Origin of the sequence: Catellatospora coxensis, from assembly GCF_016862635.1 — a bacterium.
In the GTDB taxonomy this organism is placed as follows: domain Bacteria; phylum Actinomycetota; class Actinomycetes; order Mycobacteriales; family Micromonosporaceae; genus Catellatospora; species Catellatospora coxensis.
On sequence record NZ_BONI01000007.1, the window covers coordinates 56,909 to 114,579 of the forward strand.

A 57,671-nucleotide genomic window follows, 5' to 3' on the forward strand; every position below is an offset into this window, starting at 1 on the left:
CCGGAGAACGGCCCGAACGTGGTGCAGAAGTACGTCGCGGGCCTGCGCCGCGCGCTGGACCCCGAGCACTCGCCGCGCAACCCGGGCCGCCTGATCACGCTGACCCCGGCCGGATACGTGCTGGCGGCGGCCGAGGGCAGCCTCGACACGGACGTCTTCGCCCGGCAGGTGGCCCACGCGCACGGGCTGCGCGCCGAGCGGCGGCTGCTCGAGGCGGTGGCGGTGCTCCGCGAGGCCACCGCGCTGTGGCGGGCCGAGCCGCTGGGCGGCCTGCCCGGACCGGCGTTCGACGCGGCCCGCGAGCGGATGCTGGAGAGCCGCGCCGCCGCGCTGGAGACCATGGTCGAGCTGGAACTCGAACTGGGCCGGCACGTGGACGCCGCGACCCGGCTGGTGGAGCTGGTCGCCGAGTTCCCGCTCCGGGAAGGGCTGCGCCACCTGCTGATCCTCGCGCTCTACCGGTGCGGCCGGCAGGCGGAGGCGCTGGCCGCGTACCGCGACGCCCGCGCGCTGCTCGCCGAGGAGTTCGGGGTGGAGCCCGGCGAGCGGCTGCAGCAGCTGCACCGGGCCATCCTGCAGGGCGACCCGGCGCTGCTGCTCCCCGCGGTCACGCCCGCGGGCCACCCGCCCGCCGGAGCGCCGGTGCCCGGCCCGCGCCCCGGGCCGCCCGCCGGCTTCCCGCCGCCGCCCTATCCGCAGCCGCTCCCGCCCGGCCACGTCGGCCCGCCGGCGAGCGGCTGGACGCCGTACGGCATGCCGCTGTGGGCGCCGTACCCGGTTCCCGTGCGCGCACCGGACGCGGACTCGGCCGGGGTCAAGCGCATCGTGCTCACCGTGGTGGGTGCGGCGGGGCCGTTGCTCACCTGCGGCTTCGCCGCCTTCGCGGTGATGGGCTTCTTCGCCGCGTACCGGCGCAGCTGGCGGATCGGGCTGTCCGCCGCCGGCTACCTGATCCTGGCCGTGGTCGCGTGGATGGCCGGGGACCCCAACACCGAGCAGGTCACCATCGGTGACGACGTCTCGATCATGGCGGTGCTGGTGATGTGGGTCGGCGGCGTCGCGCAGGGCCTCTTCCTCGGCCTGGACAAGCCGCTCCACCGGCCCGCGGCCGCCACCGTGCAGGCCATCGAGCTGCGGGTGCGCCGCGAGCAGGCGCGCCGGCTGCTCGCCCAGCACCCCGACATCGCCCGGCGGCTGCACATCGGCCGGCCCGACCTGGCGCCCGCCTTCGACGACGGCGGCCTCGTCGACGTGAACGGCGTGCCCGCCGAGGTGCTGGCCCGCGTGCCCGGGATCAGCCTGGAGCAGGCCCGGCGCATCGTCGACCACCGCACCGCGGCCGGCCCGCTGCTGACCGTCGACCAGCTCGTCGACCACCGGCTGCTGCCCCGCCAGCTCGTCGACGAGCAGCGGGACGTGCTGGTCGCGCTGACCTGAGCGGGGAATCTCCGATGCCGGGACGCGGACCGGTGTGCCAGGGTGGGGCCATGACCGACCTGTACGACAACCCCCAACCGGTCCTGCGCACCGTCACCGACAAGGGCGCCCCGCTGACGCTGCGGCCCGCCCGGCTCGGCGACACGCCGGGCATCCTGGCCGCCTGCCTCGACGAGGAGACGCTGCGCTGGACCACCGTTCCGCTCGGCTACGACCACGAGAAGGCGGTCGGTTTCGTGACCGGCTACGCCCCCGGCTGGTGGGACCGCCGGCAGGGCGCCGTGTTCGTGCTCGCGGACGCCGACGACGCCTACGTGGGCCAGATCGACCTGCGCGTGTCCGGCGATCCACAGGTCGCCGACGTCGGCTTCCTCACCGCGCCGGACGCCCGCGGCCACGGCTACATGAGCGCCGCGCTGCGCGCCGTCGCCGAGTGGGGCATCCGCGAGCTCGGCCTGGCCCGGGTGGAATGGAAGGCGTACGTGGGCAACGACGGCTCGCGCCGCGTGGCAGAGAAGGCCGGCTTCCGCTACGAGGGTGTCCAGCGCAGCGGCTGCTCCCACCGCGGCGAGCGCCGCGACGCGTGGACCGCGGCCATGGTCCGCGAGGACCTGGCAGACCGTGAGGACGGAGCATGACCGGCCCGCGCGAGCCGTTCATGCTGGACGGCGGGACGGTGCGGCTGCGGCCGTGGCGGCTGCGGGACGCCGAGCAGCTGCGCGCGGCCTGCGACGATCCGGTGACGGCGCACTTCATGGCGCAGATGCCCGCGCCGTACACGGCGGAGGACGCCCGCTGGTGGATCACGGAGGGGTCGCCGGAGACCTGGCGGCAGGGCGGGGCGACCTGGGCGGTGGTGGACCCGGTCACCGACGAGGTGCTGGCCGGGGCCGGGCTGAGCCACCTGCACGAGGACCGCCGCCAGGCCGAGGTCGGCTACTGGGTCGCGCCGTGGGCCCGCCGCCGGGGCGTGGCGACCGCGGCCACCCGTGCCATCACCGGCTGGGCGTTCGGCACGCTGGGCCTGCTCCGTATGGAGCTGCTCACGGCGCCGGCGAACGCCGCCAGCCAGCGGGTCGCGCTGGCGGCGGGCTTCACCCGCGAGGGCGTACGCCGTGGCGCGGCGATCCTCCGCGACGGCTCCCAGGGCGACTACGTGGCGTTCGTCCGGCTGGCGGGCGACCCGCCCGGCCCGGTGCCGCCGGGCCTGCCCGGGTTCCCGGACGGCGAGCTGACCGACGGGCGGGTGCGGCTGCGCCGGATCGCCCCGGCCGACGCCGAGGACTACTTCGCGCTGGCCGAGCTGCCGGAGGTGGCCCGCAGCAACGTCGGCGGCCCGACCACCCTGGACGGGGTACGCGAGCGCTGCGCGACCGCCGAGGCGGACTGGCTGGCCGGCACGCGGGCCACCTGCGTGATCCTGGACGCCGAGAGCGGCGCGTTCGCGGGCGAGATCGGCCTGTACTACCACGAGCGTTTCCTGCAGCAGGCGATCCTCGGCTACGCGCTGCGCCCGGAGTACCGCGGCCGGGGGTTCGCCACCGCCGCGGCCCGGCTGCTCAGCGACTGGGCGATGGAGCAGGCGGACGTGGTCCGCGTGGTCGCCGGGACGTTCCCCTACAACGAGGCCTCGCGGCGGGTGCTGGAGCGGGCCGGCTTCGAGCTGGAGGGCACGCTCAAGGCGCGGCTTCCCGGCCGCGACGGCACCCGGATCGACGACATCCAGTACGTGCGGATCGCCGGCAAGCACCGCTGACACGAAGATCGGCCTGTCCCATCCTGAGGACGGGACAGGCCGAGACCTGCCTATCGGCTGCTCACCAGGCCAGCGTCAGCAGTCCGTAGTCGTACGCCTTGCGGCGGTAGACGACGCACGGCCGTCCGCTGTCCTTGTCGTGGAACAGGTAGAAGTCGTGCCCGACCAGCTCCATCTGGTACAGGGCGTCGTCGACTGTCATCGGCTCACCGGAGAACTCCTTCTCCCGCACGATGTGCCACGGCTGGTCCTGGTCCTCCAGGGCGTCCATCGGTCCGCCCGCGCCGTTGGCGGAGCGCGCGAGCGTGGCGGTGGCGGTGCCGCCCATGGGGGGTTCGAACAGGGCCAGGTTCGCGGTGGCCTCGGCGACGGAGACCGGGGCGCGACGGCCGCGGTGCACCCGGCGGCGGTCGGCGGCCTTGCGCAGGCGGCGGTCGAGCCGCTCAACGGCCTCGTCGAGTGCGGAGTAGAAGTCGCTGGCGGCACCGGTGGCGCGGATCACGGGGCCGCGGGTGACACAGGTGATCTCGATGTGCTGGCAGGAATCAGCTTGGCGCGGGTTGCGCTCGTGGATTAGCTCGACGTCGAATTCAATGATCTTCTGGTCGTAACGCTCAACTTTTTGCAGCTTGTCGGCCACATGAACCCGGAAATGATCCGGAACTTCGACATTACGACCCTTGACCTCGATGTCCACGCCTGACCTCCCACGGTCTGTCCGAGTGCGGAACACCCCGGCAACTGGTGTCCGGGGCGCACTTCTGTAAGCCCCTTCCGACGCTCTCGTTCACCGCTGAGCGGTGACCTCCATCAGGTGGTTGGCTTCTGACGCTAGCCGCTTGTCAGCCACTCGTCATCCCTTGTACCAAGACTGTTTTGACGAGATTCGCCCTTTCGGTACCTGGCGTCACGGAGCCGTCACCCAGCATCGATCAAGCCATTATCCGAAGATTACGGCCATATTGCGCGGTGCGGCAGGTACCGGCGTGTCGCGGCCAGCGTCACACACCCGTCGACCCGGACGCCCGCGTCCGCGAGCAGCGAAGATGCGGCGGCCAGGGTCGCCCCGGTGGTCACGATGTCGTCCAACAGCACCGTCACGGACCCGGGCGCGGCCTGCCTCGCCCGCTCCAGCGCCCCGCGCCGCAACACGAACGCCCCCGACGCGCCGGCCGCCCGCTCGGCCGACGACAGGTGCGCCGAATCGGCCTTCGGCAGGGCGCGCAGCGGCGCGGCCAGCCCCGCCCGCCGACCCGCCTCCCGCAGCCGCTCGGCCGCGCACCGGGCCAGCGCCCGCATGTGGTCCCCGTGCCGGGCGCGGGCCGCCTCGGCCGTGTCGGGCACGTAGAGCAGCAGCAGCGGGCGATCCGGGGCGGCGGACGCGGCGACCGCCTCGGCCAGCAGCGCCCCCAGGGGCCGGGCCAGCCGGTGCCGGCCGCGCTCCTTGAACGCGAGGATCAGCTCCCGCAGCCGCCCGTCGTACGCACCCAGCGCCACGCAGGCGGGCAGCCCCGCCGGGGCCGGATCGGGGCGGGTCGGTGCCGCACGCAGCGACTCGACCGCGCGGGCGCAGTCGGCACAGACCTCATGGCGCAAGGTCTGCCCGGACCCGCCGCAACCGGCGCAGGACGCGGGCAGCACGAGATCGGCCAGTGCCTGCCAGAGCGCCCCGACCGGCACGGCTCAGCCCTCGTAGCAGGCGGCCGACGCGACGACTTCCGGCTTGGGTTCCGGCGAACCCGACACGGCCGGCGAGGGCGTGCCGGTCGGCTCCGGCACTGGGGGCAGCACGAGACCCCCGTTGAGCGACAGCAGCGTGTCGTCCTCGAACGCCTGGTGGGCCTCGCCGTTGACGTCGAGGAGCACTTTGCCTGTCCGCGCCGGCTGCCGGGCGTCCACCACGTACCCGACGAGGTTGGAGACCTCGGCCTTGACGTTGGTGGTGATGACGTCTTCCATCACGCCGTCCACGGAGACGTGGGCGAGCTGGACCTTGACGTCCGGTCCGGCGCTGGCCACGACGAGGGTGTCCTCCCGCAGGAAGCCGACGCCGCGCAGTGCGGGCAGGCTCGTGTACAGCTCGCGCGGTTCGCCGATCACGAACGAGCCCAGCGCGTTCTCCTGCCGCAGCAGCGGGGCGATGGACAGCTTGTTGCCACTCACCAGGGCGATCCGCCGGCCGTCCGGCGCGACGGCGACAGCGGTGATGGCCCCCTTGACCGAGGAACTGTCGACCTGGACCGCCTTGCGATCCCCGACCTTGACCGCCCACAGGCGACCGTTGCCGAGCACCATCACGACCTCCGCAGACCGGTCCAGCCAGAAAGGCATGCCGAGGGACGGGTTCTTCAGGTCGCCGAAATCGACCTCGTGCAGCTCGCTGTCGCGACGGCCGACCCACAGCCCTTCCCGGCCCTTGGCGTCGACGCGCACGAGCGCGAACGCCGCTTCGCGCGCGGCCACACCAGCCGACTTCACCCTGTTGTTGGACTCGGCGGCCAGCGGCAGCTGGCCCTTGTCATCCGGGCTGCTGACACGCCGGAGCACACCGGTGGCACGTTCCACCGCGTACCGGCCCGGCTCCCGGATCTCGCCGGTGCCCGCAGCCCGGTTGGCCGCCAGGAAGTTGCCCGACGTCGGATAGACCCGGGACTCGACCCGCAGCTCCAACTGGCCCTTGGGCAGCAGCGTCCAGTAGAGCTGGGCCGCGAGCGAGTCCCGCACGTCACCCTCGCCCATGTCGGCGATACCGGCGAGGCTGACAACCGTCTTCTGGTCGTCCGTGACGATGTTGTTCAAGCGCCTGGTGCCGCTCGGCAGACCGTTGACCTTTATCGCGGGGGCGAGCCAGGGCGACGGGCCTTTCAGCAGCCAGTCGAGCAGCCGGTTGTCCCGCTGCTCCAGTGCCTTCGGCACGTAGCGCAGGTCCGGCACCAGCGAGGTGCCGTCCTTGTTCCAGAAGTAGATCGGCACCTGGTCGTAGTACCGCTTCAGACCATCCCTCGACAGGAGGAGTTCGCTCGGCAGCCTGGACGGCTGGCCGGTGATGAACAGACCCAGCGAGCCGACCTGCTCCACCTTGAACGTGAGCTTCGTCTGGCCGCTGCGCGGTTCGATACGGCCGTCGACGGTGAGCACGCCGAGGTAACGGACCTTCACCTCGACGGTGTGCTCAATGGAGTTCTCCGTCGGCTCCTCGGCCCAGTCGACGAGGGTCAGTTCGCCGTCACCGCTCGGCTTCCAGTCATCGCGCAGGTTCGGAGCCAGGTAGCTGCGCACGACGTTGCTCATGATGTCCTCGTGGGAGGCGGGCAGGCCGTGATCACCGGCTGCCGACTCGAGGAAGTTCTTGACGAGCTGGCTCGGGTTCGTCACGTTGACGTCGCGCGGCCGCGGACCCGACTTCCCCGAAGGCGCCTGCCCGGGAGCCGCCGTCGGGCCGGCGCCGTCGCGTACCACGCCGCTGTCGATCCCGATGCCGCAGCCGGCGACGGCGAGCCCGGCGAACGCCGCCACCAGTACACGCGTCAGCCAGCTCCTACCCGCCGCGCGGGCTCGTCCGGTCCGCTTGCTCATGCCCGCTCCTCGTCACGCCGATCGGCGGCCCCGACCCGCACGACCGGCCTGGCCCGCGTCACGCCGACACCCCCGGTTGCTCCACGCGCTGACGCACCACCACCGGCTCGACCGGGATCAGCGGCAGCGGCGAGCCCGCCAGCCGGCCCCCGGCCCGGACCGGCAGCGTGAGCCGGAACTGAGCGCCGTTGCCCGGCGCGCCCCACGCCTCCAGCCAGCCGCCGTGCAGCCGGGCGTCCTCCAGGCTGATCGACAGCCCGAGTCCCGTGCCGCCGGTCTGCCGGGCGCGGGACGGGTCGGCCCGCCAGAACCGGTTGAACACCAGCTTCTCCTCGCCCGGCTTCAGGCCCACCCCGTGGTCCCGCACGGTGACGGCGACCGCACGCGCGTCCATGCCCAGAGTGATCGTCACCGGCTGCCCCTCGCCGTGGTCGACCGCGTTGCCCACCAGGTTGCGCAGAATCCGCTCCACCCGGCGCGGGTCGATCTCGGCGATGATCGGGGGATCCGGCGAGACCAGCTCCAGGCTCACCCCGACCCGCTCGGCCACGGATTCCAGCCGCTCGGTCACCCGGCGCACGACGGTGACCAGGTCGGTCGGCTCGGAGTCCAGCATCGCGAATCCGGCGTCGAACCGGCTGATCTCCAGCAGGTCGGTGAGCAGCTCCTCGAACCGGTCCAGCTCCGCCTGCAGCAGCTCGGCGCTGCGCGCCGAGGCCGGGTCGAAGTCCTCGCGCTGGGAGTAGAGCAGGTCGGCGGCCATCCGCACGGTGGTCAGCGGGGTACGCAGCTCGTGGGAGACATCCGAGGTGAACCGCCGCTGCAGGCGCGACATCTCCTCCAGCCGTACGATCTGGCGCTGCAGGTTGGCCGCCATCTGGTTGAACGCGTCGGCGAGCAGCGCCATCTCGTCCTCGCCCTTGACGACCATCCGCTGGTCGAGCAGGCCGGCGGACAGGCGCTGGGCGGTGCGGGCCGCCACCCGTACCGGGCTGACCGTCGCCCGGGTCACCAGTGCGGTGACCATGCCGAGCAGCAGCACCAGCGCGACGCCGACGAAACTCACCGTCGACTGGATGTCTCCGGCGACCTCTACCTCGGTGTCCACGGGGAAGAGGTAGTAGAGCTCGACCGAGCCGCCCGACAGCTTCGGCGCGGGCACCGGGGAGCCGTAGACGAGGTAGGTACGGGTCCTGCCGTGTCCGGTGGCCGCGTCGCCCAGATTCGCCGAGACGTACTGGTGGTAGTAGTCAGGGGTGTTCCGGACCGACTCCTTCAGCTCCTGGGTGATCACCTGGCTGAGGTCCGGGCCCTGCGGCCAGGACAACCCCTCGCTGCCACCGGGCACGTTCGAGGTGAGCTCCTTGCTGAACTGCATCGATACCACGACGCTGCCCTGGCCGGGGCCCGCCAGGGTGCCCAGCAGCCCGGTCACCTGGCGCGGCATGTCCGGGCTCTCCGCGCTCGGAATGGTTCCGAGCTGTTCGGTGGCGTCCTGGACACCCTTGAGGAACTGGCTCTCGGCGTCCTCTTCCGCCCCGCTCAGCAGGCTCTTGGTGCTGCTGTCGGCGATCAGGTAGCCGAAGCCGCCGACCAGCACGCTGGAGCAGAGCAGGGTGATGGTGACCATGCGCAGCTGCAGCGAGCGCCGCCAGATCCGCCGGGCCTGGCGGACTCCCGGGGCCAGCCGCCGCGCCGCGGGGCGCAGTGCGGGAACCCGGGCCGTCCGCTTCACCAGCCGCTTGAGCGCCGCATTCGCCTGAGCGGCGCGTCCGGGCACGCCCAAGGGCTGCCCGCCGGCTCCCGCCTCGCGGGGTTCGGGCAGCTCAACAGGGGTGGGGGTGGGGGTGGTCACGGTCGGACAAGGTTAGCTGGTGCCGGCTTTGTAGCCCACGCCGCGCACGGTCAAGATGATCTCCGGGCGCTCGGGATCGGGTTCGATCTTGGCGCGGAGCCGCTGCACGTGCACGTTCACCAGGCGGGTGTCCGCCGAGTGGCGGTAGCCCCACACCTGCTCCAGCAGCACCTCGCGGGTGAACACCTGGCGCGGCTTGCGGGCCAGCGCCACCAGCAGGTCGAACTCCAGCGGGGTCAGCTTCACCTCGGCCCCGTTGCGGGTCACCGTGTGCGCCGGCACGTCGATGATGATCTGGTTGTCCGGCGGCCCGATGGTCAGCAGCTCGGGCGTGACGTCCTCGCCCCGGCGCAGCCGGGCCCGCACCCGGGCCACCAGCTCCTTGGGCTTGAACGGCTTGACCACGTAGTCGTCGGCCCCGGACTCCAGGCCCAGCACCACGTCGACGGTGTCGCTCTTGGCGGTCAGCATCACGATCGGCACGCCGGACTCGGCCCGGATGGCACGGCAGACGTCCAGCCCGCTCATGCCGGGCAGCATCAGGTCCAGCAGCACCACGTCGGGGCGCGCCTCACGGAACGCGGCCAGGGCCCGCTCGCCGTCGGCGACGAACGCGGGCACGAACCCCTCGCTGCGCAGGACGATGCCGAGCATCTCGGCGAGCGCGGGATCGTCGTCCACCACCAGGACACGGGCCCTCATGCGGTAAACCTCGGCGTCATCGGCTCGCTCATGCCGTCCAATATCCCATCCCACCCGCCGAGACACGAACCCGCTTCACCGATCTCGTCCGATCGGCCAGGGTAGGGGCCACGTATGTGGCCACGCCGTGCCAGGATGGCGGCGGCCTCCGCCACCCCCGGAACATGGTCCCGTCCCCGCCGCGCTCCCGCGCCGTGCGAGGGACTCCCCCACGGTCCGCCGACACCCCCCGGAGCGACGATTGGAACGCGCCGCGCCCTCGGCCGCGCGCCGGCTGCCGCGTGACGAAGCGCTGCCGCTGCGCCCGCTCACCCTGGGCGAGCTGCTGGACACCGCTTCCGAGCTGGTCCGCCGCCGCGCCGCCGCGCTGCTGGTCACCGCCGCGGTGCTCGCCCTGCTGGAGCAGGCGGTGCTGGTGCCCGGCCGGCTGAGCCTGGACCTCCGCCTCAGCGAGGGCGTACCCGACCTCAGCGGCGGCTACTGGCTGCTGCTGGCGGCCGGTGCGGGCCTGGAGGCTCTGATCATCGCCTGGCTCGGCGCGCCGGCGGGCCGGGCCGCGGTCGCCGCCGTCACCGGCAGGCCCGTGCCCCGGGCCCCGTGGCGCGACCGGCGGCGGCAGGGCGCGGCGATCGCGCTGGTGGGCCTGGTCGCGGCGGTGCCCGCGGCGCTCGGGGCGTTCCTCGGCCCGGTGTGGCTGCTCGGGTACCCGCTGTTCGGGCTGGCGGCGGTCGCGGTGACGATCGAGCGGCGCGGGCCGTTCGGCGCGCTCAAGCGCGGGGCCGGGCTGGCCTTCCGCGGCGGCATGCGCGGGGCCGCGGTCCGGATCATCGGGTACGCCTCCTGGCTGCTCATCCGCTTCGCCTTCTACCTCGGCCTGCTGGCCGGGCTGAAATACCTGCCGCTGTCCGCCGAGGCGGCGGAGTGGCTGGTGGTGCCGCTGATCGTCGCGGCCAACACGCTGGCGTACGCCAGCCTGGCGGCGCTGGACGCCGCGCTGCTGATCGAGTCGCGGGTCCGGCAGGAGGGCCTCGACCTGTGGCTGACCGGAGCGGCCCGGCACCGCGAGCCCGGTCCCGAGATGCTGGCGGCCCGCTGATGCGCTGGTGGAACGAAACTGTCGCGGTCTTCGACGACGTCGTCCCGTTCGGGCTGGCGGCGCCGCTGCTCCTGCTGCTCGCGGCCATCGTCGCGGTGCTGTGGTTCAGCTACCCGGGCTGGCTGCCCAGCCGCTGGCGCATGCGCCGGGCGAAGCGGTCCGACGAGCCGGTGTCGTACACCGAGCAGGCCGACGACCGGCCCGACCCGGATGAGGACGAGCCCGGGGTGGAGGAGCTGCCCGCGCTCGCGCCGGAGGTCTACCTGTCCCAGGCCGACCGCTACGCGGCCGAGGGCCGCTGGGCCGAGGCCGTACGCGAGCGCCTGCGGGCCATCGTGCGGGAGCTGGTCGACCGGGGCGTCGTCGAGCACGTGCCCGGCTGGACGGTGACGGAGCTGGCGCGCGCCGCCGGCCAGGCCCGCCCCGAGCTGGGGCCCGCCCTGCAGAGCGCGTCCGGCGTCTTCTCCGGCATCTGGTACGCCCAGCGCCCGGCGACCGCCGGGGACGACGAGCAGATGCGGGGCCACCTGGCCACCGTGAACGCACTGGTGCGAGGTGGACGATGACCGCTCGGGTGCGACGCCGCCGCTGGCGGCTGGTGCTGCCGTTCCTGCCGGTGCTGGCGCTGCTCGGGTTCTCGGTGATCGCGCACGGGATCGAGGAGCCGTCGCCGTCCGATCCGGCGTACCTGTCGCCGGCCGGCAGCGGCCCCGACGGCGCGGCCGGGCTGGCCGAGCAGCTGCGCGCCCGGGGCGTGACGATCCACCGGGTCGCCGGCAGCGACGCGGCCCTGGACGCGGTGGAGGCCGCCGGTGGCGACGCGACGCTGTTCGTGCCCACCCCGGGCTACCCGTACCGGGGCCAGCTGAGCCGGCTGTCCCTGCTGCCCGACCGGACCCGCGTGGTGCTGGTGGAGCCGGACGACAGCGAGACCAGGCAGGCCGTCGACGCGCTCGGCGCGACCCGGCGGCGCTGGGCGACCGGCGTGACCGGCCGCGGCGCGGGCTGCCGGCTGACCGACGCCGGGCCGGCCGCCGTGGTGCGGACCCGCTACGGGCAGTGGGAGGGATCGGACGCCACGGTCGAGAGCTGCTACGGCGGCGCCGTGGTCCGGGTCGTCGAGTACGGCAAGGAGTTCGTGCTCGTCGGCAGCGCCGACCCGTTCCGGTCGGTCCGGGCCGGTGAGCACGACAACGCCGGGCTCGCGGTGGACCTGCTCAGCGCGAAGAGCACCCTGGTCTGGCTCGACCTGCACGAGCGGGAGGCGGTCCCGCCGCGGCCGCCGCGGCCGCGAGCCGAGGTGAGCCCCCGGCCGGAAGCCGAGCAGCCGGAGCGGAGCGAGGGACCCAGCCCGTTCCCGGACTGGCTGTTCTGGGTGGTGGTGACGCTGCTGGCGGCGACGCTGGCGATCGTGCTGGCGCGCGGCCGCCGGCTGGGCCCGCCCGTGCCGGAGGCGCTGCCGGTCGAGGTGCCGGCCGCCGAGACCGCGGCCGGGCGGGGCCGGCTCTACCGGAAGGTCCGGGCCCGCGGCCCGGCGCTGGAGACGCTCCGGGCGGCCGCCCGGCGCAGGCTGGCCGTGGCGCTGGGCCTGCCCGCCACGGCGGAACGCGACACCCTGCTGCCGGCGCTGCAGGCGCGCACCGGCGAGCAGCCGCACCGCCTCGGCGAGATCCTCTACGGGCCGCCGCCGGAGACGGACGAGCAGCTGCACACCCGCGCCGTGGAGCTGCGGGACCTGGTCGAATACGTGACCGCACGACCTGTCGAAGAAGGAGAGCACCGGTGACCGAGCCGTTGACGACCGAGTACGCCGAACCCGCCCGCGAGGCGCTCGGCCGGCTGCGCGCGGAGGTGGCCAAGGCGGTGGTCGGCCAGGACGGCGTCGTCGCCGGGCTGGTCATCGCCCTGCTGTGCCGCGGGCACGTGCTGCTGGAGGGCCCGCCCGGGGTCGCCAAGACGCTGCTGGTCCGCAGCCTCGGCGCGGCCCTGGACCTGGAGATGAAGCGCATCCAGTTCACCCCGGACCTGATGCCCGGTGACGTGACCGGCTCGGTGATCTACGACCCGCGCAGCGCGGAGTTCCAGTTCCGGCCCGGCCCGGTCTTCACCAACCTGCTGCTCGCCGACGAGATCAACCGGACGCCGCCGAAGACCCAGTCCTCGCTGCTGGAGGTCATGGAGGAGCGCCAGGTCTCCGCGGACGGGGTGACCCGGGCGCTGCCCGAGCCGTTCCTGGTCGCCGCGACGCAGAACCCGATCGAGCACGAGGGCACGTACCCGCTGCCCGAGGCGCAGGTGGACCGCTTCCTGCTGAAGCTGACCGTGCCGCTGCCCGCCCGCGACGAGGAGCTGGGGGTGCTGCGCGCGCATCACGCCGGCTTCGACCCGCGCGACCTCGGCGCGGTCGGCATCAAGGCGGTCGCGGGCCGGGCGGAGCTGGCCGCGGCCCGGGAGGCGGTCGGCCGGGTCACCGTGACCGAGCCGGTGCTGGGATACATCGTGGACGTCTGCCGGGCCACCCGGGCCACCCCGTCGGTCGAGCTGGGCGCCTCGCCCCGTGGCGCGACGTCGCTGCTGGCCACCGCCAAGGCCTGGGCCTGGCTGGGCGGGCGCGACCACGTGACCCCGGACGACGTGAAGGTGATGGCCCGGCCCACGCTGCGGCACCGGCTGCGGCTGACGCCCGAGGCGGAGCTGGAGGGGGTCACCGCCGAGTCGGTCCTCGACGCCGTGCTCGCCTCCGTGCCCACCCCGCGGTAGGGCGACGTGCCCACCGCCCGTGCCGCCCTGCTGGCCGCGCTGTGCGCGCCGATCGTCGGCGTGCTGTCGGCGCTGTACGGCGTCCCGCCGTGGGCGCTGTCCGGCGTGCTGCTGGCGCTCGTCGCGGCCGCCGTGCTCGCCGACTGGGCGCTGGCCGCCGACCCGCGCCGGATCACCGTGCGGCGGGAGACCCCGGGCGCGGTGGTGCGGCTCGGCGAGGAGGTCGCCGCCGCGCTGACCGTGGCCAACCGCAGCGGCGTCGACGCGCGGCTGCTCGTGCGCGACGCCTGGGTGCCCTCGGCCGGGGCCGCGCCGTACGCCCACCCGCTGGCGCTGGCCGCAGGCGAGGCGGCGACGCTGACCACGACGCTGACCCCCACCCGGCGCGGCGACCGCTCCGCCGAGCAGGTCATCGTGCGCAGCCACGGCCCGCTCGGGCTGGCCGTGCGCCAGAGCGGCCACCGGCCGCCGTGGACGCTGCGCGTGCTGCCCCGCTTCACCTCCCGCAAGCACCTGCCGGAGAAGCTGGCCCGGCTGCGCACCGTCGAGGGCGCGACCGCGATCCGGGGCCGCGGCCAGGGCACCGAGTTCGACGTGCTCCGCGAGTACGTGCCCGGCGACGACGTGCGCTCGATCGACTGGCGGGCCACCGCCCGGCGGCGCGACGTCATGGTGCGCACCTGGCGGCCCGAGCGCTCCCGGCGCATCGTGTGCGTGCTGGACACCGGCCGCACCAGCGCGGTCCGGGTCGGCGACGAACCCCGGCTCGACGCCGCGATGGACGCCGCGCTGCTGCTGGCCGCCGTGGCGCAGGAGGCCGGCGACCAGGTCGACCTCATCGCGGCCGACCACCGGGTACGCGCGGTGGTGGCCGGCTCGCACGGCCGCGCCACCCTGCCCCGCCTGATCAACGCGGTGGCCCCGCTGCACCCCGCGATGGTGGAGACCGACTTCGAGCTGATCACCAGCGAGGTGCTGCGCCGGGAGCGCAAGCGCTCGCTGGTGGTGGTGTTCACCGCGCTGGAGCCCGGAGCACTCGGCGAGGGGCTGCTGCCGGTGCTCCCGCGGCTGGCCGCGCGGCACAAGGTGCTCATCGCCGCGGTGCACGACCCGGCCCTGAACGCGCTGGCCGCCACCCCGCTGCACGGCGCGAACGAGGTCTACGCCGCCGCGGCCGGCACCCGGGCGCTGGCCGAGCGGGAGAAGCTCAGCGGTGCCCTGGCCAGGTACGGCGTGGAGGTGCTGGACTTCCCGGCGGACACGTTCGCCGGCCAGGTCACCGACGTCTACCTCGCTTTGAAGGCCACCGGCAGGCTCTGACCGGCGGGGCCCCGGGCCGGGCCGTCGACGGCGAGCAGGAGCTCGCCCGCGCGCTCGGCGCGGCGGCCCAGCACGAAGACGTACGCCAGGAACAGGGTCCACACCACCAGGCCGATCGCGTCCCGCACGATCAGCGGCAGGAACGACGGCGTCACGAACGCCTCCAGCAGGCCCGCCACGGCGAGCACGCCGACCAGCCCGACCGCGCCGGTGATGCCCTGCCGGGCGGCCGCGGCCAGCGACTGCCCCCGGGTCAGCAGCGGTCCGGGCACGACCCACGCCCAGCCGACCCGCAGGCCGACCCCGGCCGCCACGAAGATCGCGGTCAGCTCCAGCAGGCCGTGCGGGGCGATCAGGCCGAAGAAGAGGTCACCGCGGCCGTTGTCGATCATCAGGCCGGCGACCATGCCGATGCTCAGCGCGTTCTGCCACAGGATGAACGCCACCGGCAGCAGCAGCACCCCGGCGGCCAGGCACTGCGCGGCGATCCAGGCGTTGTTGGTCCACACCAGCAGGCCGAAGTTCGGCGCGAAGTTCTCGCTGTAGTAGCTCTCGAAGTCGTGGTTCACCAGGCTGTCGATGTCCGCCTCGGACATGCCGAACGCCCTCGGCAGGGTGGGGTCCTGAATGACCCAGGCCGCCACCGCCGCGGCCACCAGCAGGAAGCACATGGCTGACGCGATCCACCAGCGGCGGGCCTGGTAGAAGGCGAGCGGCAGGTCGTGGGCCAGGAAACGGGGCACCCGCCGCCAGTCCACCGGCTGCGCCCCGGTGATCGCCGCGCGGGCCGACAGCACCAGCCGGGACAGCTCGGCCACCAGCGCCGGGTCCGGCGTGCGGCTGCGCACCACGGACAGGTGGGTGGCCACCCGCTGGTAGAGCAGCACCATCTCGTCGGCCTCGGCCGCGGTGGGCTTGCGCCGCCGGCTCAGCACCTCCAGGCGCCGCCACTCACCGCGGTGCTCGGCCACGTACGCGTCCAGGTCCACCCGTTCGTCCTCTCCCCGGTCGTCCGCCGTGCAGCCTAGCTGGGACAGTCGCGGGGCGCGGGGCTGTGATTCACTGTGCCGATGCGGCAGGGGCGGGACACGATCGAGAGCACGGCGGGGCTGGTCAGCGGCGAGGCCGTACACCTGGAGGTCCGGCTGGCCCGGGCGGGTTCGCGGGTGCCCGCCCTGATGATCGACATCGTCGCCCAGGTCGTGCTGTTCTTCGGGCTGGCCCTGGCGCTGCTGGCGTTCTTCGGCCTCACCGGGCTCGCCGACGCGGCCAGCGGCGGCGCCTCGCAGATCATCGCCCTGGTGCTGACGGCCGTGGGTTATCCGACCCTGATGCTGGTGCTGACCAGGGGCCGGTCGCTGGGCAAGCTGGCGATGGGCCTGCGCGTGGTACGCGACGACGGCGGCCCGATCACGCTGCGCCAGTCGTTCACCCGCGCGCTGGTCGGGGCGACGCTGGAGTGGCCGGGCATGCTGCTGATCGTCAACTGGGCGGTGAGCCTGGTGGTGCTGACCGGCTCGCCGCGCGGCAAGCGCCTGGCCGACGTGGTCGCGGGCACCATCGTCATCCACGACCGCACCCCGGAGGGCTGGGGCTGGATCCCGACGACCCCGCCGCCGCTGGCCCGCTGGGCGGCCACCCTCGACCTGACCGGTCTCGACGACGAGCTGGCGCTGGCGGCCCGCCACTTCCTGGCCCGCAGCCGCGGGCTGAGCGAGCCGTACCGCACCCGGCTGGGGCACGCCCTGGCCACCGAGATCGCCGCCTGCGTCACGCCCGGTCCCCCCGCGGACACCCCCGGCTGGGCCTACCTCGCCGCCGTGATCGGCGAGCGGCACAGCCGCGCGGCCCGCCGCCTGGCCCGCGACCGCGCCAGCCACGCCATGCTGTGGCCGGAGCTGTTCGCACCCACCCCGGCGCCCTCCACCGTCCCCGGTGGAACCACGCCCGGCGGCTCCGCACCGCTCATCCCCGGCCAGCCGACCGGCCCGGCCGTCGACCCGCGTTCGCTGCGGCCGGCCGCCCCGGCCTGACGGGGCAGCCTTTCCCACAGCACCCGACAGCGGTCGGCCGGCGACGGTGCCGGGTCAATCGGCTACATCTTTTTTGGTGTGGCCACATCAAAAAAGATGTAGCCGCCCACCGCGATACCTTGCTGAGCCCAGGTCAGGCGAACAGCGCCCGGCCCCAGTGGTCGCCGTCGCCGGTGACACCGGGCGGGCAGGCCCACAGGCCGCTGGAGACGTGCCGGATGTACTCGTTGAGGATGTCGGCGCGGGCCAGGCTGCGCTGCACGGGCACGAACTGCTTGCGCGGGTCGCGCTGGTACGCGATGAAGAACAGCCCCGCGTCGAGCCGGCCCAGGTTGTCGGACCCGTCGACGAAGTTGTAACCCCGGCGCAGCAGGTGCGCGCCGTTGTTGAAGTCCGGGTGCGCCAGCCGGATGTGCGCCTCCTTGGCGATGGCCGGCTGGCCGTCGGGGCCCTTGGCGTCGAAGTCCGGCTCGTCGAACTCCTTGGCCCGGCCCAGCGGCGCGCCCTCGCCCTTGTCCCGGCCGAAGATCGCCTCCTGCTCGGCGAGCGGGGTGCGGTCCCAGGTCTCGACGGTCATCCGGATGCGCCGGGTGACCAGGTAGCTGCCCCCCGCCATCCACGCCGCGCCGTCCTCGGCCCGCGCCCACAGCTGCTCGCGCAGCAGGTCGGTGTCCTCCAGCTTCATGTTGCGGGTGCCGTCCTTGAAGCCCATCAGGTTGCGGGCCGTGGTCTGCTCCCGGGAGGTGCTGGAGGTGCGCCCGAAGCCGAGCTGCGAGTAGCGGATGGAGACCACGCCGAAGCCGATCCGGGCCAGGTTGCGGATCGCGTGCACCGCCACCTGCGGATCGTTGGCGCAGGCCTGCACGCACAGGTCGCCGTCGCTGATCTCGGGGCGCAGCGCGTCGCCCGGGAAGTGCGGCAGCGCCTCCAGCGCGGCCGGCAGCCGGTCGGCGATGCCGAACCGGTCGGCGCCCGCCGCGTCGCGGAACAGGGTCCGGCCGAAGCCGATGGTGAGGGTCAGCCCGGAAGCGGGCAGCCCGAGCGCCTCGCCGGTGTCGTCCGGCGGGGCCTCGGCCTGGCCGCCGACCGCGCCGAGCAGTCCGGCGTCGCGGCCCTGGGTCATCCGGGCCGCGGCGGCGGTCCACTCGCGCAGCATCTCGACGAGCTTCGCGCGGTCCTTGGTGATCACGTCGAAAGCGGCGAAGTGCAGCCGGTCCTGCGCGGGCGTGACGATGCCCGCCTGGTGCTCGCCGTAGAACGCCACGGCGTCGCCGGGCGAGGCCGATGCGGGCGACCGCTCGTCGTCCATCATCGCCGCGCCGACGGCGGCCGCGCCGGCCACGCCCGCGATGCCGACACCGGCCGCGGTCAGGGCAACCCGTCGCGAAACCATCTGCTCCACCTCTTCTGCTGTCCGACGCCGGTCCGGCGGGCATGCCCGGTGATCGGGGGCCTGCCGGACCGGCGGACGGGTGACTACTTGGCGACGACCGCGGCGACCTTGCTGATCGGCTCGGCGAGCGCGTTGATCACGTCGCTGAGCTCCTTCAGCTCAGCCTGGGTGAGCTGGTTGTGCAGCTTCCAGCCGTCACCGGCGCGGTGCTTGCCCAGCGCGGTGTCCACGTCGGCGAACGCCTTGTCGAGCGCGGTGACGAGGTCCGGGGCGCGCTCCTCCAGGGTCGGGCGCAGCGCCTGCACGGCGGCCTTGGAGCCCTCGACGTTGGCGGCGAAGTCCCACAGGTCGGTGTGCGAGTAGCGGTCCTCCTCGCCGGTGATCTTGCCGGAGGCGACCTCGTCCAGCAGCTCCTTCGCGCCGTTGGCCAGCTGCAGCGGGGACAGCTTCTCCGCGTTGGCCTTGGCGACGATCTCCTTCACGTCGACCAGCAGCTGGTCGGCGATCGGGCCGGACTTGGAGATGTCCTTCTTCTCCCACAGGTCCTGCTCCAGGCGGTGGAAACCGGTGAAGGCCATGCCCTCCTCGATCACCTCGGCCCGGCCGTCGATCTTCGGGTCCAGGTCGCCGAAGATCTCGGCCACCGGCTCGATGCGCTCCCAGTAGGTGCGGGCGATCGGGAACAGCGCCTTGGCCTTCTCGGCGTCGCCGGCCTTGACCGCGGCGACGAACTCCTCGGTCTTGGGCAGCAGCGCCGCGGTCTGGCTCTGGATGTAGCGCTGGTAGTTCGCGGTGGCCTCGGCGAGCTTCGCGTCGGCGGTCAGCGGCGCGGCCGACCCGGTGACCTTGAAGGCGCCCCGGATGCCCTTGCCGATCATGCCCGGCTTGCAGGCGGTCTCGTACGTGCCGGCGGCCAGCTCGACCTTCAGCTCGCGGGTCAGGCCGGGCGCGATGTTCTCGACCTCGCCCATCACCCGGTCGCCGGCCGCGTACACGTAGAACTCGGTGACCTTGGCGCCGCCGTTGGCGATGGTGAAGGTGACCGTGCCGGCGGCGGTCTCGGCCCGGCCGACCTCGCAGGCCGTGTCGGTCGCCTTGACCGCGATCGGGCCGGTGGTGTCGCCGGGGGCGGCCGGCTCGGGGTCGGTGGTGCAGGCCGACATGCCCAGGCCGAGCACGGCGGTCGCCGTCAGCACGGAGAGCTTGCGCATGGGTGACTCCTGTGTTTCGAGGGTTTCAGCGGTCGCCGCCGGTGGCGACCGGCGCGGGAGCGGGAGCGGGGGCGGTCGGCGGCGTCGCCGGCCGGGGCGGCAGCAGGAAGAGCACGAGCACCGGCACCGCGTACGCGACCCAGGCGACGGTCTCCAGCACGGTCGGCGCGGGGGTGAAGTTGAACGTGCCGCGCAGCAGCTCGGCGTACCAGGTCGTCGGCGGCAGGGCGGTCGAGATGTCGAAGGCCAGCGTGTTCAGGCCGGGCAGCACACCCGCTTCGAGCAGGTCGTGCACGCCGTACTTGAGGATGCCCGCGGCGACCAGCACCAGCAGCACCCCGGTCCAGGTGAAGAACTTCGTCAGGTTGATCTTCAGGGCGCTGCGGTACATCAGGAAGCCGAGCGCGACCGAGGTGGCGATGCCGGCCAGGATCGCGACCACCGACCAGGTCGAGGTGGCGCCCTGCACGGTCGCGAAGAAGATCAGCGACGTCTCCAGCCCCTCCCGCGCGACGGCGAGGAAGGCGGTGACGACCACGGCGAGCGGCCCGAGCGCGATGGCGGCGTCGAGTTTGGCGCGCAGGTCACCGGAGATGGAGCGGGCGGCCCGGCGCATCCAGAAAATCATCCAGGTGACGAACACCACGGCCAGGATCGAGGTGATCGCCTCGAACAGCTCCTGGCGCTCGAACTCCAGGTGCGCGCTGGTGTACTGCAGCACCGCCGCGAAGCCCACGGACAGCGCCGCGGCCACGGCCACGCCCAGCCAGACGAAGCGCAGCCGGTCCCGGCGATCGGTCTTGACCAGGAACGCCACCAGGATGGTGACGACGAGCGTCGCCTCCAGGCCTTCCCGCAGCCCGATCAGGAACGTGGGGAGGAAGACGTTGGCGTCCATGGCACCACCTCAGTTGATAGACCAGCCTTGCCTAAGTAAGGCGAGGCGTACCTTAGCGTAGGTGTCCATCAGCTGAGAAGTCGATCCCCGTCGTTTCATTGGAGCGGGTCCAGAACATGGAAAAGGGCGCCCGAGCGGGGCGCCCTTTCCGGTGAGCAGGTGTCAGTAGCGGTAGTGGTCCGCCTTGTACGGCCCCTCGACCGCCACGCCGAGGTAGTCGGCCTGCTGCTTGGTGAGCTCGGTCAGCCGGACGCCGAGGGCGTCCAGGTGCAGCCGGGCCACCTTCTCGTCGAGCTGCTTGGACAGCGTGTAGACGCCCACCGGGTACTGGTCGAGCTTGGTGAACAGCTCGATCTGCGCGATGACCTGGTTGGTGAAGCTGTTGCTCATCACGAACGACGGGTGCCCGGTGGCGTTGCCCAGGTTGAGCAGCCGGCCCTCGGACAGCACGATGATCGAGTGGCCGTCGGCGAAGCGCCACTCGTCGACCTGCGGCTTGATGTTGATCCGCTCGACGCCGGGGATCCTGCCCAGCCCGGCCATGTCGATCTCGTTGTCGAAGTGGCCGATGTTGCCCACGATGGCCTGGTGCTTCATCCGGCTCATCTGCTCGCCGGTGATGACGTCCTTGCAGCCGGTCGCGGTGATGAAGATGTCGGCCGTGGCGACCACGTCCTCCATGGTGGCGACCTGGTAGCCGTCCATCGCCGCCTGCAGTGCGCAGATCGGGTCGATCTCGGTGACGATGACCCGGGCGCCCTGGCCGCGCAGCGACTCGGCGCAGCCCTTGCCCACGTCGCCGTAGCCGGCCACGACCGCGACCTTGCCGCCGATCAGCACGTCGGTGGCCCGGTTGATGCCGTCGATGAGCGAGTGGCGGCAGCCGTACTTGTTGTCGAACTTGCTCTTGGTGACCGAGTCGTTGACGTTGATCGCCGGGAAGAGCAGCGAGCCGGTCTGCTGCATCTCGTAGAGGCGGTGCACGCCGGTGGTGGTCTCCTCGGTCACGCCCTTGATGCCGGCCGCGATGGTGGTCCAGCGCTTGGCGTCCTCGACCAGCGAGCGCTGCAGCACGCCGAGGATGATCGCGTACTCCTCGGAGTCGGCGGTCTCCGGCGACGGCACCGCGCCGGCCGCCTCGAACTCGACGCCCTTGTGCACGAGCAGGGTGGCGTCACCGCCGTCGTCGAGGATCATGTTCGGGCCCTCGCCGCCAGGCCACTGCAGGATCTGCTCGGTGCACCACCAGTACTCCTCCAGCGTCTCGCCCTTCCAGGCGAAGACCGGCACACCGGCCGGCGCGTCGGGGGAGCCCTCGGGGCCGACCGCGATGGCGGCGGCGGCGTGGTCCTGGGTGGAGAAGATGTTGCAGCTGGCCCAGCGCACCTCGGCGCCCAGCGCGACCAGCGTCTCGATCAGCACCGCGGTCTGCACGGTCATGTGCAGCGAGCCGGCGATGCGTGCCCCCGCCAGCGGCTGGGCGGCGGCGTACTCACGGCGTACCGCCATCAGGCCGGGCATCTCGTGCTCGGCGAGCTGGATCTCCTTGCGGCCGAACGCCGCGAGGGACAGATCGGCGACCTTGAAGTCGCCGGGGGCAAGGGTGCGGGCCATAGATGAACTCCCAATCGGTCGGCTGACCAGTGCGAGGTACAGCGTACTTCTCCGCGTCCCAGGGTCCGAGAACCGGCTCCACCGGAGGGTCGGCCCAGGGTCATACGTGTGGCCCGGTCTCCGGACGGACCCTCCGCCTCGAAGACCGGGCCACACTCCCCCCGGTTTGGTTCCCCCGCGCGTGGCTCGGACTGAAATGATCCCGATAACGCTGCGTGAGTAAAAGGCTACACTCCGCACTTCCACTGTCAAGCAGAACCCTCAAGTCGCGCGCGTCGCCGTGTCGCGCCGGGCCCCGGGTACACGAAAAGGCCTGCCCGGCCGAGAAATGGGGTTCATTTTCAACCAGGCAGGCCAACGTCTGTTGTGGAGCAGGGCAGCGCTCAGAGCGAGCCCAGGAACACCTCTCCGGTGCCCGAGAAGATCATCTTGCCGGCGCCCGCGGCGCCGAACGCGGCCTCGCCGCCGGTCAGCCGGGCCGAGCCCGCGCCGTCCGCGACGGTCACCGCCCCCGCCAGACACAGCGTGGTACGCGGACCCGCCGGGTCGAGCGCCGCCTCGCCGCCGTCCAGCCGGATGCGGTGCAGCCGGAAGTCGTCCACCGGCACCGACCAGGTGTCCACGCCCGGCGCGACCGGCTCCGGATCGCGCACCGGTGAGTGCAGCGGCTCGAAGCGCAGCACCCGCAGCAGCTCCGGCACGTTCACGTGTTTGGGGGTCAGCCCGCCGCGCAGCACGTTGTCGCTGGCCGCCATGATCTCGACCCCGGCCCCGCGCAGGTAGCCGTGCAGGTTGCCGGCAGGCATCCAGATGCCCTGGCCCGGGGCCAGCACCACGTGGTTGAGCAGCAGCGCGACCAGCACCCCGACGTCGCCGGGGTAGTCGTGGGCCAGCAGCCGCACCAGGCCGCGCGGGCCGCCGCCGGCCGGGCCGTCCGGCAGGTTGCCGGACGCCGCGACCGCCTGGTCGACCAGGTCGGCGCGAGCGGCCGCGGGCCAGCTGAGCAGCGCGCGCACCGCCTCCCGCAGATCGCCCACGGCCAGCGCGCCGACCACCGGCTTGAGCGCCATGACGCCGAGCGCGTCGACCAGCTCGGCCGACTCGGCCGCGGGCCGGAACCCGCAGAGCGCCTCGAACTCGGTGTACGCCACCAGCAGTTCGGGCTTGTGGTTGCCGTCGACGTAGCTGCGGTGGGCAGCCCCGCGCGGCACGCCGGCGGCGTCCTCGGCCGCGTAGCCGTCGGCCGCCTGCCGCGCGTCGGGGTGCGCCTGCAGCGAGAGCGAGCGCTCCGCCGCCAGCAGCTTGAGCAGGTACGGCAGCCGTACGCCGAAGCGGTCGAGCGCGTCGGCGCCGAGCAGGTCGCCCGGCGCCGACGCGATCACGTCGACCAGCGGAACGTCGTCCACCAGGGAGGAGCAGTCGGGATGTGCGCCGACCCACAGCTCGGCCTCGGGGCCCTCGCTGGGCACGGGCCGGCCCTGCACCCGCGCGATCACCTCGTGCGAGCCCCACGCGTAGGGCCGGATGCGGTTGTGGAGTCGGCGCACGCTCAGCCCTTCTGGTGGTAGATGTCCGGTTCGATGTAGATCAGCTTGGCGATCGGCACCGCCTCGCGGATCCTCCGCTCGGTGGCGTCGATGCCCCTGGCCACGTCGTCCGCCGTCTTGTCGTGCTTGACGGCGATCTTGGCGGCGACGAGCAGCTCCTCCGGCCCGAGGTGCATGGTGCGCATGTGGATCAGGCGCTCCACCTCGGGTCCGCTCTCGATCGCCGAGGCGATCGCCTTCACGTGCTCGTCGGTGGCCGACTCGCCGAGCAGCAGGCTCTTGGTCTCGATCGCCAGCACCACGGCGATGACGACGAGCAGGAGACCGATCATCATAGTGCCGACGGCGTCCCAGACACCGTTGCCGGTGATCAGGGTCATGCATACGCCGAACAGGGCGAAGATCAGACCCACCAGCGCGCCGAGGTCCTCCAGGAGGATCACCGGCAGCTCGGGCGCCTTGGCCCGCCGGATGAACTCCTTCCAGGAGGCCTTGCCCCGCACCGCGTTGGACTCGACGATCGCGGTCCGGAACGAGAACGACTCCAGGATGATCGCGATGACCAGCACCGTGACCGGCAGCCACTGCCAGCTGGTGATGGCTCCCTTGTCCGGCGAGGTCGTGGCCTCGTGGAACTTGTGGTACGCCTCATACAGGGCGAACAGGCCACCCACGCTGAACAGGACGATCGACACGATGAACGCGTAGATGTACCGCTCCCGGCCGAAGCCGAACGGGTGCAGCGGGGTCGCCTCGCGCTGGGCCCGGCGGCCGCCGAACAGCAGCAGCACCTGGTTGCCCGAGTCGGCGACCGAGTGGATCGCCTCCGCCAGCATCGACGACGACCCGGACAGGGCCCACGCGATGAACTTCGTGATCGCGATTCCCACGTTCGCCAGCAGCGCGGCGACGATCGCCTTGGTGCCGCCGCCCGCGCTCATGCTCGTGTCCCGGTGATGTAGTTGTTGAGCTTGCCTCGCTCGCTCACTTGCGCAACTGCTCCTTCAGCTCCGTGACGGCCGGCACCGCCATCGGATCCAGGCCATGCCCGAGGCCGAGGTAGACCGAGGCGAAGTCCGTCGCCGCGACCAGTGAGGCGAACCGCTCCAGCGCCGATCCGCCTTCGGCGGTGAGCACGTCCACCTCGATCCCGCGCCTCGCCGCGATGTCCTGCACCACCTCGGCTCGCCGGTCCGTCGTCTGCGCCGCACTGTTCTCGTCGGCGAGCCCACCGTCGCACAGCAGCACCACCCGCAGACGAGGGGGGTCGGCCGTCACGTCGTCGAGCTCCGGATCAGCGAAGATGTCCCGTTCCAGCGCGGCGAGCGCGCCGAACACGCCGTCGAGCAGACCGACCCGGCCGCGGCCGGCCTCGCCGAGCGCGTCGGTGACGACCGGGTAGCGGGCGTTGGCGGACAGCATGTCGCCGTACCGGACCGCGGCGACCGCGGCCAGCGGCGAGTCGCCCCAGATGACCGGCACCGAGCCGGCCATGTTCAGGGCCAGGGTCTTGGAGAGGTTGACGAAGGTCTCGGCGGTCGGCCGGCAGCGGTCGGCGTCCTGGTCCAGGCGCACCGCCGTCTCGGCCAGGTCCGCCTCGTTGACCTTGACCAGGCCCAGCGCACGGGCGGTGAGCAGCACCGGCACGGTCAGGCCCCACAGGTTGGCCCGCGCGGCGCCGCGCCGCGGCACCGGGATGAACGGGGCGCGGTAGCGCTCGGCCACCGACTGCAGCGGCGAACCCGGCGCGCCGATGGCGACCAGCCGCGCACCACGGCGGCCCGCCACCTCGGCCACGGCCAGCGCCTCGGGCGAGCGGCCCGACGCCGACACGGCGATCACCACGTCGGCCGCGCCGATCCAGCCCGGCACCTCCACGCTGCGGTGGGTCAGCACGGGCACGAGACAGCGCGGCCCCGCGATGGTCGTCAGGATGTCACCGGTACGCGCGGCCGTGCCCGCGCCGACCACCACGACCGCCCGGGGCCGGCCCTCGTCGGCGAGGTGGCTCAGGTCGGTCTCGGCGGTCAGCGTGGTGGCCTCGCGCACCTGCGCGCCCGCCGACGCGATCGCCCGGAGCATGCCGCCGGGATCCCGCGCGGCCAGCGCCGGCGCGTTGTCCAGCAGGGCCTCGTCGAAGAAGCGGTTGCCGCGCACACCCGCGGCGCCGTCGATCGGGCCGCCCATCACTCACCCGCCGGAGCGGTGAGCACCTCGTCGAGCAGCAGCACCGGCAGCCCGTCCCGCACCGGGTAGACCCGGCTGCAGGAGGTGCAGGTCAGCGTCTGCGCCGCGGCGTCGTGGGTCAGCGGCGCATGATCCTCCGCCGGGCAGGCGAGGACTTCGAGCAGTTGCGGGGCGAGCGACACGTAAGGCTCCTTCAGATCGCCGGCTGAGCTCCGAACACGGCGCGCCGCGACGCGCCGGGGCGCGTCGCGGGCTCACCACGTTCCGCGAAGCAGCCTACCCACGGACCAGCTTCAGTACCTCGTCGCGCAGCTCCGACATCCGCTCCGGCGTCGGCGCCTCGACGTTGAGCCGCAGCAGCGGCTCGGTGTTGGAGGCGCGCAGGTTGACCCAGCTGCCGTCGGCGAAGGCCACGGTCAGGCCGTCCAGCTCGTCCTGCTGCTCCCCGGCGAAGTGCTCGCGCACCTGCGCCAGCTTCGCGCCCTGATCGGCCACCACCGAGTTGATCTCGCCCGAGGAGGTGTACCGCTCGAACTGCGCGCCCAGCGCCGACAGCGGTCCGGACTGCTCGCCGAGCGCCGCCAGCACGTGCATGGCGGCCAGCATGCCGGTGTCGGCGCCCCAGAAGTCGCGGAAGTAGTAGTGCGCCGAGTGCTCGCCGCCGAACACCGCACCCGTGGTCGCCATCTCCGCCTTGATGAAGGAGTGGCCCACCCGCGTGCGGACCGGGGTGCCGCCGTGCTCGCGTACGATCTCCGGCACCGCCGCCGAGGTGATCAGGTTGTGGATGATCGTGGCCCCGGGGTGCTTGGCCAGCTCCCGCGTCGCGACCAGCGCCGTCACCGCCGACGGGGACACCGGCGCGCCGTCGGCGTCGACCACGAAGCAGCGGTCGGCGTCGCCGTCGAAGGCCAGGCCCAGGTCGGCCCCGTGCTCGCGCACCGCGGCCTGCAGGTCCACCAGGTTGGCTGGCTCCAGCGGGTTGGCCTCGTGGTTCGGGAACGAGCCGTCCAGCTCGAAGTACAGCGGCACGATGTCCAGCGGCAGCGGGTCCAGCACCGCGTCGCCCAGCACCGCGGGCACGGTGTACCCGCCCATGCCGTTGCCGGCGTCGACGACCACCTTCAGCGGCCGGATCCCGCGCAGGTCCACCAGCAGGCGCAGGTGCGCCGCGTAGTCGGCCAGCAGCTCCCGGGTCTCGATCTCCCCCGCCGGGGCGGGCATCTCCGCGCGCGTGTCCAGCAGCTCCTGCGCCCGCTCGCGGATCGCGGCCAGCCCGCTGGCCTGCCCGACCGGCTTGGCCCCGGCGAAGCACAGCTTGATGCCGTTGTACTGGGCCGGGTTGTGGCTAGCCGTGAACATGGCACCGGGCAGGTCGAGGATGCCGGAGGCGTAGTACAGCAGGTCGGTCGAGCCGAGACCCGCGTTGATCACGTTGATCCCCTCGGCGCGTACGCCGTCGGTGAAGGCCTTGACCAGCGACGGCCCGGAGTCGCGCATGTCGTGCGCGACCACGACGGTCCCGCGGTCCTCCCCCAGCGCCCGCAGCGTCTGCGCGAACGCCCGGCCCAGCGCACCGGCCACCGGCTCGTTCAGCTGGTCCGGCACGGTGCCGCGGACGTCGTACGCCTTGACGATCTGGGACAGGTCAGACACAACATCTCCTTAAGCCTCAGCTATCTGCTTCACCCTAACCACCGCACGTTACGTACCCGGGCCGGGCGCGCACGTATCCCGCATGAACGATCGACCAAGATCGCCCGACTTGCCGGGCACTCGTGCGTATCTTGAACAACGATTCGCACAGGTGCCTGGCAAGTCGAACGATCAACGACGGCCGTCGGACGTGCGCGCGCCCCGGGGCCGAGGCCGCCGGGGCGCGTTTCGCGATCACTGTCGGTTGTGGCCCGATCGTCAGAGTTGCAGCCCGGTGAGGACGAGGACGCGGGGGTCGGTGTAGTCGTCCATGGCGCTGCGCAGGCCCTCGCGGCCGGTGCCGGAGCCCTTCACGCCGCCGTACGGCATCTGGTCGGCCCGGAACGACGGCACGTCGCCGACGATCACGCCTCCGACCTGCAACGTCGCGTGCGCGGCGAACGCCGTCTGCAGGTTGCTGGTGAACACGCCGGCCTGCAGGCCGAAGGCCGAGTCGTTGACCGCCGCGAACGCGGCGGCGTCGGAGTCCACCGTGGAGACCACCAGCACCGGCCCGAACACCTCGTCGCAAGCGACCTTGGCATCGGCGGGCACGTCGGCCAGCACCGTCGGTGCGTAGGTGGCACCGGCGCGTGTACCCCCGGTCAGCACCTTCGCACCGGCCGCGACCGCCTCGTCGACCCAGTCCTGCACCCGCTCCGCGGCCGCCTCGCTGATCATCGGACCGACCTGGGTGTCGGCGGCCGCCGGATCCCCGGTCTTCAGCGCCTGCACAGCCGAGACCAGCATCGGCACGAACGCCGCGGCCTGGTCGCGGTGCACGATCACCCGCTGCACCGCGATACAGCTCTGCCCGGCCTGGTAGTTGCTGAACAGGGCGATGCGCTGGGCGGCCCAGGCCAGGTCGGCGTAGTCGCCGCAGACCACCGCGGCGGCGTTGCCGCCCAGTTCCAGCGTCACGTGCTTGTGCGGCACCGCGGCCTGGATCGACGCCCCGACCGGCCCGGACCCGGTGAACGACACCACCGGCAGCCGCGGGTCGGCGACCAGCGCGGCGGCCCGGTCGTTGGGCACCGGCACGACCGAGAACATGCCCGCGGGCAGCTCGGTCTCGGCCAGCAGCTCGCCGAGCAGCAGCGCGGACAGCGGGGTCGCCGGAGCGGGCTTGACGATGATCGGCGCGCCGACCGCGATCGCCGGGGCGACCTTGTGCGCGACCAGGTTCAGCGGGAAGTTGAACGGGCTGATGCCCAGCACCGGGCCCTTCGGGAAGCGCCGTACGACGGCCATGCGCCCGGCGGCGGCGGGGTCGGTGTCCAGCCGCATCAGCTCGCCGGAGAAGCGGCGCGCCTCCTCGGCGGCCCAGCGGAACGTGGAGACCGCGCGGCCCAGTTCGGCCTTGGCCCACATGAGCGGCTTGCCGTTTTCGGCGCTGATGAGCGCGGCGACCTCGTCACCCCGTTCGGCCAGCCGGCGGCTCACGTGGTCGAGGGCCGCGGCGCGCGCCGCGGCGGGCAGCCGGGCCGCGTCGGGCGCGACCTTCGCGGCGGCCGCTACCGCGTTTTCGACCTGCTCAGGCGTAGCGTTGGCGGTCTGACCGACCACGCGCCCGTCGTAGGGGTTGCGAACATCAACGAGATCATCACTGGTCTCCGGGGAACCGGCGATCCAGTACGGGGTCCGATCGGCCATACGCCCACCCTAACGCACGGAAACAGTTGCTCAAGACCCTTGCTCGACACGGATTTCGTCGCGAGGATAGCTCTATGCCACCGATGACAGAGAAACTTGCCAACTTCATCAACGGAAAGTACGTAGCTCCCGTCGACGGCGGCTACGCCGACCTCATCGACCCGTGCACCGGGGAGGTCCTCGCCCAGACGCCGGTCTCCGGCAAGCAGGACGTCGAGGACGCCATGGCCGCGGCCGCCGCCGCCTTCGAGGCCTGGCGCGACACGACGCCCAGCGAGCGCCAGAAGGCCCTGCTGAAGATCGCCGACGCGGTCGAGGCGCGCGCCGATGAGCTGGTCGCCCTGGAGAGCCGCAACACCGGCAAGCCGCTGCACCTGACCGCGAGCGAGGAGCTGCCGCCCGCGATCGACCAGATCCGCTTCTTCGCCGGGGCCGCCCGGCTGCTGGAGGGGCGCGCGGCGGGCGAGTACATGGCGAACCTGACCAGCTACGTGCGCCGCGAGCCGATCGGGGTCTGCGCGCAGGTCACGCCGTGGAACTACCCGCTGATGATGGCGGTGTGGAAGTTCGCGCCGGCGATCGCCGCGGGCAACACCGTCGTGCTCAAGCCGTCGGACACCACGCCGATGTCGACGCTGCTGCTGGCCGAGATCGCGGCCGAGTTCCTGCCCCCGGGTGTGCTCAACGTGGTCTGCGGTGACCGGGACACCGGCCGCGCCCTGGTCGCGCACCCGACCCCGGCCATGGTCTCCATCACCGGCTCCACCCGGGCCGGGTCCGAGGTCGCCGCGTCGGCCGCGCCCGCGCTCAAGCGCACCCACCTGGAGCTGGGCGGCAAGGCCCCGGTGCTGGTCTTCGACGACGCCGACATCGCCGCGGCCGCCGAGGGCATCGCGATCGCCGGGTTCTTCAACGCGGGCCAGGACTGCACCGCTGCCACCCGCGTGCTGGTCACCGAGGGAGCGTACGACGCGTTCGTCGAGGCCCTCACCGAGCAGGCCCGCAACCTCAAGACCGGCGCACCCGACGACGAGGACGTGCTCTACGGTCCGCTCAACAACGCCAACCAGCTCACCAAGGTCACCGGCTTCATCGAGCGACTGCCCGCGCACGCCCGGGTCACCACCGGCGGCGAGCGCGTCGGCGAGCAGGGCTACTACTTCGCGCCGACCGTGGTCGCCGACCTGGTCCAGGGCGACGAGATCGTCACCGACGAGGTGTTCGGCCCGGTCATCACCGTGCAGAAGGTCGCCGACGAGGCCGAGGCGCTGAGCTGTGCCAACGACTGCCGGTACGGGCTGGCCTCCAGCGTGTGGACCGCCGACCACGGGCGGGCGATGCGGCTGAGCAAGCGCCTCGACTTCGGCTGCGTGTGGATCAACACCCACATCCCGCTGGTCGCGGAGATGCCGCACGGCGGCTTCAAGCAGTCCGGGTACGGCAAGGACCTGTCCGCGTACGGCCTGGAGGACTACACCCGGGTCAAGCACGTCATGCACAACATCGGAGAATGACCTTGAGCGCGTCCTCTGAGATCCACGCCCGCCGCGTGGGCGCGGTGGCCCGCGGCGTCGGCTCGACGCTGTCCTCCTACGTGGACCGGGCGAGCGGTGGCACGCTGACCGACGTCGACGGGCGGGAGTGGATCGACTTCGCGGCCGGCATCGCCGTCACCAACGTCGGCAACAGCGCCCCCGCGGTCGTCGCGGCAGTGCGCGAGCAGGTCGAACGCTTCACCCACACCTGCTTCATGGTGACGCCGTACGAGTCGTACGTGTCGGTGTGCGAGCAGCTCAACGAGCTGACGCCGGGTGACTTCGCGAAGCGCTCGGCGCTGTTCAACTCCGGCGCCGAGGCCGTCGAGAACGCCGTGAAGATCGCCCGGTACGCCACCGGGCGGTCCGCGGTGATCGTGTTCGAGCACGGCTACCACGGCCGGACCAACCTGACCATGGCGCTGACCGCGAAGAACATGCCGTACAAGCACGGCTTCGGCCCGTTCGCGCCGGAGGTCTACCGGGCCCCGATGTCGTACCCGCTGCGCGACGGCCTGACCGGCGAGCAGGCCGCCGCCCGCGCCATCGACACGATCACGACGCAGGTCGGGGCGCAGAACGTGGCCGCGATCGTGATCGAGCCGATCCAGGGCGAGGGCGGTTTCGTGGTGCCCGCGCCCGGGTTCCTGCCCGCGCTGGCGTCCTGGGCCGCGGCGAACGGGGCGCTGTTCGTCGCCGACGAGATCCAGACCGGCTTCTGCCGCACCGGCGACTGGTTCGCCGCCACGCACGAGCAGGTCGTCCCGGATCTGATCACGACGGCCAAGGGCATCGCGGGCGGCCTGCCGCTGGCCGCGGTCACCGGCCGCGCGGAGGTCATGGACGCGGTGCACGCCGGCGGCCTCGGTGGCACGTACGGCGGCAACCCGCTCGCCTGCGCCGCCGCCCTCGCCTCGATCCAGACCATGCGCGACCTGGACCTGCCCGCGGCGGCGCGCCGCATCGGCACCGTGCTCACCGACCGCCTGTCCACCCTGGCCGACAAGTACCCGCAGATCGCCGAGGTCCGCGGCCGAGGCGCGATGATCGCCATCGAACTGATCAAACCCGGCACCCTCCACCCCGACCCCATCCTCACCGGCGCGGTGAACAAGGCCTGCCACGCCGCCGGCCTGCTCACCCTGACCTGCGGCACCTGGGGCAACGTCTTCCGCTTCCTGCCGCCCCTGGTCATCTCCGACGAGGACCTCGACCGCGGCCTCACCATTCTCGAACGGGCATTCGACACGTCCGCGAGCTGATCCGGCGACGGCGTCCGCCCGTTTCACCACGGACGGGCGGACGCCGTCATCGCCGAATCCACCGGACGGCGGGCGTGGCTTGAATACGTACCACACACCCTCGCTCAGGCCGATCAGGAGAACGTCTCCTTGCCAGGCCGCCGCACTGCTGCACAATTAAATGTGTGAATAGACCGCGGACCGCCGAAGCACAGGACGCGCTACGCCGCTACGTGGTCGGTCAGGAACGCGCGAGCGTGTCCCTGAGCCGCCTCATCGACATGCACCTCGCCTGGTTCCGGGATCGCAATCCGCTGCACCGCGCGCCGAACGCATTGCTGATCGGCCCCACCGGAACAGGCAAGAGCCACGCCATCCGGATGGTGGCCAACGCCATGAAGATCCCGCTTATCGTGGTCGACTCCACCCGGCTCGTCTCCGCAGGCGCCAACGATCATCTGACGTTGGAGGGCGTACTCATCAATCTGGTCAAGAAGGCCCGCCAGTCGCAGTCCACCGATGCGCCGGAACTCCAGGCCGAACGCGGCATCGTGTTTCTCGACGAATTCGACAAGCTGCGCTACGACACGCCGTTCAGCGAGTCCGCGAGCATCCAGCGCCGGCTGCTCCAGTTCATCGAGGGCGACACGCTCGACCTGTCGGTCTCGGAGGAGGACGGGCCCCGCTCCATCGTGACGAACGGGATCCTTTTCATCGCGGCCGGCGCGTTCTCGGGCATCGAACGGCTGCAGTCGAGACGCCCGATGACCGGCGTGGAGGACCCGGTGAGCGTCGACGTCATCCACCCGCGCGACGTGCGCGAGTACGGCTTCCTCCACGAGCTGGTCGCCCGGCTGCCGGTGATCATCCGCTTCGCGCCGCTGCGGGCCGAGGAGCTGATGGCGATCCTGGAGCACGAGGACGTGTCGCCGCTGAAGTTCTACCGCAGCTACTTCGAGCAGCACGGCTTCAACATCCACCTGCCCGAGGCGACGCTGCGCCTGGTGGCCAAGCAGGCCGAGCAGATCGAGCTGGGCGCACGCGGGCTGCACCAGGAACTGTTCCCGGCCCTGAGCACCCTCGCCGACCACGTCATCGGCAGTCCCCCGACCGACATCGTCATCACCGCGGCCATGTACCGGGACCTGCGCAACAACCGGTACAAGCCGCCCTACCCGTGAGGACCCCCATGGAGGACCTGCAGGCAGCCCGGATCAGCCGCGACTACTCAGGCTTTCTACTCAGGGAGGTCGACTGGTCCCTGATCGAGGAGGGCACGGAATTCGTCTCCCGGATCGACTACATCCGCAGGTTCACCTTCACGGCCCACCTGTCCGGGATCGGCAAGTGGACCGGCATGAGCACCGAGGTCGTCGACGCCGACCGGGTCGCCCTGCGCCTGCACGCGGCCATCGAGGAAGCGCTGGTGTCCGCGCAGTTCCTCAACCTCACCGAGCTCACCACGTCCATCTCCACCGACCGGCTGGCCTTCCAGTACCGCGACCCGGACTACGAGTTCGACCTGACCTTCCTCGGTGACGGCACGGTCGTGCTGGAGCGGCGCGGCTCGCGCATGCGGGCCTTCCACGACTGGTACACCTCGTTCATGCCGTACGTGCCGCAGATCCTGCGGCGGGCGATGGCGGCTTTCGACACCGAGCTGCACCACCGGCTGATGCCCCCGCACCCGACCCCGGCGGACACCGTGAACGCCATGGGCACCGATGTTCCCGAGCGGGTCAAGCTGCTGAGCTCGTCGTTCAACTTCGAGGTGGTCTGCCACCGCCTCGCGCACGAGGACTCCGCCAAGATCAGCACCAACCTCGAGGTCATGCGCGACAACGTCGCGGTGCGCCTGCCCGACGCCGGCGGCGTCATGACCCGGCAGGAGGGGGAGCCGCACGTGGCCGACTACGGCCGGATGGACTACCGGATCGGGCTGCGGCACCCGAAGCGCAACTACGTGACCCAGTTCCTCACCGTGATGGCGCCCTCGAACGCGAAGTGGTCCGGGCTGTTCTTCACCTTCGCCTACGTGGGCGAGAACTCCACCGACTGGGGAGAGGGCCACCGGGTGGCGATCAACCCGCGGTTCTTCCTGTCCCCCGAGGCCTGCGCGGACGCGTACATCTCCTTCTTCCTCGACATCGGCCTGGTCGGCTTCGTCGCCTCGGTCACCAAGGGCTACACGTTCACCACCACGGCATCGACACTGGACTAGCGGAAGGATCGGACGTGGCCGCAGACGAGTTCGCCACGGTGCGGACGCCCCGGGGAGCAGCCGAGCAGGACAGACCGGCGGCCGACGCGTCCCGGTTCCGGGTCGCGATGGGGCAGACCGGGGACAGCGTCTTCCGCTGTGAGCAGTTCCGGCCCCTCATCGTGTTCGGGCCGCAGCGCAGCGGCAAGACCACCGGCATCGTCGTGCCGGCCGTGCTGGAATGGGCGGGTCCCTGCCTGACCACCTCGGTGCGGCTCGATGTGATCGAGCAGACCATCGCGCATCGGTCCACGCTCGGGCGGACGTTCATCTTCGACCCCGGCGGGCTCATCGGCTCGGCGAGCGAGGCGCTGGCGCCGCACAGCGTGGGCTGGAGCCCGCTGGACAACGTCAACACCTTCGGCGACGCCGTCCGCCGGGCCTACGGCCTGACCGAAGGCGCCGAGACCGGAGGCATGACGAACGCGGCCTTCTGGAACGTCCAGGCGCGCAGCCTGCTCGCCCCGCTGCTGTTCGCGGCGGCCAACAGCCAGGGAACCATGGGTGACGTGCTCTCGTGGCTCGCCCTCACGGCCGGTGACCTGATCGACGAGATCCGCGGCAGGTGCCCCGAGCCCATCCTCGACGCGAACTCCGCCGACCCGACCGACTGGGGGCGCTGCCTGCGCCAGATCATCGGGTTCGAGGGCATGTACATGGAGACCTTCAGCATCGTCGAGGCGACCGCCCTCAACGCGCTGGCGGTGTTCAGCTTTCCCGAGGTCGAGCGCCGGTGCAGGGCGGGCGGGCTGCAGCTGGACACGTTCTTCGACGGCGGTGCGCACACGCTGTACATGTGCGCGCCGCCGCAGGACCAGCAGAACTTCCTGCCGCTGTTCACCGCGCTGGTACGCGAGGTGCTGACCCTCGCCTACCAGCGCGCCCAGAACGCGACCGACGAGCACGCGCCCCTGATGCTGTGCCTGGACGAGGCCGGCAACATCGCCCGGCTGGACAACCTCGACACCATCGCCACCACCGCCGCGGGCAGCCGGATCCAGCTGGTCTCGGTCTTCCACGACATGAGCCAGCTCCAGGCGTGTTACGGCCAGGACCGCAGCCGGCTCATCGTCAACAACCACTCCGGAAAGCTCTTCCTGCCGGGCAACAGCGATCCGCTGACCAACGAGTTCCTGATGTCGCTGCTGCGCGACAGCGACGTCCGGCTGCTGCCGCACAAGGGCTGGAACTTCTCGGACCTGCGGCGGCTCGACGACGACCAGCTGCTCTGCGTGTACGGGAAGCTGCCCCCGATCATCCTGCGCCCCCGCCGGAGCTGGGAGCCGGACTCGTACCTGGCGAGGCTCAGCAATGTGGCGTAGGCGTGCCCGGGCCCGGGACCGGATCGAGCAGCTCGAAGCGCGGGTGAGGTCCCTGGAGCTCGACGCGGAGCTGCACGACATGGCAGCGGCCGGGCTGCGGGATCGGCTCGACCGCCTCGACGCCTACCTCCAGCCGGCGCCGGCCGACCAGCCGGTCGAGTTCGGCTCCGGCGTGCACGACATCACCGACTTCAACCCGGATCTGGAGGTGCTGGGCCGGTTCGTCGACGAACTCGTCTCGGACATGGGGCTGCGCCAGCAGCTGCTGCACTGCTGGTATCGGCACCCGTCCGCCGTGCTCCTGCTGGAGGCCCTGCGCGAGCAGCAGGACGTGCGTGAGAGCAACTACGGCCGCTGGGTGTGGGACATGGAGGTGAACAAGGCCGAGCTGCGGACCGTCTTCCGCCGGTGCCGGGCCGGGCACGTCGAGGAGGTGAACTCGTGGCACGACGAGGCCTACCGCGAGGCGTACGCGCGCCACTCCGCGGCGCTCCGGGCCGCCGGACGGGAGCAGCTCGCGGCCACGATCGACTCGATCAGCCCGTTCGTCGAACACCTCGTCCTGCTGTTCGGCCTGCAGCACGACGTCCTGCACTGCTGGATCAAGCACGCCCAGGTGATCTCCACGCTTCGCGCGCTGCGCAGCACCATGCGGATGCACAACCTCCAGGGCTGCGTCCACACGGTGCGGGAGTCCAGGCTCGACCTTCGCCTGGCGTTCCGCCGCTGCCGGGCCGGGCACATGGACGACCTCGCCGGCTGGCGCGAGAGCACCTACCGGGAGGACTTCGCCGGGTACGTGCGCGGGCTGCCGGCCGCTCAGGAGGAGGACTGATCCTGCCCGGCCCGGTCCCGGCCGCCGATGCTGAGGTAGCGCCGTTCCCGCACGGCGACGGGGTCGGAGTGGTCGAGGATGTCGGCGACGCGCGCCACGCCCTCCCGCGTGAGCGGAACGACCTCGGCGGACCAGACGTGCATGTCCTCGACGTCGCGGCCCAGGTCCCGCACCGAGACCTCGATCGTGCACGTCAGCGGCGGCCCGCTCGACCACTCGCCCGCCGGGCGCCGGTGGAGCCGGGAGAACTCGACCCGATCGCCGGGGATGAGCTGGCGGGACGTCACCCCGTCCGCGCCGTCGGGGTGGCTGAGCAGCACGGGCTCCTCGCCCCAGTTCACGACGCGCCAGGTGAGCTGGAGGATCAGCCGCCGGGCGCTGCCCTCGGCGAAGCGCGTGTTCGGCTGCACCTCCGACGAGATCCTGTCGTCGTACTGGAGCTGCGCCCCGACCAGCGTGACGCTCACCCGCGGCGCGGACTGGTCGAGCCGCGCCTTGATCGACTCTTCGTACGACCTGACCGCGGTGGCGTACTCCTGTGTCCACGCCTTGCGCTGCTCCTGCGCCTCGGCGCGCAGGTAGGAGAGCTGGGCCTGGCCCGCGCTGAACACCGCCCAGGTGAAGATGACGAACGCGATGTTCGCCGCCGCCACGACCGCGTTGACGATGTTGCCCGGCTGGGACTTCGGATCGACGTGCCAGGTCAGCACCAGGAGCACGAGTCCGGCCAGGGTGAGGGCGCCCAGCACGGTCGCGGCGACCGTGACGAGCCGGCCCCGACGTCGGAAGTCATCCACACATGCAAGTATGAATGCATCACGCACCCCGGGTCACCTGGCTTCCGCACCGGGCGCCGGGCGCGGAAAGGCGCCCACCCGGGCCGTAGCCCCGGCAGGCGCCGTCCGTCTAGAAGGGCCAGGCGGCCGACTCGCCGGACTCGATGAGACCGATCATCGAGAACGCCGCGTCGGTGAGCCCGCCGAAGGTGTGCCGCCTCCCCGCGACAGGCGTGTGCCCGAGGCGGTGGCCCGCGAGGTTCCAGGTGTAGACGGGGACCGCGGCGGGCACGGCGGCCGCCACGTCGGCGCTACCGTGCCAGTGGGCCTGCTCGTCGGTCAGGATCAGGACCCGGTCGTGGCCCGCGTAGTGCTTGCGGACCGCGTGCTCGGTCGAGGTGCCGCCGCCGAAGAACCAGCCACCCTCCTTGAACCGCTGTACGGCCTTGAGCACCGACTCGCCGGGCCGCAGGTCGAACAGCTTGGTGTCGTTCGAGAACGACACGACCGTCGCGGCGGCCGCGCGGGCCGCCAGGGCCAGGCCGAACATGGTCGCGGCGTCCCAGCAGCGCAGCGAACCGTCGCGGCTGAACGAGCTGTTCATCGAGCCCGAGGTGTCGATCAAGATCAGCGTGCGACCGCCGAGCCGGGGCACGTTGCCCAGCGCGAACTGCAGCGCCTGCTCCAGCGGGTACGCCCAGCGCAGGCTCGGCGCCGCGTTGTACGCCGACAGGAAGCGCATCGGCAGCACCCGCGACCGGTCCACCTCGTCCGGGTCGGACAGCTTCGCCGCCACCACGGCCGCGACCTCGTCGCCGACCCCGGCCTGGTCGAAGTTGCGCAGGTTGCGCAGCAGCGCGAGGTAGCCCATCGACGGGATCACCGCGGACCACGCCGCCGCGTCCAGCGGCCCCTGCCGCCAGCCCGCCAGCGCCTCCCACGTCATCCCCGCCGCGGCCAGCGCCTGCGGGTCGAGCACCGCGGCCCGCTGCTCGACCGGCAGCGCCATCAGCTGCTCCCGGGCGCGCAGCACCCGCAGCGCCTCCGGGATCGGGTTGTCCCGCTGGTGGCGGCGGTCCAGCGCGTGCTGGAACAGCTCACCCTGGGCCGCGTCGCGCGGGCTCGGGTGGGTCAGCTCCAGCACGTCCGCGAAGCGCAGCGCACGGCCCTCCGAGTCGTACTTGAGCAGGCTGCGCTCGTGGTAGAGCCGCACTGCCGCGTCGGCGATGCCGCGCTTGACCGGCTTCGGCAGCGCCCGGCCGTGCACCGACAGCCAGTAGGCCAGGGCCTCCCCGGGCTCGTCGGCCCGCTGCAGCGCCGCGTCCACCACCGCGCGCGACCCGGGGATACCCGCCGCTACCTGCGCCTTCGCACCCTCCAGCGCGGCCACCACCGAGGCGCTGCGCAGGTTGGCCCCGAGCCGCAGCCACGGCACGAACCGCGCGAACCATTCCGGGTCCGCCACGGCGACCTTCGCCACCAGCGCCCGGAACCGGGCGTCACGCTCGTCGGCAAGCTCGTAGAACGTCTGCTCGCCGACCATGTTGGACACGGCCAGCAGGAACAGCTCCAGCTTCGGCTCCCGGGCGAACCCGGGCGCGCCCTCGGCGGTCACCCCGGCCGGGCGCTTGACCAGCGTCGACAGGTTGAACCTCGCCATGTTGTCCCCTCCCCCGGGGGTTTTCGGGCGCGCGAAACCCATCCGGGGGTACGGGAGGGAGACGCGCCTCCCGAGATCGATGTGGCCACGGACCGAGATCGGCTTGCGCCGTCTTCAATACCAGTGAAGTAGCCGTGGCCTGCGCACCGGGAGGTGCGGAGATCAATGTAGGCGCGGTTCGTCATGGCGGGCAAAGGGTTTGTCGCCGTGCGCGTTCGTGCCATCGTGGTCGTCATGTCGGGCATCCGGATCTGGCTGGCCCCCGCCGTGGACGCCACCGCCCTGGCCCGCCACGCCGCGGGCGAGATGCTCGGCATCGACCCCGCGCCGATCGAGATCGGCCGCGAGCCGGCGGGCCGGCCCTATGTGGTCGGCGCTACCGGTATGCACCTGGCCATCAGCCACACCCGGGAGCTGTCAGCCGTGGCCGTCACCGGTCTCGGCCCGCTGGGCGTGGACGTCGAGCCGCTCCGCCCCCTGCCCGCGGCCGAGCTGGCCCGGCGCTGGTTCTCCGCGCCGGAAGCCGACTGGGTCGCCCGCCACCCGGACGACTTCCTGCTGCTGTGGACCGCGAAGGAGGCCGTCGGCAAGGCACTCGGCATCGGGCTGCGCGGCGACGGCCTGCGCCGTCCCATGCCGCTGCCCCCGGCCGCGACCCTGATCGCGACGATCCCAGGGTTGCCTTCGATGGCGGTCGCCGCATGGGCGCAGGATGGAATCGTGCTCGGCCTGGCCTGCGACTCCGCTGCGGCACTCGGCGCCTCGGTCACCGTCTCGGTCGCCGCTCCGCCTGCGCGGGCCGACAGCCGATGACGTCCACCATGCAGAAACGCGGCACGCCCGAGATCGAGTCGGTGACGGCGTGGTGGTCCCGTCGCCGGGACCTGGCGCTCTTGGCCGCTGAGCTACCGCCGTCCTGACGGACGGCGAGCGGGATTCGAACCCGCGACCTCCCCGTTATCAGCGGAGTAGCCGTAACCTGCGCACCGGGCGTGCCGTGTTCCTCTCCCGAGATCGAGGTCGCGGCGGTGTAGCCATTGCTCTGCCGGCTGAGCTACCGGACCCGAAGGTCCAGGCGGGGCTCGAACCCGCGACCCATGGAGGAAGAAGTATCCGCTGCCTGCGCACCGGGAGACGTATGTCCAACCTAGATCCGCCCGCCCTCCGCGGCAACGGATTTCCGGCTGGCGCACATGTGCAGTCGACCGCTCACCTCATCTTTGCTGTGCCAACAGCAAAGATGAGGTGAACTCGCACAGACCGTGGTGCCGGCGCGGCCCGAGATCGAGGTGGCGACGGAGTCCCGTCTCCGGGAGCACTTCACAGGCCGCGCCGCGCTCAGCGAGAGCCCGGCCGAAGCGGCCTCCATGGTGTATCCGTCACCGGCGCACCGGGCGCGCCGCGGAGATCATCGTATGATCCGCCAGGCCGGCCTTGCAACAGGTTTGGCCTCGCCGTGCCCGCTGCTACGAGACTTGCCGTCGAGGTAGGTCACCGCCAGGCGGCCTGCTCGACGTCGGTCTCTGCGAGCCGATCCGCGGTGAGCAAGGCGACCTTCATGAACCGAGCCGCTCGCACCTGACGTCGCTGGGCGATCTCGCGCAACGCACGGTTGACGGTCTCCGCCTTGGTCGAGGTGCCCAGCTCCGCCATGGCGAGGGCCAGTGCTTCCTCGTCGATGTCCACCAGCGTCTTGGCCATGGTCGTCCTCCGTGGCGGCGTGCCCGCTCGGGTATTTCCCGGCTCTCGAAGATATCCGAGCGGGCGCGCCGACGATGTCAGGCGGCGATCTGCTCGCGGGCCGCCTGGGTCACCGCACGAAAGGGCTGCTGGTCACGCATGCCCCAGGGCGAGCCGTACGCGGTCAGCAGGTCCAGGAACGGCACCGGGTCGAGCGCCTCCGGGCCGAGCACCCCGGCGCCCTTCCACACGCCCTGCGCCAGCAGCTCCAGCGCGACGACGGGGTTCACCGCGGTCTGCCACACCACCGCCTGGTGGCCGTACTCGCGCATGGACCACTCGTTGTCGACGACGTGGTAGAGGTACATCTCCTTGGCCCGGCCGTCGAGGCCCTTGCCCTTGACCCAGGTGCCGGCGCAGGTCTTGCCCTTCATCCGGGAGCCCAGCGTGGCGGGGTCGGGCAGCTGCGCGGCGAGCACGTCGCGCGGCGAGACCATGACCTGCGACCTGCCCCCGCCGATGGCGACCGGCCGGGTGGAGTCGAGGCCGAGCTTGTGCACGGTCTTCAGGATCTCGATGAACTCGGTGCCCAGGCCGTACTTGAAGGTGACCCGCTTCGCGTCGACCCAGCGCGGGATGAGCAGCACCTCCTCGTGCTCCACGTTGACGCACTCGACCGGGCCGATGCCCTCGGGGAAGTCGAACACCTCGGGTTCGCTGAACGGGGCGGTGGTGAACCAGCCGCGCTCGCGTTCCCAGATGATCGGCGGGTTGAGGCACTCCTCGATGGTGGTCCAGATGGAGAACGACGGGGCGAAGTCGAAGCCCTCGACGGTGATGTTGGAGCCGTCCCGCACGCCGATCTCGTCGATCTCGGAGAACAGGTGGTCGGCGGCGTACCGGGCGAAGATGTCGGACAGGCCGGGCTCGACGCCGATGCCGACGAGCGCGAGCCGGTCGGCCGCCTCCCAGGCGACGGCCTTGCCGAACTGCTCCTCGCCGAGCATCACGCCGGTCTTGGCGTACGGATCGGTGGGGTGCGGGTGGGACAGCGACATGGCCATGTCGAGGTAGTCCGCCCCGGCCGCGTACGCCCCGTCGAAGATCGGCATGACGAAGCGGGGGTCCACCGCGTTGAGCACGTGCGTGATCTCGTGTTCGCGGCACAGTCCGGCGACGTCGGCGGCGCGGGAGGCGTCCAGGCGCGCCGCGACGAACCGGTCGTCCAGCCCGGAGACGGCCCGCTGGGCGCGTTCCAGGGAGTAGTCGGCCACCACCATGAGCTGGAAGAAGTCACGGCGAGCGGCGATGGCGGCTGCTGCACTGCCGACGCCACCAGCGCCGACCAGCAGGATACGCATAAAAGTCCCTTCAACATCGTGGCGGCTGATGCCACGAGACGACTTGATTCAGGTGTGTTCCCGCGTCCCGAAGGCCGGGGACGGAGGTGTCAGGAGTCGAAGCCCAGCCCGGCGTGGTCCAGCGTGCGCAGCCACAGGTTGCGGCGGCCCTGGTGCTCGTCGGCGCGGGCCAGCGACCAGCGGGTCAGCTGGATGCCGAGCGAGCGCAGCGGCTCCGGCGGCAGCGGCCAGGGCTTGGACCGTACGAAGTCCAGCCTGGTGCGCTCCGTGGACGCGCCTTCGAGGTGGTCGAGCATCACCTGCGCGCCGAAGCGGGTCGCCCCGACGCCCAGCCCGGTGTAGCCGGCCGCGTAGGCCAGCCTGCCGCCGAAGGCGGTGCCGAAGAAGGCGCAGAAGCGGGTGCAGGTGTCGATCACCCCGCCCCAGCTGTGGGTGAACCGAAGTCCCTCCAGCTGCGGGAACGTGGTGAAAAAGTGCTCGGCCAGCCGGGTGAAGGTGTCCTGGCGCTGTTCGAGGGTCGGTGCGATCCGGTTGCCGAAGTGGTAGATCGCGTCGTAGCCGCCGAACAGGATCCGGTTGTCCGCGGTGAGCCGGTAGTAGTGGAACTGGTTCGCCGAATCGCCCAGCCCCTGCCGGTTACGCCAGCCCAGGTCCCCGAGCTGGGTCGCGGTCAGCGGCTCGGTCATCAGGGCGTAGTCGTACACCGGGATCAGGTAGCGCTTGAGCTTGCGCACCAGCGGACCGAAGGCACTGGTCGCCAGCGCGACCCGGGCCGCCCGGACCTCGCCGTGCGGGGTGCGCAGCAGCAGTCCGTCGCGCCCGCTGCTCACCCCGAGCACCGGGGTGCCCTCGTAGATGCGCACGCCCAGGGTCAGGCACGCCTGCCGCAGGCCCCAGGCCAGTTTCGCCGGGTCGACCATGGCCACCCGGTCGCGGTCCCACCAGCCGCCCAGGTACGTGGGCGAGTCGACCTCGGCCCGCACCTGCTCGGCGTCGAACACCTCGGCGCGGTAACCCATGGACCGGGTCAGCTCCGCCGACTCGTGCAGCCAGTCCAGCTGGTACGCGGAGGTGGCCACCTCCAGCTCACCGGTGCGCTCGAAGTCGCAGTCGATGCCGTACCGGGCCAGCGTGTCCTCGATCTGGTCGAGGTTCTCCCGGCCGAGCCGTTCCAGCTCGGTGATCTCGTCCGGGAAGCGGTCCACCCCGTTGGCGAGCCCGTGCGTGAGGCTCGCGGAGCAGAATCCGCCGTTGCGTCCGGAGGCGGCGTGGCCGCACACCCCCGATTCGAGCACCACCACGTCGGTCGACGGGTCGCGCTCCTTGGCCAGCAGCGCCGTCCACAGGCCGCTGTAGCCGCCCCCGATGACTGCCAGCTGCGCGGTGGTCGCGCTGGTCAGCGGGGGCACGGGTGCCGGCCGGGAGGGCCGGTCCGTCCAGTACGGCGTCGGCGACGTGTCTGACAGCGCCGACGCCCACAGTTTTGATCCTTTGGCCCGCATGAGCCGATCTCCTCCTTCTACTACCGGGGAGCCAGATTTCAGCTCCTTTTTCCCTATAAAAGCCCAGACAAACGAAATGTCTGGGAATGCCAAACGGCCGCCGAACCGGGAAGCACGATCAGGCGTGCTCCGGGTCGGCGGCCGTTCGGAGAATCAGGACGTCGCGGCGCGGCGGGCGGAGCGGCGACGGGTGCGCAGCTGGCCCGCGATGACGAACGCGAACGAGATCAGGAACATCGCGGTGGCGATCGCGTTGACCTGCGGCGGGATGCCGCGCAGGTTGGAACCCCAGATGAACATGGGGAAGGTGGTGTAGTCGCTGGTGCCGGTGACGAAGTTGGTGATGATGAAGTCGTCGAAGCTCAGCGAGAACGCCAGCAGGGCGGCGGCCATGATGCCGGGCAGCACGAGCGGCAGGATGACCAGACGGAACGCCTGCCACGGCGTCGCGTACAGGTCCATCGCCGCCTCCTGCAGCCTCGGGTCAAGCCCGGCCAGCCGTGCCTTCACGGTGACCACCACGAACGATATGCAGAACATGACATGCGCGATGAGGATCGTCAAGAAGCCCATCGGAATCTGCAGCCCTATGAACAGGGTCAACAACGAGGTGCCCATCACGATTTCCGGGGTGGCCATCGGCAGGAAGATCAGCGTGTTGGTGCTGCCCCGGCCGATGAACCGGTAGCGAACCAGGGCAAACGAGATCAAAGTGCCCAGGATGGTCGCGATCACCGTCGCCGACAGGCCCACGTAGATGCTGCGCAGCAGCGAGTCGCAGATGCCCGCCGCCCCGCACATGTCGGTCCAGTTGTTCCAGGTGAACTGGAACGTCTCCAGGTCCAGCACGTACGTCGTGTTGCGGCTGGCCGGCTGGTTGAACGACAGCAGCATGACCACGGCGATCGGCACGAACAGGTAGGCCAGCAGCACGAACCCGAGCAGCAGCACCCACTTCTCGGCGAGCCAGCGCCAGAACCCGTGCATCAGACCACCTCCTCCGTGCCCGCGGTGCTGACGTAGATCGTCACCAGCACCAGGATCGTCACCATCAGCATCACCGACAGCGCGGACGCGATCGGGTAGTCGTTGACGACCAGGAAGCGCGACTGGATCACGCTGCCGATCATCTGCGTGTTCGGCCCGCCCAGCAGCTGCGCGTTGACGTAGTCGCCGGCCGACGGGATGAAGGTGAGCAGCGTGCCCGCGATGACGCCCGGCATGGACAGCGGCAGCGTCACGCGGAAGAAGCTGCGCACCGGCCCGTGGTACAGGTCGCGGGCGGCCTCCAGCAGCCGTACGTCCAGCTTGTCGAGGCTGGCGTACAGCGGCAGCACCATGAACGGCAGGAAGTTGTAGACCAGGCCCGCGATCACCGCGAACTCGGTCGCCAGCAGGCGGCCGTCCGGCCCGAGGAGGTGCGCCCACTTCAGGAAGTCGACCACCGGCCCGCTGTCGGACAGAATCGCCTTCCAGGCGTAGGTGCGCACCAGGAAGCTGGTGAAGAACGGCGCGATCACGCCGACCAGCATCAGGTTCTTCCAGCGCCCACCCTTGATCGCGATCGCGTACGCCAGCGGGTAACCGAGCAGCAGGCAGACCACCGTGGTGATCAGCGCGTACCCCAGCGAGCGCAGGAACTGGACGTGGAACATCTCCCACGCGTCGGCGTAATTGGAGAACGCCCAGGCGAACGTGTAGCCGGTCTCCACCGAGCCGCTCGGGTCCCACAGGCTCGCCATGACCAGCTGGAACACCGGGTAGACGAAGAACACCGCGAGCCAGAGCAGGCCGGGGGCGAGCAGGGCGTACGGGATCCACTTGCGCCGCCGCATCCCGGCCGGGGGTTCGACCGGGATCTCGGTGGCGGCGGGGGTGCCCGACGCCGTGGGCAGCAGGGCGGCCACGTCAGCTCCCCACGAGGAACGAGTGCGCGGGCGACCAGTGCACCGCCACCTCGGTCCCGGGCAGCGCCGGGTTCGCGATGCCGGAGTTGGGCACGAACACCGTCAGCTCGCTGCCCCACGGGGCGCGGACCAGGTACTGCGTGGAGACGCCGGTGAAGGACGCGTCGGTGACGACGCCCTGCACCGCCGCGTGGCCCGAGGGCACCGCGTCCGGGCCGTCGGCCAGGTGCAGCTTCTCCGGGCGTACGCCCAGCAGGGCCGTGCCCGACGTGACCCGGCACCGGCCCGCCGGCACCGCCAGCCGGTTGCCGTGCGCGTCGACCGTGACGTGGCCGTCGGCCTGCCCGGTGACCTCCGCCTTGATCAGGTTGGACTGGCCGAGGAAGTTGGCCACGAACGCCGAGGCGGGGAACTCGTACATCTCGGCCGGCGCGCCCAGCTGCTCGATCCGCCCCGCCTGCATCACGGCGACCGTGTCGGCCATGGTCATGGCCTCCTCCTGGTCGTGCGTGACGTGCACGAAGGTGATGCCGACCTCGGTCTGGATGCGCTTGAGCTCGATCTGCATCTGCCTGCGCAGCTTGAGGTCGAGCGCGCCGAGCGGCTCGTCGAGCAGCAGCACCTCGGGGTTGTTGACCAGGGCTCGGGCCAGCGCCACCCGCTGCTGCTGCCCGCCGGACAGCTGCGCCGGGCGGCGCGACCCGTACTGGCCGAGCTGGACCAGGTCGAGCATCTCGGCGACCTTGCGGCGGGTCTCCGCCCGGTTCTCGCCCTTGCGGCGCAGGCCGAACGCCACGTTGTCCTCGACACTCATGTGCGGGAACAGCGCGTAGCTCTGGAACACCGTGTTGACCGGCCGCTTGTACGGGCGCATCCGGGTGATGTCCAGCCCGCCGAGCGTGATCCGCCCGGCGTTCGGCTCCTCCAGCCCGGCCACCATGCGCAGCGTGGTGGTCTTCCCGCAGCCCGACGCCCCGAGCAGCGCGAAGAACGAGCCGTCCGGAATGGTCAGGGTGAGGTCGTCGACGGCCGTGAAGCCGCCGAACGTCTTGGTGACGTTCTCGATGCAGAGGTCCTGGTCGGTCAACCTGTCACGCCCCGATCGCTGCCTGGAACTTGCCCTGGTACTCCTTCTCCTCAGCCTCGGTCAGCGGCTTGAAGATCTTGATCTTCGACTGCATCGCGGCGTCGGGGAAGATGAGCGGGTTCTGCGCGAGGTCCGGGTCGATCTTGACCATCTCCTCCTGCGCGCCCGCCACCGGGCAGACGTAGTTCACGAACGCGGCCAGCTCCGCGGCCACCTTCGGATCGTAGTAGTAGTCGATCAACGCCATCGCGTTCGCCGCGTGCGGCGAGGTGATCGGGATCATCATGTTGTCCGACCAGAGCATCATGCCCTCGTCCGGCGTGACCAGCTTGATCTTGTCGTTCTCGAAGCCGAGCTGGATCACGTCGCCGGACCACGCGATGCATGCGGCGATGTCGCCCTTGGCCAGGTCCTGCACGTAGTCGTTGCCGGTGAAGCGGCGGATCTGGCCCGACGCCACGGCGCCCTTCAGCTTCTCCAGCGCCTGGTCGAAGTCGGCGGTGGTGAAGTTGCCCGGGTCCTTGCCGATCGACAGGAGCATGAAGCCCATCGTGTCGTGCATCTCGGTGAGGCAGGTGACCTTGCCCTTCAGGTCGGGGCGGGTCAGCAGCTCGTCGACCGTGCGCACCTCCTTGGTCACCGCGGTGTTCACGCCGATGCCGGTCAGGCCCGACTGCCACGGCGCCGCGTACTCCATGTTCGGGTCGAACTGGCGGCCGCGCAGGGACGGGGCCAGGTTCTTCAGGAACGTCGCGACCTTGTCGGCGGTGAACTTGGCGGCGAAGCCGTTGCGGATGAACGTGGCCGCCATCCAGTCGGTGAAGACCACGAGGTCGCGGTCGATCGGCTGGCACGCCGCGAGCTGCGTACGGATCTTGCCGTAGTACTCGTTGTTGTCGTTGATGTCGGCGGTGTAGGTGACGTCGATGCCGGTCTTCGCCTTGAAGGCGACCAGCGTGGGGTGGACCTCGGGGTTCTTCTCGTCCTCGTCCATGTAGGCGGGCCAGTTCGAGAAGGCGACCTTGCGCTCGGTGGCCGAGACGTCGGCGACCGTGCAGAGCGGGCCGGCCGACGGGCCGGCGCTGCCGTTGTTGGTGCCCTTGGTGCCGCAGGCGGCGAGCGCACCGCCGGCCACCGCGAACGCCCCGCCGGCGAGTGCCCCGCGCAGCACGGTCCGGCGCGACGGCATGGCCGCCAGCACTGCCTGAGCCTGCGGGGAGAGTGGTATACGACGAGCCATCGAACGTTCCTTCACTGCCAGAGGGGTTTACAGGCGCAGATATCACTTACCGACTGAAGACGGTGCGGTGCCACGGCTTCGCGGCGACCGCGGTGGTGTCGTACATGACGTGCTTGATCTGGGTGTACTCGTCGAACGAGTACGTGGACATGTCCTTTCCGAAGCCGGAGCGACGGTAACCCCCGTGCGGCATCTCGCTGATGATCGGGATGTGGTCGTTGACCCACACACATCCGGCGCGCAGCTCGCGCGTGCCCCGCAACGACCGGTGCACGTCGCGCGTCCACACGCTCGCCGCCAGGCCGTACGGAGTGTCGTTGGCCAGCGCCACACCCTCGTCATCGGTGTCGAACGGCAGCACGACCAGCACCGGGCCGAAGACCTCCTGCTGGACGATCTCGCTGTCCTGCGCGGCGTCGACGACCAGGGTGGGCGCGTAGTAGGCGCCGTGCGCCAGCCCTTCGGGCACCCGGCCACCCGCCACGATCTTGGCACCCGCCGCGCGGGCCCGGTCGACGAACCCCGCCACCCGGTCCCGCTGGGCGAGGCTGATCAGCGGGCCGATGTCGGTCGCCGGGTCCCGCGGGTCGCCGGGGCGTACGCCCTCGAACAGCTCCGCGACCCGGGCCACGAAGCGGTCGTAGAGCGGGCGCTGCACGTAGGCGCGGGTCGCCGCGGTGCAGTCCTGCCCCGAGTTGATCAGCGAGCCGGCCACCGCGCCCTGCGCCGCGGCCTCCACGTCGGCGTCGTCGAACACCAGGAACGGGGCCTTGCCGCCCAGCTCCAGGTGCACCCGCTTCACCGCGCCCGCGGCGGTCGCGCCGATGCCCCGGCCCACCGCGGTCGAGCCGGTGAAGCTGACCATGTCCACCTCGGGGTGCGCGACCAGTGCCGCCCCGGCCACCGGGCCACGCCCGGTGACCACGTTGACGACCCCGGCCGGGATGCCCGCGTCCAGGCAGGCCTGCGCGAACATCACGCTGGTCAGCGGGGTCAGCTCGGCGGGCTTGAGCACGATGGTGTTGCCCGCCGCGATGGCGGGCAGGATCTTCCAGGCCGCCATCTGCAGCGGGTAGTTCCACGGCGAGATCGAGCCGACCACCCCGATCGCCTCGCGGCGCACGTAGCTGGTGTGGTCGGCGGAGTACTCCCCCGCCGCCTTGCCCTGCAGGTCGCGGGCCGCCCCGGCGAAGAAGGCGGTGTTGTCGATGGTGCCCGGCACGTCGAACTCGGTCGCCAGGCGCACCGGCTTGCCGGTCTGCGCGACCTCGGCCGCCACGAAGTCCGCGGCCCGCTCGGACAGCAGCCCCGCCAGCCGGTGCAGCGCGCCCGAACGCTCGCCCGGCGTCGCGCCCGACCAGCCCGGGAAAGCCGCCCGCGCGGCCGCGACGGCCGCGTTCACATCTTCCTGACCAGCGAGTCCGTACTCGGCGACGGTGCTACCGTCGGCGGGGTCGACCACGGTGAACCGCTCACCCGACGTCCCGTCGGCGATTCGATCACCGATGACATTCGGCGAAAAGCCGGTCATATCGCCTCCCAATGTCAGGTCGTCAACAACCCGTGGCGCGACGATCGTGACATGACGTGCGCCACATGACAAGGGATTCCGTGGCGATTAAGAGATGCGACTACGAATTCCGGCACCGAACATCGCGAGTTGATGACGTTTCCGTTACGAGGGTGGCGACCAAGTGCCGGAATCGTCTGCCTCGTAGCGATACGATGCCCGGGCCGGATCATCTCCCCCGATCCCCTCTGCGTACGCCCCAGGAGGCCTCATTGCCGACGCCCGCCGACTCCGCCGCACCACGCGCTGTCATCCGCCGACACCCTCAACTCAACCACGCCAACCACGCGCTACTCGACGACATCGCGAAGCAGATCATCGAGCAGCTGCAGGAGGACGGGCGCAGACCGTACGCGACCATCGGCCGCGCGGTCGGCTTGAGCGAGGCGGCCGTGCGGCAACGCGTGCAACGGCTCATCGACGCGGGCGTCATGCAGATCGTGGCGGTCACCGACCCGCTCCAGCTGGGGCTGGGCCGCCAGGCGATGATCGGCGTGAAGACCACGGGTGACCTGGACGGCATCGCCGACCGGATCTCGGCGATCGAGGAGGTCGACTACGTGGTGATCACCGCCGGCTCGTACGACCTGCTGCTGGAGGCGGTCTGCCGCAACGACGACCACCTGCTGGAGATCCTGCACGAGGTCCGCGCGGTCGACGGCGTCATCGGCGCCGAGGTCTTCGTCTACCTCAAACTCCGCAAGCAGACGTACTCCTGGGGCACCGCCTGATCCGGCGCCGGCCGCCCACACCCCGCTTTACATAGACGTTGGCCTATTACATCGAATCCGGGCGACGGAAACTCGACGTAATAGGCCAACGTCTATGACGAACGGAGTCGGGCAGCGTCAGACACCCATGACGGCGGAGAACTTCGCCTGGTACTCCTTCTCCTCGGCCTCGCCGAGCGGGGCGAACGCCTTCACGCCGGCGAGCATGGCGTCGTCGGGGAAGATCAGCTTGTTCTCGGCCAGCTCGGGGTCGATCTTGACCATCTCGTCCTGCGCGCCGGCCACGGGGCACACGTAGTTGACCCACGCCGCCAGCTCGGCGGCGACCTTCGGGTCGTAGTAGTGGTCGAGCAGCGACATCGCGTTGCTCGCGTGCGTCGCGGTCACCGGGATCACCGCCGCGTCCGACCAGATCAGCAGGCCTTCGTCCGGCGATACAAACTTGATCTTTTCGTCGTTGAGGCCCAGCTGGAGCGCGTCGCCGGACCAGGCGATCGCCGCCGCGACGTCGCCCTTGGCCAGGTCCTGGACGTACTCGTTGCCGGTGAAGCGGCGGATCTGCCCGGCCTCGACGGCCTTGCGCAGCTTCTCCAGTGCGGCGTCGAAGTCCTCAGGCGTGAACGCCGCCGGGTTCTTGCCGAGCGACGCGATGAGCAGGCCCATCGTGTCCGGCATCTCCACCGGCACGCTCACCTTGCCCTTGAGGTCGGGGCGGGTGAGCAGCTCGTCGACGGTGCGCACCTCCTTGGCGACGCGGGTGTTGACCGCGAAGCCGGTCAGCCCCGACTGCCACGGCACCGCGAAGCGCAGCTCCTGGTCGTACGGGCGGGCCTTCAGCGAGGGCAGCAGGTTGCGCCGGTAGTTGGGCGTCTTCGCCGGGTCCAGCTCCTGCGCGAAGCCGTTGCGGATGAACTTGTTGACCATCCAGTCCGAGAACACCACGATGTCGCGGTCGATGCTCTGGCAGGCTCCGAGCTGCGCGCGGATCTTGCCGTAGTACTCGTTGTTGTCGTTGATGTCCTCGGTGTAGGACACGTCGATGCCGGTCCGCGCCTTGAAGGCGGCCAGCGTCGGGTGGCGCTTCTCGTCGTTCTCGTCGACGTCCAGGTACTGCACCCAGTTGCCGAACGACACCTTGCGCTCGCTCGCCGAGGCGTCTGCGGCCTTGCAGGCGGGCCGGGTCGACGCCCCGGCCTGGGGAGCCATGCCGCTGGGGCTGCACGCGGCCAGGACCCCGCCGGTCGCGGCGAGCGCGCCGCCGGCCAGGGCGCCGCGCAGCACGCGCCGGCGCGAGGGGGTCGCGGTGGTGGCCGCGAGCAGGGCACGGGCCGGAGCCGACAGAGGACGAGCGCGCAATCTAGGCACCTCTCGCTGGGCAGGCTGAGAGCCTGGAGGGGTAACGGGGTGACCCGCAATTGTGCCCAAAACGACCGGCCGGATGCCCGCTGAGGTGCGCCAGCTCACAAACCGCCCGTTACCGCCCAACGATGTCGGCCCGGTTGCCGACTCACTACGAAATCCGTAGCCGCCGTGCGAAAATACTACGGAGAGGGTTGCTGCATCTCGACTACGTGTGCGATAACCGTAGGCAACGCCGCAACGTACGGATGAGTGAGGCCTCACGATGGGCAACGGAACCGACCACCTCTGGATGCACTTCACCCGCATGGCCGCCTACCGCGAGGGCAGCGTGCCGACGATCGTCCGCGGCGAGGGCACGTACGTCTGGGACAGCAACGGCAAGCGGTACCTCGACGGCCTCGCCGGCCTGTTCACCGTCAACGCGGGCCACGGCCGCGCCGAGCTGGCCGAAGCGGCCGCCAAGCAGGCCCACGAGCTGGCGTACTTCCCGCTCTGGTCGTACGCCCACCCGAAGGCCATCGAGCTCGCCGACCGGATCGCCGAGCTGACCCCCGGCGACCTGAACCGCGTCTTCTTCACCACCGGCGGCTCCGAGGCCGTGGAGAGCGCCTGGAAGCTCGCCCGCTCCTACTTCAAGAAGACCGGCCAGCCGCTGCGCCACAAGGTCGTCAGCCGCTACCTCGCCTACCACGGCACCTCGATGGGCGCGCTGTCCATCACCGGCGTGCCCGCCTTCCGGGCCGAGTTCGAGCCGCTGGTGCCCGGCGGCATCAAGGTGCCGAACACGAACTTCTACCGCGCCCCCGAGCACGGCGACGACTACGCGGCGTTCGGCGTGTGGGCGGCCGACGAGATCGCCCGCGCCATCGAGCGCGAAGGGCCCGAGACCGTCGCCGCGGTGTTCCTGGAGCCGGTGCAGAACGCGGGCGGCTGCTTCCCCGCCCCGCCCGGCTACTTCCAGCGGGTACGCGAGATCTGCGACCGCTACGGCGTGCTACTCGTGTCCGACGAGGTCATCTGCTCCTGGGGCCGGCTCGGCGAGTACTTCGGCGCCCAGTACTACGGCTACCAGCCCGACATCATCACCACCGCGAAGGGCATGACCTCGGGATACTCCCCGCTCGGCGCGATGATCGCCAGCGACCGGCTGATCGAGCCGTTCCTGGCCGACGGGCAGATGTTCGCCCACGGCATCACCTTCGGCGGCCACCCGGTCAGCTGCGCGGTCGGACTGGCCAACCTGGACGTGTTCGAGCGCGAGGGCCTGGTCGGCCACGTACGCGAGAACGCGCCCGCGTTCCGGGCCACCCTGGAGAAGCTGTACGACCTGCCGATCGTCGGCGACGTGCGCGGCGAGGGCTACTTCTACGGGATCGAGCTGGTCAAGGACAAGGCGACCCGGGAGACGTTCAACGCCGAGGAGTCCGAGCGGCTGATCCGCGGCTTCCTGTCCACGGCGCTGTTCGACGCGGGGCTGTACTGCCGGGCCGACGACCGGGGCGACCCGGTCATCCAGCTCTCCCCGGCGCTGACCGCCACCCAGCAGCAGTTCGACGAGATCGAGCAGATCCTGCGTGACGTGCTGACCCGGGCCTCGTCACTGCTGTGACCTCCCTGTGGTTCGACACCGCGGGCGGGGCCGCCACGCCCCGCCCGCCCCTGCCCGGCGACGTCGACGTCGACGTGGCGATCGTGGGCGCCGGCTACACCGGCCTGTGGACGGCGTACTACCTGCGCCAGGCCGACCCCGGGCTGCGGATCGCGATCGTGGAGGCCGAGCAGGCCGGGTTCGGCGCGTCCGGGCGCAACGGCGGCTGGTGCTCCGGGCTGCTGCCCACACCCCTGCCGAAGCTGGCGAAGCTGCACGGCCGGGGTGCGGCCGTCGCGTTCCAGCAGGCGATGATCGACACCGTCGACGAGGTCGGCCGGGTCGCCGCCGCCGAGGGCATCGACTGCCACTGGGCCAAGGGCGGCACGCTGGGCCTGGCCCGGTCCGCCGCCCAGTGGCGCGGGGCGCGGGCGGAGGCGGAGCTGGCCGCGTCGTACGGGTTCGAGCTGGCGCTGCTCGACCGGGCCAAGGCACTGGAGCGCTGCGGCGCGACCGCGGTGCACGGGGCGACCTGGTCGCCGCACTGCGCCGCCCTGCATCCGCTGCGGCTGGCCCGCGGGCTGGCCGCAACCGTCGAGCGGCTCGGCGTCCCGATCCACGAGCAGACCCGGGTACTGGAGATCATGCCGGGCGCGGGGCGCACCGCGGTCGGCGGGCACCGGGTCGCGGTGCGCACCGGCCACGGCACGGTGCGGGCCGAGGTGGTCGTCCGGGCCACCGAGGGCTACACGGCCGGCCTGCCCGGTCACCGGCGTGCGGTGGTGCCGATCTACTCGCTGATGGTCGCCACCGAGCCGCTGCCGCAGTCCTTCTGGGACACCGCCGGACTCGCCCGGCGAGAGACCTTCACCGATCACCGGCGGCTGGTCATCTACGGCCAGCGCACCGCCGACGACCGGCTCGCCTTCGGCGGGCGCGGCGCGCCGTACCACTTCGGCTCCGCGGTACGCCCGTCCTTCGACATCGAACCCTCGGTGCATCTCGCGCTCCGGAACACCCTGGTCGAACTCTTCCCCGCCCTGGACGGCGCGAAGATCACCCACGCCTGGGGCGGCCCGCTCGGCATCGCCCGGGACTGGCACCCCTCGGTCGGCCTCGACCGCTCCACCGGCCTGGCCTGGGCCGGCGGCTACGTCGGCGACGGCGTAGCCGCCGCCAACCTGGCCGGCCGCACCCTCGCCGACCTGATCACCGGCACCGAGTCCCCGCTGACCGTCCTGCCCTGGGTCAACCACCGCTCCCCCCGCTGGGAGCCCGAACCCCTCCGCTGGCTCGGCATCAACACCGCCCTGCGCACCGTCGCCGCCCTCGACCGGCTTGAAGGAAGGGCACCTTCTTAACGCTCCGCGTTATAGAAGGTGCCCTTGTTAACGCTGCCCAGGTTCTGACCTGCGCGGTCGCCGGCGAATGCCGGAAGCCGAGCAAAAGCCCAGCCGGGCGGCCTCTGATGTTAAGAAGGTGCCCTTCCTCTACCCATAGCGATGGGAAGGTGCCCTTCCTTTGGTCAGGACGGGGGGATGACGCGGAGGTGGCCGCGGCGGCCGGGGGTGGGCGGGCCGTTGTGGGGCGGTTCGGGGCTGGGCTGGCGGGGGGCGGGGCGGGCTGCCTCGCGGACCGCTTCGGCCAGGGCGACGAGGTCGTCGGTGGTGGGCGGCGGGGGCTCGAACTCGCCGTCGTGGCGGACGAGGTCCCAGCCGCGCGGGGCGGTCAGGCTCAGGGCGTGGGGTTCGCACAGGTCGTACGTGTGCGGCTCCTGGTACGCGGCGAGCGGGCCGACCACTGCCGTGGACTCCGCATAGACATAGGTCAGCGTTGCAACCGCCTGCCGGGGGCAGCCGTTACGAGAGCAACGCCGTGGAGACCTCACGGCGTGTGACGTTAGCGCCCCGCCGCGCACCGGCACGCCGGTTGCGCCGCGACACGCCGAGGGAAGGATCACGGCCCCGTACCGGGTACCGGCACTGGCGCTCGGGGATACATTTGCCGGGTGACCAGTCCCGCCCGCCGCCGCCCCACCGCCGCCCGCCGCCGACGCGACCGCCACGGCCGGGGTATGCGCGGTCGGCTGGTGCCGGCCAGCGTGCCCCTGGCCCGGACGAAGGCCGAGGTCTTCGACGAGCTGGTGCTGGACACGGTGGAGTCGCTCGAGGCGCGCTTCGCGACCGAGCTGGCCGGGGTGGAGTTCGCGGTCGAGGACGTGCCGCCGGACCTCAACGTCTACGACTCGGACGTGCTGGAGGACGGGCGGGTGCCGCTGGCGCGGCTGCTGCCGGGACGGCCGGGCAGGCACGGGGTGCCGCCGCGGATCGTGGTCTACCGGCGTCCGCTGGAGTTCCGGGCCTCAGATCGGGACGACCTGGGCGAGCTGGTGCGGGACGTGATCGTGGAGCAGGTCGCCAACCTGCTGGGCCTGAACCCGGACGATCTGGCATAGCCGTTGCCGGCACGCTGCCGAACCCGCCCCCACGGGCCCGGCAGCGTCCGAAAGTCTCAGATCGCGCGGCGCTTGAGCTTGCGTCGCTCGCGCTCGGACAGTCCGCCCCAGATGCCGAAGCGCTCGTCATGCGACAGCGCGTACTCCAGGCACTCGGACTTGACCTCGCAGCGCGAGCAGATGCGCTTGGCCTCGCGGGTAGAACCACCCTTCTCGGGGAAGAACGCCTCCGGGTCAGTTTGGGAGCACAGGGCGTGCTCCTGCCACTCGGGCGCGTTGCCCAGCAGATCCGCCACGACGGGGCGACCGTCCATCTCCGCTGCCTCCTTATTGCGCGCCGGTCACGACCGGCGCAACCCCCCACCTGGAGAGCGTTTGTCCACATAGGCGGTTTTGTGGATGCCGCTACCTCCAGCCCCACGCAAAATTACACGCGTGTCCTACGTGCACCGTCAAGCTGACTCTGGTACACGCCCGGCAGGGCCGTTCGGTTCGGTTTCTCACCGTCCCGCCACTGCCCTATCGATTCAGACCCGAAACCGGTGACGGCATGTCGGGCGTGTCGTGGCGAAATTCTGCTGGCGTGTCGGGCTTGACGGCAGGGTGCTGACTACCTTCGGACAGGAGTGAGCTGCTAGCGCACGTAACTCGTGGTGCGCTGGCGGGCGGGCCGCCCGGCGGCCGCGGCGATGGCGTGCAGCTGTTCCACCGTACGGGCCGAGCCGTGCGCCGATCCGGCCATCCGGGAAATCGTCTCCTCCATAAGAGTGCCCCCGAGGTCGTTGCAGCCGCCGTCGAGCATGGCCACGGTGCCCTCGTCGCCCAGCTTCACCCAGGAGCACTGGATGTTGGGGATGCGCCCGTGCAGCAGCAGCCGGGCCATCGCGTGCACCACCCGGTTCTCCCGCCAGGTCGCCCCCGCGCGCGAGATGCCGGCCAGGTAGATCGGGGCGTTGGTGTGCACGAACGGCAGCGCCACGAACTCGGTGAAGCCGCCGGTGCGGTCCTGCAGCCCGGCCAGCACCCGGAAGTGGCCCAGCCAGTGCCTCGGGTGGTCGACGTGGCCGTACATCATCGTGGAGCTGGACCGGATGCCCAGCCGGTGCGCCGTCTCGACGGTCTCCACCCAGGCCGAGGTGGGCAGCTTGCCCTTGGTCAGCACCCAGCGCACCTCGTCGTCGAGGATCTCCGCGGCGGTGCCCGGAATGGTGTCCAGGCCCGCGTCCCGCAGCCGGGCCAGCCAGTCCTGCACGGACACGCCCGCCTTCGCGGCGGCGGTGACGATCTCCATCGGCGAGAAGGCGTGCACGTGCATGCCCGGCACCCGCGCCTTCACCGCGCGGACCAGGTCCGGATACACCGACACGGGCAGCTGCGGGTCGATGCCGCCCTGCACGCAGATCTCGGTCGCGCCGTCGTTCCAGGCCTCCTCGGCCCGGTCGGCGACCTGTTCGACACTCAGCCGGTACGCGTCGGCGTCGCGTTCACGCTGCGCGAACGCGCAGAACCGGCAGCCCACGTAACACACGTTCGAGAAGTTGATGTTCCGGTTGACCACATAGGTGACGTCGTCCCCGACCGTGTCCCGGCGTACGTCGTCGGCGATGCGGCACAGCTCGTCCAGCGCCGCCCCGTCGGCGTGCAGCAGGGCCAGCGCCGCCTCCTCGTGCTGCGCCTCCAGCAGCGCCGCGGGGTTCTCCCGGGCGATCCGCAGCCCGGCCGCGAGCGCACCCAGACTGACCGCGGGACCCGCCCCGGCGTCCACGCCACCGGTCCCCGCGCCGGCCTGCGCGGCGTCGACCGAGTCCCCGCGCCGGGCAGCGCCCACGGCCGCCTCGCCGACCGCGGACCAGTCGCCGTACACCGTGTCGAAGTCGCCGCGGCGGTCGCCGGTGCGCCCCTCGGCGTCGATCTCCCGGTGCAGGTCGATCCGGCCGACCCCGCCCTCCACCTCGGGCTCCTGCCACGGGCGGCCGGTCACCGGCGCGTCCGCGACGGCCATGCCCTGCCCGTCGGCCAGCGCGAGCACGTGCGGGTGCAGCCGCGGGTCGAGCCACCGCTCCGCGCCGCGCACGTACCCCGGATACACCGTCAGCCGCTCCCGCAGCTCGAACCCGGCCGCCTCGGTCAGCGCCGCCAACTCGTCCAGATGCGGCCAGGGCCGTTCCGGGTTCACATGGTCGGGCGTCAGCGGCGACACCCCGCCCCAGTCGTCGATCCCGGCCTTGACCAGCAGCTCGAACGACGCGTCGATCAGATTCGGCGGGGCCTGGATGCGCATGCCCGGGCCCGTCAGCAGCCGCGTCACCGCGACCGTGGCGGCCAGGTCGAGCACGGACGCGTCGGGAGTGGAGCGCATCGCCGTGTCCGGCTTGGCCCGGAAGTTCTGCACGATGATCTCTTGCAGGTGCCCGTACTCGCGGGCGCTGCGCCGCATCTCGAAGATCGCGTCGACGCGCTCGGCGTGCGTCTCGCCGATGCCGATCAGGATGCCGGTGGTGAACGGCACCCCCACCCGGCCCGCGTCGGCCAGCACCCGCAGCCGCACCGCGGGCTCCTTGTCCGGCGAGCCGTAGTGCGGGCCGCCCGGCTCCGACCACAGCCGCGTCGCGGTCGTCTCCAGCATCATGCCCATGCTCGGCGCCACCGGCCGCAGCCGCTGCAGATCCGCCCAGCTCATGACACCCGGGTTCAGATGCGGCAGCAGCCCGGTCTCCTCCAGCACCGCGATCGCCACCGAACGCAGGTAGTCGATCGTGGAGGCGTACCCCCGCTCGGTCAGCCACTGCTGCGCCGCCGGCCACCGCTCCTCCGGCCGGTCGCCCA

The 57,671-nt window shown here is 71.6% G+C and carries 50 protein-coding genes (2 of these 50 running past the window's edge); 20 read left to right on the plus strand and 30 right to left on the minus strand.

What is annotated here, in order from left to right:
- The 3 genes in view from Cco03nite_RS05850 to Cco03nite_RS05860 are tightly spaced (at most 50 nt apart) and all read left to right on the plus strand, a layout consistent with a single transcriptional unit that may run on beyond the window.
- On the plus strand, positions 1-1,437 hold the 3' portion of the coding sequence (locus tag Cco03nite_RS05850; protein ID WP_203689303.1) for an AfsR/SARP family transcriptional regulator. Its footprint begins 177 nt before the window's first position; the window shows 1,437 of its 1,614 coding nt (coding positions 178-1,614); its start codon lies beyond the left edge, outside the window; its stop codon occupies positions 1,435-1,437.
- Between the two features lie 50 nt (positions 1,438-1,487).
- Positions 1,488-2,075 carry a GNAT family N-acetyltransferase gene (locus tag Cco03nite_RS05855; protein WP_203689305.1) on the plus strand — a complete coding sequence of 196 codons (588 nt, stop codon included), beginning with the start codon at positions 1,488-1,490 and terminating at the stop codon, positions 2,073-2,075.
- On the plus strand, positions 2,072-3,193 hold the full coding sequence (locus Cco03nite_RS05860; protein WP_203689307.1) for a GNAT family N-acetyltransferase: 1,122 nt from the start codon (positions 2,072-2,074) through the stop codon (positions 3,191-3,193). The genes Cco03nite_RS05855 and Cco03nite_RS05860 overlap by 4 nt, the downstream gene beginning before the upstream one ends.
- A gap of 61 nt (positions 3,194-3,254) precedes the next feature.
- Here Cco03nite_RS05860 and hpf read toward each other — a convergent pair whose 3' ends face one another.
- The 5 genes from hpf to mtrA form a co-directional block, all read right to left on the minus strand.
- Entirely contained in the window at positions 3,255-3,890 is a 636-nt protein-coding gene (gene hpf / locus Cco03nite_RS05865; protein WP_120316859.1) for a ribosome hibernation-promoting factor, HPF/YfiA family, read from the minus strand.
- Positions 3,891-4,144: 254 nt separating this feature from the next.
- Positions 4,145-4,873 carry a ComF family protein gene (locus Cco03nite_RS05870; RefSeq protein ID WP_239167149.1) on the minus strand — a complete coding sequence of 243 codons (729 nt, stop codon included), beginning with the start codon at positions 4,871-4,873 and terminating at the stop codon, positions 4,145-4,147.
- 3 nt (positions 4,874-4,876) lie between these two features.
- Positions 4,877-6,769 carry an LpqB family beta-propeller domain-containing protein gene (locus Cco03nite_RS05875; RefSeq protein ID WP_203689316.1) on the minus strand — a complete coding sequence of 631 codons (1,893 nt, stop codon included), beginning with the start codon at positions 6,767-6,769 and terminating at the stop codon, positions 4,877-4,879.
- Positions 6,770-6,827: 58 nt separating this feature from the next.
- Positions 6,828-8,504, minus strand: a complete 1,677-nt coding sequence (gene mtrB, locus Cco03nite_RS05880) for an MtrAB system histidine kinase MtrB (protein ID WP_373314215.1) — start codon at positions 8,502-8,504, stop codon at positions 6,828-6,830.
- 132 nt (positions 8,505-8,636) lie between these two features.
- The gene (gene mtrA / locus Cco03nite_RS05885; protein WP_120316862.1) at positions 8,637-9,326 is read right to left on the minus strand and encodes an MtrAB system response regulator MtrA; all 690 of its coding nucleotides are present in this window, start codon (positions 9,324-9,326) and stop codon (positions 8,637-8,639) included.
- Between the two features lie 241 nt (positions 9,327-9,567).
- Between mtrA and Cco03nite_RS05890 the strand changes: the two genes are divergently transcribed.
- Genes Cco03nite_RS05890 through Cco03nite_RS05910 form a run of 5 tightly spaced genes read left to right on the plus strand, consistent with a single transcriptional unit; the run spans position 9,568 to position 14,502 of the window.
- Positions 9,568-10,422, plus strand: coding sequence for a hypothetical protein (locus Cco03nite_RS05890; RefSeq protein ID WP_203689318.1), 855 nt, complete (start codon positions 9,568-9,570; stop codon positions 10,420-10,422).
- Positions 10,422-10,988, plus strand: a complete 567-nt coding sequence (locus Cco03nite_RS05895) for a DUF4129 domain-containing protein (RefSeq protein WP_239167150.1) — start codon at positions 10,422-10,424, stop codon at positions 10,986-10,988. The genes Cco03nite_RS05890 and Cco03nite_RS05895 overlap by 1 nt, the downstream gene beginning before the upstream one ends.
- Positions 10,985-12,208, plus strand: coding sequence for a DUF4350 domain-containing protein (locus tag Cco03nite_RS05900; protein ID WP_203689320.1), 1,224 nt, complete (start codon positions 10,985-10,987; stop codon positions 12,206-12,208). Before Cco03nite_RS05895 ends, Cco03nite_RS05900 begins: the two co-directional genes overlap by 4 nt.
- 8 nt (positions 12,209-12,216) lie before the next feature.
- The gene (locus Cco03nite_RS05905; RefSeq protein WP_425546884.1) at positions 12,217-13,182 is read left to right on the plus strand and encodes an AAA family ATPase; all 966 of its coding nucleotides are present in this window, start codon (positions 12,217-12,219) and stop codon (positions 13,180-13,182) included.
- 6 nt (positions 13,183-13,188) lie between these two features.
- Entirely contained in the window at positions 13,189-14,502 is a 1,314-nt protein-coding gene (locus Cco03nite_RS05910; protein ID WP_203689324.1) for a DUF58 domain-containing protein, read from the plus strand.
- Here Cco03nite_RS05910 and Cco03nite_RS05915 read toward each other — a convergent pair.
- Positions 14,469-15,491, minus strand: coding sequence for a stage II sporulation protein M (locus tag Cco03nite_RS05915; RefSeq protein ID WP_203689326.1), 1,023 nt, complete (start codon positions 15,489-15,491; stop codon positions 14,469-14,471). The two genes, Cco03nite_RS05910 and Cco03nite_RS05915, sit on opposite strands and share 34 nt — an antisense overlap.
- An 81-nt stretch (positions 15,492-15,572) precedes the next feature.
- On the opposite strand from Cco03nite_RS05915, the gene Cco03nite_RS05920 reads away from it, so the two are divergent.
- On the plus strand, positions 15,573-16,535 hold the full coding sequence (locus Cco03nite_RS05920) for an RDD family protein (protein WP_203689328.1): 963 nt from the start codon (positions 15,573-15,575) through the stop codon (positions 16,533-16,535).
- Between the two features lie 133 nt (positions 16,536-16,668).
- Here Cco03nite_RS05920 and efeB read toward each other — a convergent pair whose 3' ends face one another.
- From efeB to Cco03nite_RS05970, 10 genes are all read right to left on the minus strand, one after another.
- Entirely contained in the window at positions 16,669-17,928 is a 1,260-nt protein-coding gene (gene efeB / locus Cco03nite_RS05925) for an iron uptake transporter deferrochelatase/peroxidase subunit (protein WP_203689330.1), read from the minus strand.
- Between the two features lie 83 nt (positions 17,929-18,011).
- Complete coding sequence (gene efeO / locus Cco03nite_RS05930; RefSeq protein ID WP_203689332.1) at positions 18,012-19,139, minus strand: iron uptake system protein EfeO; 1,128 nt, start codon at positions 19,137-19,139, stop codon at positions 18,012-18,014.
- Positions 19,140-19,164: 25 nt separating this feature from the next.
- Positions 19,165-20,037, minus strand: a complete 873-nt coding sequence (gene efeU, locus Cco03nite_RS05935; protein WP_203689334.1) for an iron uptake transporter permease EfeU — start codon at positions 20,035-20,037, stop codon at positions 19,165-19,167.
- 162 nt (positions 20,038-20,199) lie between these two features.
- Positions 20,200-21,651, minus strand: a complete 1,452-nt coding sequence (gene ahcY, locus Cco03nite_RS05940; protein WP_203689336.1) for an adenosylhomocysteinase — start codon at positions 21,649-21,651, stop codon at positions 20,200-20,202.
- A 383-nt stretch (positions 21,652-22,034) separates the two neighbouring features.
- Complete coding sequence (manA, locus tag Cco03nite_RS05945; RefSeq protein WP_203689338.1) at positions 22,035-23,198, minus strand: mannose-6-phosphate isomerase, class I; 1,164 nt, start codon at positions 23,196-23,198, stop codon at positions 22,035-22,037.
- A gap of 2 nt (positions 23,199-23,200) precedes the next feature.
- Positions 23,201-24,139: a cation diffusion facilitator family transporter gene (locus tag Cco03nite_RS05950; protein WP_203689340.1), complete on the minus strand. Its 939-nt coding sequence runs from the start codon at positions 24,137-24,139 to the stop codon at positions 23,201-23,203.
- A 43-nt stretch (positions 24,140-24,182) separates the two neighbouring features.
- Positions 24,183-25,385: an SIS domain-containing protein gene (locus Cco03nite_RS05955; RefSeq protein ID WP_203689341.1), complete on the minus strand. Its 1,203-nt coding sequence runs from the start codon at positions 25,383-25,385 to the stop codon at positions 24,183-24,185.
- On the minus strand, positions 25,385-25,567 hold the full coding sequence (locus tag Cco03nite_RS05960; RefSeq protein ID WP_203689343.1) for a Trm112 family protein: 183 nt from the start codon (positions 25,565-25,567) through the stop codon (positions 25,385-25,387). The genes Cco03nite_RS05955 and Cco03nite_RS05960 overlap by 1 nt, the downstream gene beginning before the upstream one ends.
- Before the next feature lie 94 nt (positions 25,568-25,661).
- Complete coding sequence (locus Cco03nite_RS05965; protein WP_203689345.1) at positions 25,662-27,041, minus strand: phosphomannomutase/phosphoglucomutase; 1,380 nt, start codon at positions 27,039-27,041, stop codon at positions 25,662-25,664.
- A gap of 258 nt (positions 27,042-27,299) precedes the next feature.
- Complete coding sequence (locus tag Cco03nite_RS05970; RefSeq protein ID WP_203689347.1) at positions 27,300-28,733, minus strand: aldehyde dehydrogenase family protein; 1,434 nt, start codon at positions 28,731-28,733, stop codon at positions 27,300-27,302.
- Positions 28,734-28,816: 83 nt separating this feature from the next.
- On the opposite strand from Cco03nite_RS05970, the gene Cco03nite_RS05975 reads away from it, so the two are divergent.
- The 6 genes from Cco03nite_RS05975 (at position 28,817) to Cco03nite_RS06000 (ending at position 35,926) form a co-directional block, all read left to right on the plus strand.
- Complete coding sequence (locus Cco03nite_RS05975) at positions 28,817-30,247, plus strand: gamma-aminobutyraldehyde dehydrogenase (protein WP_203689349.1); 1,431 nt, start codon at positions 28,817-28,819, stop codon at positions 30,245-30,247.
- A gap of 2 nt (positions 30,248-30,249) precedes the next feature.
- A complete protein-coding gene (gene gabT / locus Cco03nite_RS05980; RefSeq protein WP_203689351.1) occupies positions 30,250-31,530 on the plus strand; it encodes a 4-aminobutyrate--2-oxoglutarate transaminase in 1,281 nt (426 codons plus the stop codon).
- A 164-nt stretch (positions 31,531-31,694) separates the two neighbouring features.
- A complete protein-coding gene (locus tag Cco03nite_RS05985; RefSeq protein ID WP_203689358.1) occupies positions 31,695-32,690 on the plus strand; it encodes an AAA family ATPase in 996 nt (331 codons plus the stop codon).
- An 8-nt stretch (positions 32,691-32,698) separates the two neighbouring features.
- The gene (locus Cco03nite_RS05990; protein ID WP_203689360.1) at positions 32,699-33,730 is read left to right on the plus strand and encodes a hypothetical protein; all 1,032 of its coding nucleotides are present in this window, start codon (positions 32,699-32,701) and stop codon (positions 33,728-33,730) included.
- Positions 33,731-33,744: 14 nt separating this feature from the next.
- Complete coding sequence (locus Cco03nite_RS05995) at positions 33,745-35,091, plus strand: type IV secretory system conjugative DNA transfer family protein (protein WP_203689368.1); 1,347 nt, start codon at positions 33,745-33,747, stop codon at positions 35,089-35,091.
- Positions 35,081-35,926 (plus strand): hypothetical protein, encoded by an 846-nt coding sequence (locus tag Cco03nite_RS06000; RefSeq protein WP_203689370.1) that lies wholly within the window; start codon positions 35,081-35,083, stop codon positions 35,924-35,926. Before Cco03nite_RS05995 ends, Cco03nite_RS06000 begins: the two co-directional genes overlap by 11 nt.
- Here the strand turns inward: Cco03nite_RS06000 and Cco03nite_RS06005 are convergent.
- Positions 35,911-36,723 carry a hypothetical protein gene (locus Cco03nite_RS06005; protein ID WP_203689372.1) on the minus strand — a complete coding sequence of 271 codons (813 nt, stop codon included), beginning with the start codon at positions 36,721-36,723 and terminating at the stop codon, positions 35,911-35,913. The genes Cco03nite_RS06000 and Cco03nite_RS06005 overlap by 16 nt on opposite strands.
- A 109-nt stretch (positions 36,724-36,832) precedes the next feature.
- The gene (locus tag Cco03nite_RS06010) at positions 36,833-38,362 is read right to left on the minus strand and encodes a TROVE domain-containing protein (RefSeq protein WP_203689374.1); all 1,530 of its coding nucleotides are present in this window, start codon (positions 38,360-38,362) and stop codon (positions 36,833-36,835) included.
- Between the two features lie 207 nt (positions 38,363-38,569).
- Between Cco03nite_RS06010 and Cco03nite_RS06015 the strand changes: the two genes are divergently transcribed.
- Positions 38,570-39,175, plus strand: coding sequence for a 4'-phosphopantetheinyl transferase family protein (locus Cco03nite_RS06015; protein ID WP_239167151.1), 606 nt, complete (start codon positions 38,570-38,572; stop codon positions 39,173-39,175).
- Between the two features lie 678 nt (positions 39,176-39,853).
- Here Cco03nite_RS06015 and Cco03nite_RS06020 read toward each other — a convergent pair.
- From Cco03nite_RS06020 to Cco03nite_RS06055, 8 genes are all read right to left on the minus strand, one after another.
- On the minus strand, positions 39,854-40,063 hold the full coding sequence (locus tag Cco03nite_RS06020) for a type II toxin-antitoxin system VapB family antitoxin (protein WP_203689397.1): 210 nt from the start codon (positions 40,061-40,063) through the stop codon (positions 39,854-39,856).
- 77 nt (positions 40,064-40,140) lie between these two features.
- Positions 40,141-41,403 carry a saccharopine dehydrogenase family protein gene (locus tag Cco03nite_RS06025; RefSeq protein WP_203689406.1) on the minus strand — a complete coding sequence of 421 codons (1,263 nt, stop codon included), beginning with the start codon at positions 41,401-41,403 and terminating at the stop codon, positions 40,141-40,143.
- Positions 41,404-41,492: 89 nt separating this feature from the next.
- Complete coding sequence (locus tag Cco03nite_RS06030) at positions 41,493-42,905, minus strand: NAD(P)/FAD-dependent oxidoreductase (RefSeq protein ID WP_203689414.1); 1,413 nt, start codon at positions 42,903-42,905, stop codon at positions 41,493-41,495.
- Between the two features lie 153 nt (positions 42,906-43,058).
- A complete protein-coding gene (locus tag Cco03nite_RS06035; protein ID WP_203689416.1) occupies positions 43,059-43,892 on the minus strand; it encodes an ABC transporter permease in 834 nt (277 codons plus the stop codon).
- Complete coding sequence (locus Cco03nite_RS06040; RefSeq protein ID WP_239167152.1) at positions 43,892-44,812, minus strand: ABC transporter permease; 921 nt, start codon at positions 44,810-44,812, stop codon at positions 43,892-43,894. Before Cco03nite_RS06040 ends, Cco03nite_RS06035 begins: the two co-directional genes overlap by 1 nt.
- 1 nt (position 44,813) lies before the next feature.
- A complete protein-coding gene (locus Cco03nite_RS06045; protein WP_203689418.1) occupies positions 44,814-45,899 on the minus strand; it encodes an ABC transporter ATP-binding protein in 1,086 nt (361 codons plus the stop codon).
- Positions 45,900-45,903: 4 nt separating this feature from the next.
- Complete coding sequence (locus tag Cco03nite_RS06050) at positions 45,904-47,139, minus strand: polyamine ABC transporter substrate-binding protein (protein ID WP_239167153.1); 1,236 nt, start codon at positions 47,137-47,139, stop codon at positions 45,904-45,906.
- A gap of 46 nt (positions 47,140-47,185) precedes the next feature.
- Entirely contained in the window at positions 47,186-48,670 is a 1,485-nt protein-coding gene (locus Cco03nite_RS06055; protein ID WP_203689420.1) for a gamma-aminobutyraldehyde dehydrogenase, read from the minus strand.
- 290 nt (positions 48,671-48,960) lie between these two features.
- On the opposite strand from Cco03nite_RS06055, the gene Cco03nite_RS06060 reads away from it, so the two are divergent.
- Entirely contained in the window at positions 48,961-49,440 is a 480-nt protein-coding gene (locus Cco03nite_RS06060) for an Lrp/AsnC family transcriptional regulator (protein WP_239167164.1), read from the plus strand.
- A gap of 117 nt (positions 49,441-49,557) precedes the next feature.
- Here Cco03nite_RS06060 and Cco03nite_RS06065 read toward each other — a convergent pair whose 3' ends face one another.
- Positions 49,558-50,796: an ABC transporter substrate-binding protein gene (locus Cco03nite_RS06065; RefSeq protein WP_239167154.1), complete on the minus strand. Its 1,239-nt coding sequence runs from the start codon at positions 50,794-50,796 to the stop codon at positions 49,558-49,560.
- 268 nt (positions 50,797-51,064) lie between these two features.
- Between Cco03nite_RS06065 and Cco03nite_RS06070 the strand changes: the two genes are divergently transcribed.
- Positions 51,065-52,411 carry an aspartate aminotransferase family protein gene (locus Cco03nite_RS06070; RefSeq protein ID WP_203689432.1) on the plus strand — a complete coding sequence of 449 codons (1,347 nt, stop codon included), beginning with the start codon at positions 51,065-51,067 and terminating at the stop codon, positions 52,409-52,411.
- Entirely contained in the window at positions 52,408-53,751 is a 1,344-nt protein-coding gene (locus Cco03nite_RS06075) for an NAD(P)/FAD-dependent oxidoreductase (protein WP_203689434.1), read from the plus strand. The genes Cco03nite_RS06070 and Cco03nite_RS06075 overlap by 4 nt, the downstream gene beginning before the upstream one ends.
- 164 nt (positions 53,752-53,915) lie before the next feature.
- Here Cco03nite_RS06075 and Cco03nite_RS06080 read toward each other — a convergent pair whose 3' ends face one another.
- Positions 53,916-54,278, minus strand: a complete 363-nt coding sequence (locus Cco03nite_RS06080) for a DUF3499 domain-containing protein (RefSeq protein ID WP_203689436.1) — start codon at positions 54,276-54,278, stop codon at positions 53,916-53,918.
- 120 nt (positions 54,279-54,398) lie between these two features.
- Here Cco03nite_RS06080 and Cco03nite_RS06085 point away from each other — a divergent pair, with 120 nt between their 5' ends.
- Positions 54,399-54,845 carry a metallopeptidase family protein gene (locus Cco03nite_RS06085; RefSeq protein ID WP_120316910.1) on the plus strand — a complete coding sequence of 149 codons (447 nt, stop codon included), beginning with the start codon at positions 54,399-54,401 and terminating at the stop codon, positions 54,843-54,845.
- A gap of 56 nt (positions 54,846-54,901) precedes the next feature.
- On the opposite strand, the gene Cco03nite_RS06090 is transcribed toward Cco03nite_RS06085, so the two are convergent.
- A complete protein-coding gene (locus Cco03nite_RS06090) occupies positions 54,902-55,159 on the minus strand; it encodes a WhiB family transcriptional regulator (protein WP_120316911.1) in 258 nt (85 codons plus the stop codon).
- A gap of 320 nt (positions 55,160-55,479) precedes the next feature.
- Positions 55,480-57,671: the 3' portion of a bifunctional FO biosynthesis protein CofGH gene (locus tag Cco03nite_RS06095; RefSeq protein WP_203689443.1), read on the minus strand. The gene runs 382 nt beyond the window's last position; 2,192 of the gene's 2,574 nt are visible here — the last part of the coding sequence; its start codon lies off the right edge, out of view — the gene reads right to left on this strand; the stop codon is at positions 55,480-55,482.

Bases quoted from the DNA above. Each gene is read 5' to 3' on its own strand.
- Cco03nite_RS05970 (WP_203689347.1), bottom strand. From the start codon at position 28,733: ATGGCCGATCGGACCCCGTACTGGATCGCCGGTTCCCCGGAGACCAGT.
- Cco03nite_RS05950 (WP_203689340.1), bottom strand. From the start codon at position 24,139: ATGAGCGCGGGCGGCGGCACCAAGGCGATCGTCGCCGCGCTGCTGGCG.
- Cco03nite_RS05920 (WP_203689328.1), top strand. From the start codon at position 15,573: ATGCGGCAGGGGCGGGACACGATCGAGAGCACGGCGGGGCTGGTCAGC.
- Cco03nite_RS06050 (WP_239167153.1), bottom strand. From the start codon at position 47,139: ATGGCTCGTCGTATACCACTCTCCCCGCAGGCTCAGGCAGTGCTGGCG.
- efeO (WP_203689332.1), bottom strand. From the start codon at position 19,139: ATGCGCAAGCTCTCCGTGCTGACGGCGACCGCCGTGCTCGGCCTGGGC.
- Cco03nite_RS05955 (WP_203689341.1), bottom strand. From the start codon at position 25,385: ATGGGCGGCCCGATCGACGGCGCCGCGGGTGTGCGCGGCAACCGCTTC.
- efeB (WP_203689330.1), bottom strand. From the start codon at position 17,928: ATGGTTTCGCGACGGGTTGCCCTGACCGCGGCCGGTGTCGGCATCGCG.
- mtrA (WP_120316862.1), bottom strand. From the start codon at position 9,326: ATGAGGGCCCGTGTCCTGGTGGTGGACGACGATCCCGCGCTCGCCGAG.
- Cco03nite_RS05875 (WP_203689316.1), bottom strand. From the start codon at position 6,769: ATGAGCAAGCGGACCGGACGAGCCCGCGCGGCGGGTAGGAGCTGGCTG.
- Cco03nite_RS06035 (WP_203689416.1), bottom strand. From the start codon at position 43,892: ATGCACGGGTTCTGGCGCTGGCTCGCCGAGAAGTGGGTGCTGCTGCTC.
- Cco03nite_RS06055 (WP_203689420.1), bottom strand. From the start codon at position 48,670: ATGACCGGCTTTTCGCCGAATGTCATCGGTGATCGAATCGCCGACGGG.
- Cco03nite_RS06090 (WP_120316911.1), bottom strand. From the start codon at position 55,159: ATGGACGGTCGCCCCGTCGTGGCGGATCTGCTGGGCAACGCGCCCGAG.
- efeU (WP_203689334.1), bottom strand. From the start codon at position 20,037: ATGGACGCCAACGTCTTCCTCCCCACGTTCCTGATCGGGCTGCGGGAA.
- Cco03nite_RS06030 (WP_203689414.1), bottom strand. From the start codon at position 42,905: ATGCGGGCCAAAGGATCAAAACTGTGGGCGTCGGCGCTGTCAGACACG.
- Cco03nite_RS05860 (WP_203689307.1), top strand. From the start codon at position 2,072: ATGACCGGCCCGCGCGAGCCGTTCATGCTGGACGGCGGGACGGTGCGG.
- Cco03nite_RS06000 (WP_203689370.1), top strand. From the start codon at position 35,081: ATGTGGCGTAGGCGTGCCCGGGCCCGGGACCGGATCGAGCAGCTCGAA.
- Cco03nite_RS06025 (WP_203689406.1), bottom strand. From the start codon at position 41,403: ATGCGTATCCTGCTGGTCGGCGCTGGTGGCGTCGGCAGTGCAGCAGCC.
- Cco03nite_RS06020 (WP_203689397.1), bottom strand. From the start codon at position 40,063: ATGGCCAAGACGCTGGTGGACATCGACGAGGAAGCACTGGCCCTCGCC.
- Cco03nite_RS05990 (WP_203689360.1), top strand. From the start codon at position 32,699: ATGGAGGACCTGCAGGCAGCCCGGATCAGCCGCGACTACTCAGGCTTT.
- Cco03nite_RS06010 (WP_203689374.1), bottom strand. From the start codon at position 38,362: ATGGCGAGGTTCAACCTGTCGACGCTGGTCAAGCGCCCGGCCGGGGTG.
- Cco03nite_RS05895 (WP_239167150.1), top strand. From the start codon at position 10,422: ATGCGCTGGTGGAACGAAACTGTCGCGGTCTTCGACGACGTCGTCCCG.
- ahcY (WP_203689336.1), bottom strand. From the start codon at position 21,651: ATGGCCCGCACCCTTGCCCCCGGCGACTTCAAGGTCGCCGATCTGTCC.
- Cco03nite_RS05975 (WP_203689349.1), top strand. From the start codon at position 28,817: ATGACAGAGAAACTTGCCAACTTCATCAACGGAAAGTACGTAGCTCCC.
- Cco03nite_RS06070 (WP_203689432.1), top strand. From the start codon at position 51,065: ATGGGCAACGGAACCGACCACCTCTGGATGCACTTCACCCGCATGGCC.
- Cco03nite_RS05900 (WP_203689320.1), top strand. From the start codon at position 10,985: ATGACCGCTCGGGTGCGACGCCGCCGCTGGCGGCTGGTGCTGCCGTTC.
- Cco03nite_RS05855 (WP_203689305.1), top strand. From the start codon at position 1,488: ATGACCGACCTGTACGACAACCCCCAACCGGTCCTGCGCACCGTCACC.